51 protein-coding genes (1 of these 51 running past the window's edge) are annotated in these 56,421 nt (G+C 73.5%); 28 read left to right on the top strand and 23 right to left on the bottom strand.

All coding sequences use genetic code 11. The features are described from left to right. Nucleotides 1-135 carry the end of a hypothetical protein gene (locus AB0O36_RS17245; RefSeq protein ID WP_365110503.1) on the top strand. 522 nt of this gene lie to the left of the window's left edge, so only the last 135 of its 657 coding nucleotides appear in the window; its start codon lies off the left edge, out of view; the stop codon is at nt 133-135. 16 nt (nt 136-151) lie between these two features. Here the strand turns inward: AB0O36_RS17245 and AB0O36_RS17240 are convergent, their stop codons facing one another. Then, on the bottom strand, nt 152-862 hold the full coding sequence (locus AB0O36_RS17240; protein ID WP_365110603.1) for a response regulator transcription factor: 711 nt from the start codon (nt 860-862) through the stop codon (nt 152-154). Between the two features lie 116 nt (nt 863-978). After that, the gene (locus AB0O36_RS17235; RefSeq protein ID WP_365110500.1) at nt 979-1,797 is read right to left on the bottom strand and encodes an adenosylcobinamide-GDP ribazoletransferase; all 819 of its coding nucleotides are present in this window, start codon (nt 1,795-1,797) and stop codon (nt 979-981) included. A gap of 70 nt (nt 1,798-1,867) precedes the next feature. Here AB0O36_RS17235 and AB0O36_RS17230 point away from each other — a divergent pair, with 70 nt between their 5' ends. Further along, nucleotides 1,868-2,650: a hypothetical protein gene (locus tag AB0O36_RS17230; protein WP_365110497.1), complete on the top strand. Its 783-nt coding sequence runs from the start codon at nt 1,868-1,870 to the stop codon at nt 2,648-2,650. Here AB0O36_RS17230 and AB0O36_RS17225 read toward each other — a convergent pair. Both AB0O36_RS17225 and AB0O36_RS17220 read right to left on the bottom strand, forming a co-directional pair. Beyond that, complete coding sequence (locus tag AB0O36_RS17225; RefSeq protein ID WP_365110494.1) at nt 2,622-2,900, bottom strand: hypothetical protein; 279 nt, start codon at nt 2,898-2,900, stop codon at nt 2,622-2,624. The two genes, AB0O36_RS17230 and AB0O36_RS17225, sit on opposite strands and share 29 nt — an antisense overlap. A gap of 13 nt (nt 2,901-2,913) precedes the next feature. Further along, nucleotides 2,914-3,708: a PspA/IM30 family protein gene (locus tag AB0O36_RS17220; RefSeq protein WP_365110492.1), complete on the bottom strand. Its 795-nt coding sequence runs from the start codon at nt 3,706-3,708 to the stop codon at nt 2,914-2,916. A 314-nt stretch (nt 3,709-4,022) separates the two neighbouring features. On the opposite strand from AB0O36_RS17220, the gene AB0O36_RS17215 reads away from it, so the two are divergent. After that, a complete protein-coding gene (locus AB0O36_RS17215; RefSeq protein ID WP_365110490.1) occupies nt 4,023-4,625 on the top strand; it encodes a DUF3043 domain-containing protein in 603 nt (200 codons plus the stop codon). A 59-nt stretch (nt 4,626-4,684) separates the two neighbouring features. Continuing rightward, nucleotides 4,685-5,443 (top strand): methyltransferase domain-containing protein, encoded by a 759-nt coding sequence (locus AB0O36_RS17210; RefSeq protein WP_365110488.1) that lies wholly within the window; start codon nt 4,685-4,687, stop codon nt 5,441-5,443. A 46-nt stretch (nt 5,444-5,489) separates the two neighbouring features. Here AB0O36_RS17210 and AB0O36_RS17205 read toward each other — a convergent pair whose 3' ends face one another. Then, a complete protein-coding gene (locus AB0O36_RS17205) occupies nt 5,490-5,702 on the bottom strand; it encodes a hypothetical protein (protein WP_365110485.1) in 213 nt (70 codons plus the stop codon). Nucleotides 5,703-5,806: 104 nt separating this feature from the next. On the opposite strand from AB0O36_RS17205, the gene AB0O36_RS17200 reads away from it, so the two are divergent. From AB0O36_RS17200 to AB0O36_RS17175, 6 genes are all read left to right on the top strand, one after another. After that, nucleotides 5,807-7,009, top strand: a complete 1,203-nt coding sequence (locus AB0O36_RS17200) for a bifunctional adenosylcobinamide kinase/adenosylcobinamide-phosphate guanylyltransferase (protein ID WP_365110483.1) — start codon at nt 5,807-5,809, stop codon at nt 7,007-7,009. A 150-nt stretch (nt 7,010-7,159) separates the two neighbouring features. Then, nucleotides 7,160-8,302 (top strand): nicotinate-nucleotide--dimethylbenzimidazole phosphoribosyltransferase, encoded by a 1,143-nt coding sequence (cobT, locus tag AB0O36_RS17195; RefSeq protein WP_365110481.1) that lies wholly within the window; start codon nt 7,160-7,162, stop codon nt 8,300-8,302. 79 nt (nt 8,303-8,381) lie between these two features. Continuing rightward, a complete protein-coding gene (locus tag AB0O36_RS17190; protein ID WP_365110479.1) occupies nt 8,382-10,244 on the top strand; it encodes a phosphatidylglycerol lysyltransferase domain-containing protein in 1,863 nt (620 codons plus the stop codon). A gap of 11 nt (nt 10,245-10,255) precedes the next feature. Then, the gene (locus tag AB0O36_RS17185; RefSeq protein WP_365110476.1) at nt 10,256-11,011 is read left to right on the top strand and encodes a hypothetical protein; all 756 of its coding nucleotides are present in this window, start codon (nt 10,256-10,258) and stop codon (nt 11,009-11,011) included. Between the two features lie 74 nt (nt 11,012-11,085). Further along, a complete protein-coding gene (locus tag AB0O36_RS17180; protein WP_365110474.1) occupies nt 11,086-11,673 on the top strand; it encodes a MarR family winged helix-turn-helix transcriptional regulator in 588 nt (195 codons plus the stop codon). Nucleotides 11,674-11,696: 23 nt separating this feature from the next. After that, nucleotides 11,697-13,040 carry a histidine kinase gene (locus AB0O36_RS17175; protein WP_365110471.1) on the top strand — a complete coding sequence of 448 codons (1,344 nt, stop codon included), beginning with the start codon at nt 11,697-11,699 and terminating at the stop codon, nt 13,038-13,040. A 7-nt stretch (nt 13,041-13,047) separates the two neighbouring features. Here the strand turns inward: AB0O36_RS17175 and AB0O36_RS17170 are convergent, their stop codons facing one another. The 4 genes from AB0O36_RS17170 to AB0O36_RS17155 all read right to left on the bottom strand — a co-directional run bounded on the left by AB0O36_RS17170 (nt 13,048) and on the right by AB0O36_RS17155 (nt 19,662). Then, on the bottom strand, nt 13,048-13,704 hold the full coding sequence (locus tag AB0O36_RS17170) for a spherulation-specific family 4 protein (RefSeq protein ID WP_365110468.1): 657 nt from the start codon (nt 13,702-13,704) through the stop codon (nt 13,048-13,050). Between the two features lie 730 nt (nt 13,705-14,434). Beyond that, nucleotides 14,435-15,955 carry a hypothetical protein gene (locus AB0O36_RS17165; RefSeq protein ID WP_365110466.1) on the bottom strand — a complete coding sequence of 507 codons (1,521 nt, stop codon included), beginning with the start codon at nt 15,953-15,955 and terminating at the stop codon, nt 14,435-14,437. Beyond that, nucleotides 15,952-17,463 carry a GT4 family glycosyltransferase PelF gene (gene pelF, locus AB0O36_RS17160; RefSeq protein ID WP_365110464.1) on the bottom strand — a complete coding sequence of 504 codons (1,512 nt, stop codon included), beginning with the start codon at nt 17,461-17,463 and terminating at the stop codon, nt 15,952-15,954. The genes AB0O36_RS17165 and pelF overlap by 4 nt, the downstream gene beginning before the upstream one ends. Nucleotides 17,464-17,595: 132 nt before the next feature. Beyond that, entirely contained in the window at nt 17,596-19,662 is a 2,067-nt protein-coding gene (locus AB0O36_RS17155) for a hypothetical protein (protein ID WP_365110461.1), read from the bottom strand. Between the two features lie 374 nt (nt 19,663-20,036). Here AB0O36_RS17155 and AB0O36_RS17150 point away from each other — a divergent pair, with 374 nt between their 5' ends. From AB0O36_RS17150 to AB0O36_RS17125, 6 genes are all read left to right on the top strand, one after another. Continuing rightward, a complete protein-coding gene (locus AB0O36_RS17150) occupies nt 20,037-21,566 on the top strand; it encodes a leucyl aminopeptidase (RefSeq protein WP_365110459.1) in 1,530 nt (509 codons plus the stop codon). 196 nt (nt 21,567-21,762) lie between these two features. Next, entirely contained in the window at nt 21,763-23,151 is a 1,389-nt protein-coding gene (gene lpdA, locus AB0O36_RS17145) for a dihydrolipoyl dehydrogenase (protein ID WP_365110456.1), read from the top strand. Nucleotides 23,152-23,210: 59 nt separating this feature from the next. Next, on the top strand, nt 23,211-24,983 hold the full coding sequence (gene sucB, locus AB0O36_RS17140; RefSeq protein ID WP_365110454.1) for a 2-oxoglutarate dehydrogenase, E2 component, dihydrolipoamide succinyltransferase: 1,773 nt from the start codon (nt 23,211-23,213) through the stop codon (nt 24,981-24,983). 246 nt (nt 24,984-25,229) lie between these two features. Next, nucleotides 25,230-25,853 (top strand): GntR family transcriptional regulator, encoded by a 624-nt coding sequence (locus AB0O36_RS17135; RefSeq protein WP_365110600.1) that lies wholly within the window; start codon nt 25,230-25,232, stop codon nt 25,851-25,853. A gap of 234 nt (nt 25,854-26,087) precedes the next feature. Continuing rightward, entirely contained in the window at nt 26,088-28,781 is a 2,694-nt protein-coding gene (gene aceE / locus AB0O36_RS17130) for a pyruvate dehydrogenase (acetyl-transferring), homodimeric type (RefSeq protein ID WP_365110451.1), read from the top strand. Between the two features lie 175 nt (nt 28,782-28,956). Continuing rightward, nucleotides 28,957-29,478, top strand: a complete 522-nt coding sequence (locus AB0O36_RS17125; RefSeq protein ID WP_365110448.1) for a DUF4240 domain-containing protein — start codon at nt 28,957-28,959, stop codon at nt 29,476-29,478. Between the two features lie 40 nt (nt 29,479-29,518). Here AB0O36_RS17125 and AB0O36_RS17120 read toward each other — a convergent pair whose 3' ends face one another. Next, complete coding sequence (locus tag AB0O36_RS17120) at nt 29,519-30,289, bottom strand: SDR family oxidoreductase (protein WP_365110447.1); 771 nt, start codon at nt 30,287-30,289, stop codon at nt 29,519-29,521. Nucleotides 30,290-30,375: 86 nt separating this feature from the next. Between AB0O36_RS17120 and AB0O36_RS17115 the strand changes: the two genes are divergently transcribed. Continuing rightward, nucleotides 30,376-31,035, top strand: coding sequence for a TetR family transcriptional regulator (locus AB0O36_RS17115; protein ID WP_365110445.1), 660 nt, complete (start codon nt 30,376-30,378; stop codon nt 31,033-31,035). A gap of 190 nt (nt 31,036-31,225) precedes the next feature. Next, a complete protein-coding gene (locus AB0O36_RS17110) occupies nt 31,226-33,202 on the top strand; it encodes a serine/threonine-protein kinase (protein ID WP_365110442.1) in 1,977 nt (658 codons plus the stop codon). 79 nt (nt 33,203-33,281) lie between these two features. Here the strand turns inward: AB0O36_RS17110 and glnA are convergent, their stop codons facing one another. Next, nucleotides 33,282-34,691 carry a type I glutamate--ammonia ligase gene (glnA, locus tag AB0O36_RS17105; RefSeq protein WP_365110439.1) on the bottom strand — a complete coding sequence of 470 codons (1,410 nt, stop codon included), beginning with the start codon at nt 34,689-34,691 and terminating at the stop codon, nt 33,282-33,284. Between the two features lie 185 nt (nt 34,692-34,876). On the opposite strand from glnA, the gene AB0O36_RS17100 reads away from it, so the two are divergent. Further along, on the top strand, nt 34,877-35,344 hold the full coding sequence (locus AB0O36_RS17100) for an RDD family protein (protein ID WP_365110436.1): 468 nt from the start codon (nt 34,877-34,879) through the stop codon (nt 35,342-35,344). Between the two features lie 158 nt (nt 35,345-35,502). Here AB0O36_RS17100 and AB0O36_RS17095 read toward each other — a convergent pair whose 3' ends face one another. The 5 genes from AB0O36_RS17095 to AB0O36_RS17075 all read right to left on the bottom strand — a co-directional run bounded on the left by AB0O36_RS17095 (nt 35,503) and on the right by AB0O36_RS17075 (nt 38,907). After that, complete coding sequence (locus tag AB0O36_RS17095) at nt 35,503-36,198, bottom strand: DUF4191 domain-containing protein (RefSeq protein ID WP_365110433.1); 696 nt, start codon at nt 36,196-36,198, stop codon at nt 35,503-35,505. A gap of 10 nt (nt 36,199-36,208) precedes the next feature. Next, a complete protein-coding gene (locus AB0O36_RS17090) occupies nt 36,209-36,406 on the bottom strand; it encodes a hypothetical protein (protein WP_365110431.1) in 198 nt (65 codons plus the stop codon). Nucleotides 36,407-36,634: 228 nt separating this feature from the next. Next, on the bottom strand, nt 36,635-37,609 hold the full coding sequence (gene lipA / locus AB0O36_RS17085) for a lipoyl synthase (RefSeq protein ID WP_365110428.1): 975 nt from the start codon (nt 37,607-37,609) through the stop codon (nt 36,635-36,637). A 127-nt stretch (nt 37,610-37,736) separates the two neighbouring features. Beyond that, the gene (gene lipB / locus AB0O36_RS17080; RefSeq protein WP_365110427.1) at nt 37,737-38,561 is read right to left on the bottom strand and encodes a lipoyl(octanoyl) transferase LipB; all 825 of its coding nucleotides are present in this window, start codon (nt 38,559-38,561) and stop codon (nt 37,737-37,739) included. A gap of 43 nt (nt 38,562-38,604) precedes the next feature. Further along, the gene (locus AB0O36_RS17075) at nt 38,605-38,907 is read right to left on the bottom strand and encodes a hypothetical protein (protein WP_365110425.1); all 303 of its coding nucleotides are present in this window, start codon (nt 38,905-38,907) and stop codon (nt 38,605-38,607) included. Between the two features lie 174 nt (nt 38,908-39,081). Between AB0O36_RS17075 and AB0O36_RS17070 the strand changes: the two genes are divergently transcribed. Further along, complete coding sequence (locus AB0O36_RS17070; protein ID WP_365110423.1) at nt 39,082-40,521, top strand: regulator; 1,440 nt, start codon at nt 39,082-39,084, stop codon at nt 40,519-40,521. A 115-nt stretch (nt 40,522-40,636) separates the two neighbouring features. Here AB0O36_RS17070 and AB0O36_RS17065 read toward each other — a convergent pair whose 3' ends face one another. From AB0O36_RS17065 to AB0O36_RS17055, 3 genes are all read right to left on the bottom strand, one after another. Then, a complete protein-coding gene (locus AB0O36_RS17065) occupies nt 40,637-41,881 on the bottom strand; it encodes an FAD-dependent oxidoreductase (protein WP_365110421.1) in 1,245 nt (414 codons plus the stop codon). Between the two features lie 395 nt (nt 41,882-42,276). Beyond that, nucleotides 42,277-43,182, bottom strand: coding sequence for a TIGR01777 family oxidoreductase (locus tag AB0O36_RS17060; protein ID WP_365110418.1), 906 nt, complete (start codon nt 43,180-43,182; stop codon nt 42,277-42,279). Nucleotides 43,183-43,337: 155 nt separating this feature from the next. Beyond that, nucleotides 43,338-44,003, bottom strand: a complete 666-nt coding sequence (locus AB0O36_RS17055; protein ID WP_365110597.1) for a VIT family protein — start codon at nt 44,001-44,003, stop codon at nt 43,338-43,340. A 265-nt stretch (nt 44,004-44,268) separates the two neighbouring features. Between AB0O36_RS17055 and AB0O36_RS17050 the strand changes: the two genes are divergently transcribed. Both AB0O36_RS17050 and AB0O36_RS17045 read left to right on the top strand, forming a co-directional pair. After that, on the top strand, nt 44,269-45,384 hold the full coding sequence (locus tag AB0O36_RS17050) for a PP2C family protein-serine/threonine phosphatase (RefSeq protein WP_365110415.1): 1,116 nt from the start codon (nt 44,269-44,271) through the stop codon (nt 45,382-45,384). A 195-nt stretch (nt 45,385-45,579) separates the two neighbouring features. Then, nucleotides 45,580-45,804 (top strand): hypothetical protein, encoded by a 225-nt coding sequence (locus AB0O36_RS17045; protein ID WP_365110412.1) that lies wholly within the window; start codon nt 45,580-45,582, stop codon nt 45,802-45,804. A 54-nt stretch (nt 45,805-45,858) separates the two neighbouring features. Here AB0O36_RS17045 and AB0O36_RS17040 read toward each other — a convergent pair whose 3' ends face one another. Then, nucleotides 45,859-46,113 (bottom strand): hypothetical protein, encoded by a 255-nt coding sequence (locus tag AB0O36_RS17040; RefSeq protein ID WP_365110409.1) that lies wholly within the window; start codon nt 46,111-46,113, stop codon nt 45,859-45,861. A gap of 145 nt (nt 46,114-46,258) precedes the next feature. Between AB0O36_RS17040 and AB0O36_RS17035 the strand changes: the two genes are divergently transcribed. The 3 genes from AB0O36_RS17035 to AB0O36_RS17025 all read left to right on the top strand — a co-directional run bounded on the left by AB0O36_RS17035 (nt 46,259) and on the right by AB0O36_RS17025 (nt 49,220). Further along, nucleotides 46,259-46,630, top strand: a complete 372-nt coding sequence (locus AB0O36_RS17035) for an ArsC/Spx/MgsR family protein (RefSeq protein WP_365110407.1) — start codon at nt 46,259-46,261, stop codon at nt 46,628-46,630. Nucleotides 46,631-46,908: 278 nt separating this feature from the next. Next, a complete protein-coding gene (locus AB0O36_RS17030) occupies nt 46,909-48,393 on the top strand; it encodes a PLP-dependent aminotransferase family protein (RefSeq protein ID WP_365110404.1) in 1,485 nt (494 codons plus the stop codon). A 227-nt stretch (nt 48,394-48,620) separates the two neighbouring features. Further along, on the top strand, nt 48,621-49,220 hold the full coding sequence (locus AB0O36_RS17025) for a hypothetical protein (protein ID WP_365110402.1): 600 nt from the start codon (nt 48,621-48,623) through the stop codon (nt 49,218-49,220). Nucleotides 49,221-49,288: 68 nt separating this feature from the next. Here the strand turns inward: AB0O36_RS17025 and AB0O36_RS17020 are convergent, their stop codons facing one another. Next, nucleotides 49,289-50,359: a Gfo/Idh/MocA family oxidoreductase gene (locus AB0O36_RS17020; protein ID WP_365110399.1), complete on the bottom strand. Its 1,071-nt coding sequence runs from the start codon at nt 50,357-50,359 to the stop codon at nt 49,289-49,291. Between the two features lie 233 nt (nt 50,360-50,592). Between AB0O36_RS17020 and glnII the strand changes: the two genes are divergently transcribed. Together glnII and AB0O36_RS17010 are read left to right on the top strand one after the other, a co-directional pair. Beyond that, nucleotides 50,593-51,612: a glutamine synthetase gene (glnII, locus tag AB0O36_RS17015; RefSeq protein ID WP_365110397.1), complete on the top strand. Its 1,020-nt coding sequence runs from the start codon at nt 50,593-50,595 to the stop codon at nt 51,610-51,612. A gap of 520 nt (nt 51,613-52,132) precedes the next feature. Continuing rightward, on the top strand, nt 52,133-52,756 hold the full coding sequence (locus tag AB0O36_RS17010) for a winged helix-turn-helix domain-containing protein (protein WP_365110394.1): 624 nt from the start codon (nt 52,133-52,135) through the stop codon (nt 52,754-52,756). Nucleotides 52,757-52,885: 129 nt separating this feature from the next. Here AB0O36_RS17010 and AB0O36_RS17005 read toward each other — a convergent pair whose 3' ends face one another. Together AB0O36_RS17005 and AB0O36_RS17000 are read right to left on the bottom strand one after the other, a co-directional pair. Next, entirely contained in the window at nt 52,886-54,406 is a 1,521-nt protein-coding gene (locus AB0O36_RS17005) for a PepSY domain-containing protein (RefSeq protein ID WP_365110392.1), read from the bottom strand. 59 nt (nt 54,407-54,465) lie between these two features. Next, on the bottom strand, nt 54,466-55,239 hold the full coding sequence (locus tag AB0O36_RS17000) for a hypothetical protein (RefSeq protein ID WP_365110389.1): 774 nt from the start codon (nt 55,237-55,239) through the stop codon (nt 54,466-54,468). Between the two features lie 233 nt (nt 55,240-55,472). Between AB0O36_RS17000 and AB0O36_RS16995 the strand changes: the two genes are divergently transcribed. Continuing rightward, nucleotides 55,473-56,270 (top strand): tyrosine-protein phosphatase, encoded by a 798-nt coding sequence (locus AB0O36_RS16995; protein ID WP_365110387.1) that lies wholly within the window; start codon nt 55,473-55,475, stop codon nt 56,268-56,270. Nucleotides 56,271-56,421 lie beyond the last annotated feature (151 nt).

Raw genomic sequence — 56,421 nt, 5'->3', positions numbered from 1 at the left:
CCGATCGGCCTGCCCGTCTGCATCCGCCTCCAGGATCCGGACGTCACAAGCCTGACCGGCACCGAGGGCTACCGCGAGTTCCGGTCCGACGTGCCCGGAAAACCCTCGGACGGCTGCTACCACTGGTTCGGCTGAGCCGACCGTCGTGCGGCTAGTCCGTGCGGGGGCGGACCAGGCCCGATTCGTAGGCCACGACGACCAGTTGGGCGCGGTCGCGGGCGCCGAGTTTGGCCATGGCGCGGTTGACGTGGGTCTTGACCGTGAGGGGGCTGACCTCCAGGCGGGCGGCGATCTCGTCGTTGGTCAGGCCGCCTGCGACCTGGACGAGGACCTCGCGTTCGCGGCCGGTAAGGGCGGTGAGGCGTTCCGCGTGCGGGCCGCCGGGGATCCCCTCGGCGGTGTGGGCGCCGCCGCCCTGGGCGAGGAAGGAGGCGATCAGGCCCTTGGTGGCGGCCGGGGAGAGCAGGGCCTCGCCCGCCGCGGCGATGCGGATCGCGCTGAGGAGTTCCTCGGGCTCCGCGCCCTTGCCGAGGAAGCCGGAGGCTCCGGCGCGCAGGGCCTGGACGACGTACTCGTCCACCTCGAAGGTGGTCAGCATCACCACGCGGACACCGGACAGTCCGGGGTCGGCGCTGATCATGCGGGTGGCGGCGAGTCCGTCGGTGCCGGGCATCCGGATGTCCATCAGGACCACGTCGGCGGCGCGTTCCCGCGCCAGGGAGTACGCCTGCGCCCCGTCGGACGCCTCCCCGACCACCTCCATGTCGGGTTCGGAGTCGACGAGGACCTTGAACGCACTGCGCAGCAGCGCCTGGTCGTCGGCGAGCAGCACCCTGATGGGCCCGGTGGACCCCCGGTCCACCGGATAGGGCAGGTCCGCCGGGTCCGTCGCGTACGGCAGGTGCGGCAGGTCCGTGGGCGCGTCTCCCGGAGTGTGTTCCACGGGACCAGAGCCTACGCGGGCCCGCGCGCCGGCGATCAGCCCAGGGCCAGGACCACCAGGGCGGCGGTGCCGGCGGTCTCCGCGACGGCGCCGAACACGTCTCCGGTGACCCCGCCGAAGCGGCGGATGCAGCGGCGGAGCAGGAGTTCCGCCGCGCCGAGGGCGGCCGCCACGGCCGCGCCGCACTGGAGGGCGGCGGGCACGCCGAGCGGCAGGGCGGCGGCCGCCGACACGAGGACGACCAGGGCGGCGAGGAGCCGGGCGGAGCCTCCCGGGACGGCGCCGGCGACCGCGGCGCCGAGTCCCTCGGGGCGGGCGGGCGGGACCCCGGCCCGGGAGGCCAGGGTGAGGGCGAGCCGGGCGGTGACCGCGGACAGCACGGTGGCCAGGGCTCCGTGCGTCCAGTCCTCGGCGTAGAGGTCGGCGAGGGCCGCCGCCTGGATCAGCAGGACGAGCAGCAACGTGATGACCCCGAAGGGGCCGATGTCGGACTGCTTCATGATCCGCAGGGCCACTTCGGCGGGCTTGGCGCTGCCCAGGCCGTCGGCGGTGTCCGCCAGGCCGTCCAGGTGGAGGCCGCGGGTGAGGACGGCCGGGACGGCGAGGGTGGCGGCTGCGGCGAGCAGCGGTCCCCCGCCGAGCAGCAGCAACAGGAGCCCGGGGAGGGTGGCGAGCAGGCCGACGACGAGGCCGGCCAGCGGGGCGCAGAGCATGCCCGTCCGGGCGGCGGGGCGGTCCCAGCGGGTGATCCGGGCGGGCAGCACCGTGAGGGTGCCGAAGGCGAACCGGATGCCGTCGCCGAGCGGGGCACGGTCGGCGGGCGGGGAGGACTCGGGCGAGTGCGAAGCGGTCATCGGCCGGAACGCTACCTGCTCGCGGCGACCGGTAAATTACCCGGAAGGGGACAGATCGGGAGCTGGTGGTATGGGTCACTGGTGGTATCGCAACATCGTCGAGCCGGGAAAGCTCCCGCTGCTCCTGGCCCTGCTGTCCTTCGTGACGTCCTTCCTGGTCACCCGGGTCATCACCCGCATGATCCGGGCGGGCCGCGGGCCCTTCAAGAACATCACCCCGGGCGGCGTGCACGTCCACCACGTGGTGCCGGGCGTGGTCCTGGTGATCATCGGCGGTTTCGGCGCGGTCGGGAGCGGCCGCTACGGCTTCGGCGCGATGGTCTCGGCGGTCCTGTTCGGGCTCGGTGCGGGCCTGGTGCTGGACGAGTTCGCCCTGATCCTGCACCTCGACGACGTCTACTGGAGCGAGGACGGCCGCAAGAGCGTGGAGGTGGTGGTGCTGACGGCGGCGCTGGTCGGGCTGGTGCTGTGCGGCTTCCTGCCCTTCGGGGTCAACGACCTCACGGTCGGTGAGCTGCAGAACCGGGGGCTGGTCGCGATCAACACCGCGGCCAATTTCTTCCTGGCCCTGGTCGCCCTGTGGAAGGGCAAGCCGCGCACGGCGCTGATCGGCGTCCTGGTCCCCTTCGTGGCGCTGATCGGGGCGGTCCGGCTGGCCCGGCCGGCGTCGCCGTACGCGAAGAGGTTCTACGTGAACCGCCCGCGGGCCCGCGCGAAAGCGGGCCTGCGGGCGTTCCACCACGACCGGCGCTGGGCCGTACGGAGGCGCAGGTTCCAGGACTTCATCGGCGGGGCGCCGGACGCCGAGCGGAAGCCCGGACGCCTCAGCCGGGGATCAGACCGTCGTCACTGAGCAGCTCGCGCACCTCGGCGAGGGTCGCGCCGGGCGGCGGGAGGATCAGTCCGGAGGGCTCCAGAGCTTCGTCCGCGAGGGGCGTGCCCAGCTCGCGGACCTTGTCCAGCAGGGCGTGCAGCGTGGCCCGGAAGCCCGGGCCGTCGCCCTTCTCCATCTCCTCCAGCAGCAGGTCGTCGAGCTTGTTCAGCTCGGCGAGGTGCTCGTCGGCGAGCCGGACCTGTCCCTCCCCCATGATGCGGACGATCATGACGGCCCCGTCCCTACTGCTTGTCGAACCGGTGCTGGGACTGCGCCTGCTGCTGCGCGGCACCCGGGGCGCCGCCCTCGATGGCCTGCTGCTGCGCGGAGGGGCCGCCGGCCAGCTCCGCCTTCATCCGGGCGATCTCCAGCTCCACGTCCGTGCCGCCGGAGAGCCGGTCCAGTTCGGCCTGGATGTCGTCCTTCGCCAGACCGGACTGGTCGTCCAGGGCACCGGAGGCGAGCAGCTCGTCGATGGCGCCGGCGCGGGCCTGGAGCTGGGCGGTCTTGTCCTCGGCCCGCTGGATGGCCAGGCCGACGTCGCTCATCTCCTCGGAGATGCCGGAGAAGGACTCGGCGATCCGGGTCTGGGCCTGGGCCGCCGTGTAGGTGGCCTTGATGGTCTCCTTCTTGGTGCGGAAGGCGTCCACCTTGGCCTGCAGCCGCTGGGCGGCGAGGGTGAGCTTCTCCTCCTCGCCCTGGAGCGTCTGGTGCTGCACCTCCAGGTCGCTGACCTGCTGCTGGAGCGAGGCGCGGCGGGTCAGGGCCTCGCGGGCGAGGTCCTCCCGGCCGAGCGCGAGGGCCTTGCGGCCCTGGTCCTCCAGCTTGGCGGACTGGCCCTGCAGCTGGTTGAGCTGCAGCTCCAGGCGCTTGCGGGAGGTGGCGACGTCCGCGACGCCGCGACGCACCTTCTGCAGCAGCTCCAGCTGCTTCTGGTACGAGTAGTCGAGGGTCTCGCGCGGGTCCTCGGCCCGGTCAAGGGCTTTGTTCGCCTTCGCGCGGAAGATCATCCCCATACGCTTCATGACACCGCTCATGGGCTTCGCGCGCCCCCTTCTGACGGACTACGACTGCAGGTCACCAACGGTTGCGAACCTCAGGACCACACTACGGGCCCTGCATCCATTACCGCACTGTTCGAGCACGGATGCGCTCCTCCTCCGGGACGAGGCCGCCCCCGCGCCCTCAGGCGTGAGGAGTAGGTGATCCCTCGGTGATCCCCCGGTGATCGGCGGATGATCCCCTCGGGGATCCCCCTCGGTGATCCCTTGCAGGGGTAGACGCCCGTCGTTGCCGGATCGTTCCCCGGCGAGGTGGGGCGGTCGCGTACGACCACGTACCCTTGGGTGTTGTGTTTGGTAGCCGTTCCTCCAAGGAAGAGAAGGTGGCCCCCACCGACAAGGTGAGCGCCGACCTCTCCAAGCAGCCCCGTGACCCGCAGGCCCCCAAGGGCCGCCCCACGCCGAAGCGCGCTGTCGCCCAGTCGCAGCGCAAGTCCGTGGTGGCCTCGACCGGTAACCGCAAGGAGGACGCCAAGCGCGCCCGCGAGCGGCGCCGGGCCGAGCTGGCCAAGCAGCGGGAGGCGCTGGCCAGTGGCGACGAGCGCTACCTGCCGGCCCGCGACAAGGGGCCGGTCCGCCGGTTCGTCCGCGATTTCGTGGACTCCCGGTTCTCGGTGGCCGAGATGTTCCTGCCGCTCGCGGTGGTCATCCTGGTCCTCAGCATGATCCGGGTCCCGTCGATCCAGAACGTCGCGCTGATCCTGTGGCTCGGCGTGATCGCGCTGATCATCGTCGACTCCATCGGCCTGTTCATCCGGCTGCGCAAGGCCGTGAACGCGCGCTTCCCGGACGAGCCGACGCGCGGCGCGGTCGCCTACGGCCTGATGCGCACCCTCCAGATGCGCCGGCTGCGGCTGCCGAAGCCGCAGGTCAAGCGCGGGGAACGACCCTGAGCGCAGGCGGGCCCGGCGTACCGGTCGAGGAACCGGCGGGCTTCGCGGGCGGAGCCCGGATGTGGCTGGAGGGCCTGGGCGGACTACGCAATGCGGTCCGGCAGGAACTGGTGGGCCGCCAGGTCGACGAGCAGATCGCCCAGCGCTTCCCGGTCGGGCAGCGGCTGCGCGTCCTCGACGTCGGCATGGGTCAGGGCACCCAGGCGCTGCGGCTGGCCCGCGCCGGGCACATGGTGACCGGGCTGGAGCAGGACCACGGGATGCTGGACGTGGCGCGTGCCGCGCTGGCCGGCGAGCCGGCCGGGATCCGCGACCGGGTCCGGCTGATGGAGGGCGACGGCCGGGAGACCGGCGCGCACTTCCTCCCCGGCAGCTTCGACGTGGTGCTGTGCCACGGAGTACTGATGTACGTGGCCGAGCCGGACGCCATGCTCGCCGGGCTGGCCCGGATGCTGGCGCCCGGCGGCCTGCTGTCGCTGCTGGTCCGCAACGGGGACGCGCTGGCCATGCGCCCGGGCCTGGACGGCGACTGGGCGGGTGCGCTGTCCGCGTTCGACTCCGTCGACTACACCAACCGCCTGGGCCTGGACGTACGGGCCGACCGGCTGGCCGGGCTGACGTCCACGCTGTCCGGGATCGGGGCCCCGCTGCACACCTGGTACGGCGTACGGGTGTTCACCGACGGCACCGAGACGGCGGGGCAGCTGCCGCCGGAGGACGAGCTGGAGCGGCTGCTCGCCGCCGAGGAGCGTGCCGGGCGCACCGACCCCTACCGCGGGGTCGCGGCCCTGCTGCACCTGGTCGGCGTCCGCGGTTGAGCCGACCCCGCCCGGCCGTGCCGGGCGGGGCGGGCCCGCGCCCGGACTATGCGTCGAGGGCCTCGCGGAGGCTCATCACGTAGATCTCCTCACCGTTGTCGTCGGCGAGGCGCACCCGCTCGGCGCCGCCCTCCAGCAGGTCCTTCCAGTACTCCCCGATCCAGGACTCCGCGTCGCCCTGGGTGGGGAACTCCTCCGGCTCGACCGACGGCGCGGTCTCCGCGCCGTCCGCCTTCTCGAACCGCCACGTCCACGCCATGTCCGCCTCCGTTGGTAGTTCTTGGTCGTTCGTTCGCTGCCGTGAGTCTGCCCGCAGACTAGCCGGGCGAGCACCACCCGCGTGGACGCGGGAGGATCTTCCTTGTGGAACTGACTCTGCTCGGCACCGGCACACCCGAAGGACTGCCCCGCCCCGGCTGTCCCTGCGCCGCCTGCGCCGTATCCGTGGGCACCCGCGCGCGGGCCGCCACCGCCCTGCTCGTCGACGGCGCGGTGCTCCTCGACCTCACCCCCGGAGCCGTGCTGGCCGCCGCCCGGGCCGGGCATTCGCTGGGCGGGGTGCGCCAGGTGCTGCTGACCCATCCGCACGACGGGCCCGCGGTGGAGCTGCCGCCGGGGCTGCCCGCCGCCGGGCGGGTGCCGGACGGGCGGGAGCTGGCGGTGATCAGCGGCCACCGGGTGCGGGCCGTGCCGATGGACGCGCCGGGCACGGGGTACGAGGTCACCGGCCCGGACGGGGACCGGCTGCTGTACCTGCCGCCGGGCGGGGCGCCCGCCGGCGCCGGCGAGAACCACGCCCGGGTGTACGACATGGTGGTCGCCGACGTCCTCGGCCGGCCGGACGCCATCGCCCGGCTGCGCGCCGTCGGCGCGATCGGGCCGGCCACCGACGTGATCGCGGTGCACCTGGACCACGACGTACCGCCGGGGCGGGAGCTGGACCGCAGGTGTGCCGCGGCCGGAGCGCGCGCCGTCCCGGACGGCAGCACCGTGATCGTCGGGGAGTACCACGCCGTACCCGATCTGCCCCGCCGCACCCTGGTGCTCGGCGGCGCCCGCTCGGGGAAGTCGGTGGAGGCCGAGCAGCGGCTCGCCGCCTTCCCCGAGGTGCAGTACGTCGCCACCGGCGGCACCCGCGAGGGCGACCCGGACTGGGCGGCCCGGATCTCGCTGCACCGCGACCGCCGCCCCGGGTCCTGGCGGACCGTGGAGACCTGCGAGGTCGCGCCGCTGCTGGCCGAGGACGGGCCGCCGCTGCTGGTGGACTGCCTGGCGCTGTGGCTGACCGACGCGATGGACCGGGTCGGCGCCTGGGACGACGACACCTGGGCGGCCGGCGGCCGGCAGGCGCTGCGGGAGCGTACGGCGGAGCTGGTGGCCGCCTTGCGGGCCACCGGGCGGACGGTGGTGGCGGTCAGCAACGAGGTCGGCTCGGGCGTGGTCCCGGCGACGCCCGCCGGACGCCGTTTCCGGGACGAGCTGGGCCGGCTGAACGCGGCCGTGGCCGGGGAGTGCGAGCACGTCCTGCTGGTGGTCGCCGGGCAGGCGGTCGTACTGAAGGAGTAGTCAGGAGCCGTCAGGAGCAGTGCCCGGGGCGACCCGGGGCGGCGGCCCGACCGTCCGGTCGGGTCCGTGTCGGCCGCCGGTGCGCCGCCGGTCGCCGGTACGGCTCCGGGCGGGGTCGGGGAGGGTGCCGCCGCCTGTACTGTTCGGGAAATGACCACCCTGAATCTCGACGACTTCTCCGATCTGATCGAGCGTCCCGACGGGGGCGTGCGGCGGGACGCCGAGGACCGCCGCGAGCGGCTGGCCGTGCCGCCCGGCGCCCTGGGCCGGCTGGACGAGCTCGCCGAGTGGCTCGCCGCCGCGCAGGGTTCCGTACCGGTCCGGCCGGTCGAGCACCCGAAGGTGGTGCTGTTCGCCGGTGACCACGGGGTGGCCGGGCTCGGCGTCTCGGCCCGTCCCGCCGGCGGGACGTACCGGCTGGTCCGGGACGTGCTAGAGGGGCGGAGCCCGGTGTCGGTGCTGGCGGGCCGGCTGGGTGCCGGGATCCGGGTGGTCGACGCGGGCCTGGACTGCGACCCCGGTCTGCTGCCGGAGGAGGTCGTACGGCACCGGGTGCGGCGCGGCAGCGGCCGGATCGACGTGGAGGACGCGCTGAGTGCGGCGGAGGCCGAGGCGGCGGTGCGGCTGGGCATGCGGATCGCCGACGAGGAGGCCGACTCCGGTACGGACCTGGTGGTGCTCGGCGACCTGAGCGTCGGCGGGACCACGGTGGCGGCGACCCTGGTGGCCGCGCTGTGCGGCACCGACGCCTCGGTGGTGACCGGGCGCGGCGGCGTCCCCATCGACGACCTGGCCTGGATGCGCAAGTGCGCGGCCGTCCGCGACTCGTTGCGCCGGGCCCGCCCGGTGCTCGGCGACCAGCTGGAGCTGCTCGCGGCGGTCGGCGGTGCCGATGTCGCCGCGATGACCGGATTCCTGCTGCAGTGCGCGGTCCGCCGTACGCCGGTGGTCCTCGACGGGGTGGTTTCGGCGGCCTGCGCCCTGGTGGCGCAGCGGGCCGCGTTCCGCGCCCCGGACTGGTGGCTGGCGGGCCAGGCCAGCGGTGAACCGGCACAGGCCAAGGCACTGGACCGGATGGCGCTCAACCCTCTGCTCGACCACGGCGTCACAGTGGGCGAAGGAACCGGGGCGTTGCTGGCGCTCCCGCTGGTCCAGGCCGCCGCGGCGCTCGCGGCGGAGCTGCCCGAGCGGGACGCCGACCGGGCCGGGGAGGCCGAACAGGCCGACGCGGCCCACCGCGCGGACTCGGCCGACGGGGCCGACATGCCGGAGAAGGCGGAGAAGACGGGCTGAGTGTCCGGGGCGGCGGCCCCGGCAGGGCGCCGCTCCCCGGCTCTGCCGTGACGCGCGACGCCCCATATGATCGCTTTTCATGGGAGAGGTCCGTTTGACCAGCGCAGACCCCGTCCGGCAGTACGACCGCGCCCCCGGCCGTGCGCCCACCGGCGGAACCACCGAGGCAACCAGGGGAAGCACCGGCAGCACCGGCACGGGAGCCGGCCGGGGGAGCAAACGGTCCGTGCGGGCGGCCGCGTTCGCGGTCTGGTACCTGCGGGCCGTCACCTTCGTCAACTTCCTCAGCGCGGTCTGGGTTTCGCTCGGGCAGGACCTGCGCGCCCACAACACCGCCAGCTACTTCACCCCGTACCTGCTGACCGCCGGCTTCGGGTCCGGCCTGTTCTCGCTCTTCCTCGCGGTGACCACGGGCCGCCGCAAGCGGGCCGCCTGGATCCTGAACCTGGTGATCAGCGGCCTGCTGACGGTGTTCCTGGCGTACTACTGCGCCACCGACCCGGAAATCCGCTCGCACGCGCAGAACTGGGTGTCCCTCGGCCTGACCGCCGCGTTCGTCGGCGCCCTGCTGCTGGGCCGCCGCGAGTTCTACGCCAAGGGCGACCGGTCCAACCCGAAGCTGGCCGCGGCCGTGGCGGCGGTCGGACTGCTCGTCACCTCGCTGGTCGCGGCGCTGCTGGTCGGCCTCACCAACACCGCCGGGGACGGCGCGGAGGCCGGCTTCATGGCCCGCTGGCGGTACGGGGTGATGCGCCTGATCACCCTCGCCGAGAGCGACCACGGCTACCGGGGCATCGTCACCCCCGGCTGGGTGGACGTCTTCATCAACTTCATGTCCTTCCTGCTGCTGCTCGCCGTGCTGCTGGCCGCGTTCCGGTCCCGCCGGGCGGTCGACCCGCTCACCGAGGAGGACGAGGAGCGGCTGCGCACGCTGCTCGCCCGGCAGGGCGACCGGGACTCGCTCGGCTACTTCGCGCTGCGCCGCGAGAAGTCGGTGATCTGGTCCCCCACCGGCAAGGCCGCCGTCACCTACCGGGTGGTGGGCGGGGTCTCGCTGGCCTCCGGCGACCCGATCGGCGACCCCGAGGCATGGCCGGGCGCCATCGAACCGTGGCTGGCCGAGGCCCGCGAGCACGGCTGGGTGCCGGCGGTGATGGGCGCGAGCGAGGAGGCCGGCACCGTCTACGCCCGGCACGGCCTGGACGCGCTCGAACTGGGCGACGAAGCGATCGTGGAGACCGCCGAGTTCACCCTGGAGGGCCGCGCCATGCGGACCGTACGGCAGGCGTACAACCGGGTGAAGCGGGCCGGCTACGAGGTGCGGATCCGGCGGCACGCGGACATCCCGGCCGAGCAGATGGCCGAGCTGCTGCGACGTGCCGACGACTGGCGGGACGGCGCCACCGAGCGCGGCTTCTCGATGGCACTGGGCCGGCTCGGCGACCCCGCCGACGGGCAGTGCGTGATGCTGGAGTGCACCGACGGCAGCGGGCGGCTGCGGGCGCTGCTGTCCTTCGTGCCGTGGGGTCCGGCCGGCCTGTCGCTGGACCTGATGCGCCGTGACCGGGACTCCGAGAACGGCCTGATGGAGTTCATGGTCATCGAACTCCTTGAACGTTCCCGGGAAATCGGCGTCACCCAGGTCTCGCTGAACTTCGCCATGTTCCGGTCCGTCTTCGAGCGCGGCTCCCGCCTCGGTGCGGGCCCGGTGCTGCGGCTGTGGCGCTCGCTGCTGTCGTTCTTCTCGCGCTGGTGGCAGATCGAGTCCCTGTACCGGGCGAACGCCAAGTACCGGCCGATCTGGGAACCCCGGTTCATGCTCTTCGAGAAGAGTTCCGACCTGCTGCGCATCGGTTTGGCGGCCGGGCGTGCCGAAGGTTTCCTGGAGGCTCCGGGGCTCCCCAAGTGGGTTCACCGCAAGCACCTGGGGACCGGGCGTTGACCCTTCCGGCCGTGCGCCGCTTCGTCGCGGCCGAATGGGGTCCGCTGTACCGGACCGTGCGCTCCGCACTGGTCCGGCGCGGGTGGCGGGCCGTCCCGATGTCCCTCGGGGCGGTCTGTCTGACGCTGGTGTTCCAGATCGTGCAGAACCAGCGGTGGGGCTTCGCGTTCGTGCAGGACCTCGGGTCGGTGAGGGCGTCCGACCCGCTGTGGCTGGCCCTGCTGCGGACCCCGCTGTCCCTCTTCGTGCCCGCCCTGGACCTGCCCGTGTGGGGTGCGCTGGCGCAGATGCTGCTGGTCTTCGGGATCGCGGAGATCTGCGTCGGCTGGCGGCGGACCCTGCTGATCGGCTACGTCGCCACGCTCGCGGGGACCACGTACGCTCGGGTCGGGCTCGCGCTCGGGCCGCACCACCCGCTGGGCCTTCCGGACTCCGACCGGCTGATCGTCGACACCGGGCCCTCGGCGGCCGTGGTCGGCCTCTCGGTGTACGTGTGCTGGCGCTACGGGGCGTACGTCACCGGGGGCGCGGTGGTGCTGCTGATGGGCGTCGAGCTGCTGGTGAAGGACAACCTGGCGGGCAAGGAACACCTCGCGGCCATCGCCGCGGTCGCGGCGGTGTGCGCGATGCTGTCGGCTGCGGGTTCCCGGCAGGGGGGACGGCCGCGGAACCTGCACCGGGTCCGGGTCCGGCACCCGCTGCGGTACCGGCTCCGGCACCGGCAGCAGCCGCAGCGGGACCGGTCGGTCCCCTCCCGGTCGGGTTGACCTCGACCGGCCTTGAGGTTGCATGCTGGATGCATCGATCGCGCACACGGTGCGCACCACGGGGAGGAATCGGGATGACCACCGACACGACGGGGACGACCGGCACAGCGGGCACGACCGGCACCGCGGGCACGACTGACGCGGAGGGCGGGGCCGGACCGATGGGCGAGAAGGACAGGGCCGACCGCGAGAACGACCCCGCCGTCCTGGCCCGCCAGCCCATCGGCAGCGTCTCCGACGCCGTCCACCGCGAGGTCATCGCGTACATCCGCGGCAGGCTCGGCGAATTCGGCCTGACCCAGCCCCAGTACTGGACGATCCGCTACCTCCACCCGGAGGACCTCTCGGCGGACGGCACGGGCCGGACCCCCGCCGAACTGGCCGAGCTGCTGAGCCCCTACCTCCTCCCTCAGGACCGGCCGGCGGAGGACGCCCAGGACCTGGTCGCACGGGGGCTGCTCACCCGCGACGCCGAGGGGCGGCTGTGGCTGGCGGAACCGGGCCGGCGGGCCCACGCGGAGGTCAAGGAGATCCTGCCGGGGCTGCGCGCCCGCATCCACGACGGCATCGACGACGCCGACTACGCGACGGCCGTGAGGGTGCTGCGACGCATGATGCGGAACGTGGGCGGACCGGCCGCGCTGGAGCGTTACCCACTCTGAGCGCGAGGCCGTACCGTATCGGGATGCTGACGAAACACCTCGCGCCGCGTACCCGGCCGGGCGGCGGAGCGGTCTGCTTCACCCGCGAGTGGATGACGGCGCATCCGCTGGCGACCGACGCGCTGCTCGCGTTCGGGGTGCTCGTCTCCATGTTCGTCGGATCCTTCGCCGACCCGCACGGGCCGCACGGGCCCACCTTCGGGACCCGGACCCCGCACCCCTTCTCGCTGGTGCTGATGGTGCTCGGGGCGGCGGCGCTGGTCCTGCGGAGGCGCCGGCCCCGGAGCGTGCTCGCCGCCACGGTCAAGCTGACCCTGCTGGAGCTCGCCACCGGGGAACCGCGGGCGCCGGTCGCCTTCTGCGCGGTGGTCGCCCTCTACACGGTGGCCTCGCGGACCGACCGGCCCACCACCTGGCGGCTCGGGCTGCTCACCATGACCGGGCTGACCGGGGTGGCCATGCTCGTCGGACCGCTGCCCTGGTACGCGCAGGAGAACGTGGCGATCTTCGCCTGGACCGGGATGGCCGCCGCGGCCGGGGACGCGGTGCGCAGCCGCCGGGCGTTCATCGACGCCATCCAGGAGCGGGCCGACCGCGCGGAGCGGTCCCGCGAGGAGGAGGCCCGGCGGCGGGTCGCCGAGGAGCGGCTGCGGATCGCCCGGGACCTGCACGACGTGGTCGCCCACCACATCGCGCTGGTCAACGTGCAGGCCGGGGTGGCCGCGCACGTGATGGACAAACGGCCGGACCAGGCGAAGGAGGCCCTCGCGCACGTCCGGGAGGCGAGCCGGTCGGCGCTGAACGAACTGCGGGCCACGGTCGGGCTGCTGAGGCAGTCCGGCGACCCGGAGGCGCCGACCGAGCCGGCGCCGGGGCTGGGCGTGCTCGACGACCTGGTGGACACCTTCCGGAACGCCGGGCTGCCGGTGCAGGTGGCCGTCCAGCAGGGCGGGGAGGAGAAGCCGGCACTGCCGGCCGCGGTGGACCTGGCGGCGTACCGGGTCATCCAGGAGGCGCTGACCAACGTCCGCAAGCACGCCGGGCCGGATGCGAAGGCCGAGGTCAGCGTGGTGCGGGTGGGTACGTCGGTGGAGATCACGGTCCTGGACGACGGCGGTGCGGACGTCCCCGAGCCGGCCACCGTCCCGGCCTCCGCGGCAGCGGCCTCCACGGCATCGGCTTCCCCGACATCCGTTTCCTCGGCATCTTCGGCATCCTCGGCATCCTCGGCGTCGGCATCCCCACAGGCGTCCGGCGGGCACGGACTGCTCGGCATGCGCGAGCGGGCCGGGGCGCTGGGCGGCACCTGCTTCGCGGGGCCGCGCTACGGCGGGGGCTACCGGGTACACGTGGTCCTGCCGGTCTGAGCGGCCGTCACATGCCCCGGGGAAGGGTCCGCCACGGGTGCGCCCCCGTACCGGACACCGCACAGTGCACGCCGGCGTGCCGGGCCGCGGCGAGCGCGGAGACGGCGGCGGGGGCGGTGCCGGGCGGCACCCCGTGGACGAGGTGGCAGAACCGGGTGGCCGGATGCCCGGCGGTCCATTCCGGCAGTGCGCCGGCCGCCGCGTCCCGGTAGACCTCCCAGGGTCCCTCGAAGGTGACCAGCAGGTCGGCGATCTCGGCGAAGCCGGGGTGGTGCGGGTGGGTGCCGTGGTTGAGGACGAGGGTACGGGCGCCGGCCGCGCGGGCTGCGACGGCGAGCCGGCGGTAGTGCGGCAGGCACTCGGCACCGGCTGCGGCCTGGTCGAGGAACGCGCCGTCGGTGGCATACCAGTCGCGGTGCCGGAGCAGCTCCTGTACGACGTCGGCGTGCGGGCGGCGGCCGTAGTCGGTGTCGACGTAGCCGAGGACGGCGACTCCGGCGTCGCGCAGCCGTGCCGCGGCCGCGGCGAACGCGGCGTCGGGGGCGTCGCCGGGGCCGTTGGCCGGGTTGACGACGACGGAATGCAGACGGTCGGCGGCCCGCACGAGGGCGGCCCATGCGGCGGGCTGCTCGGCGGGGTGCTCGTAGTAGGGGACCAGCAGCATGTTCACTCCGTGGGGTTCGAGGACGGACGGTCACCTCCGCCGAGGCGGGCGGCGCCTCCGCCGAGGCATGGACGCCGGCTCCGCCGAGGCGTCGGCAGGCGTTCCGCAGGGCCTTGCCCCGCCCGAGGTGTGGGGCGCCGCCCCGCCGAGGTGTGGGCAGCCGCCCCGCAGGGGCCCTGCCCCGCCCGAGGTATGGGGCGCCGCCCCGCCGAGGTGTGGGCAGGCGCCCCGCCGAGGTGTGGGCAGGCGTTCCGCAGGGCGGAACGGGTGGGCACACCGGAACGCCGCCCAGCAGGCAACGCTCCCGCCCCGCCGAAGCGATGGCTCGCTCCGCCGGAGCCGCCGCCCCTGGGGCGAAGCACCGGCTCCGCCGGACCCGGCACCGCCAGGAGCGGAGCTCCGCCCGGAGCGGGGTCCGACCCCGTCGTGCGGGGTCGGGGCCAAGGCACACGCTGCGCGTCCGGCGCGCGCCGTCGTGCCGTGTGCCCACCCGTGCCGCCCTGCGGCACGCCTGCCCACACGGCGCGGCGTAGCGCCGCCAAGCCCCGCCCGGCCGGGGCAACGGCCGGCACCCACACGGCCGCGTGAACGGCACGAGCCCCGCCCGGCCGGGGCAACGGCCGGCACCCACACGGCCGCGTGAACGGCGCGAGCCCCGCCCGGCCGGGGCGACGGCCGGCACCCACACGGCGCGGCGGGGTCCGGTCGGGAGACCGCAGGGCGGGAGCCGTCAGCGGTGGGACGTGGCGCGGCCGAGGAGGACGCAGGCGAGGGACGAGAGGGCCACGGCGGTGGTGGCGGCCACGGCGAGTTGGGCCGTGCGCGCCGGGGCCAGGCCGAACAGGACCACCGCGGCCTGGATCAGCGCCGCGCCCGCCACCACCGCCGCCGCGATCCGGATCGCCCCGAAGGACTGCAGCAGCAGACCGCTCCACATCACCGTGGCCAGCAGGAGGAGGATCGCCACGCGGGAGGCGGTGACCTGCGGGGCGCCGGGCCACAGCAGGGTGCCCACCACGCCCAGCACCAGCACGACCCCCAGGTACGCGGCCAGGCAGCGGGCCAGTGTCGCCAGCATCGTCCGGCGGAACGCACCCGGGGAGCGGGCCGCCCGCAGACCGGTCAGGCTGCCGCTGCGGAACCGGTGCAGCAGCCATTCCGCGGGTCCCATGCTCAGGGTGAGCGCGACCGCCGTCGGCGCCGCCCCGGCCAGCACCTCGCCCAGCGCGGCGTACAGCACCAGCAGACCGGTGCCCAGGCCGAACAGCCCGAACGGCACCGAGTCCGCCAGCCGCGGCCCGCGCGGGGTGAAGTCGTCCTCCGTGCCGCGCAGCACCCGCCACCGCACCTGGCCCTCCCCCGGACGCCGCGCCAGGGGCCGCCGCAGTGCCGACCGGACCGCCCGTACGCCCGCCGCCACCGGCAGTTCCCGTACCGCCAGCGCGCACGCCCCCAGCAGGGACAGCAACAGCAGGAGGATCCGGAGGGCGGCCGGCAGGTCCACGGCGAGCGAGGCCGCCGCGCCGGCCGCCATCGGCGCCAGCGCGAAGAGGAGCAGCCGCTCCCGGCCGAGGACCAGCAGCACCGTCGCGGCACCGACGTAGACCGCCTGCCCGGCCGCGAAGGCGTACGAGAAGGCAGGTCCGCCGGGCACCGCGCACGCGGCGGCCGCGCCCAGCAGCGCACCGGCCGGGGCGCCCACCAGCAGGGTGCGGCCCGCGGCGGCGCGGTCGCCGAGCCCCAGCCAGGAGTACGCCCGGTGGGACAGCGTCTGGTCCCAGACCCAGCCGATCAGCGCGCCCGCGAGGAGGGTGACCGTTCCGGCGGGCAGCCCGAGGCGGTCGGGCGGGCCCTCCAGGAGCGGCCCGCCCAGCAGGTAGGCCAGCCCGGGCAGGACGAAGATCACCCCTCGGAGGAGGCAGGCGAGCAGGGAGACCCGCCAGGGGTCGGCCGGGGCGGCCGGCTCGGGGAACGCGCGCGGGACCCGGGCGTACAGGTCCTCGGCGAGGGTGAAGGAGTCCTCGCGGCCGTAGGCGAGGCGGATGTGTTCGTCCGTCATGCCGTCGGACTCCAGGACGGCCGCGATCTCGTCGGGGTGCACGGCTGCGGAGACGAAGGTGCCGAGCCGGCCGGCGAGTTCCTCCATCGGGTCGGCGGCCGGGGCCCCGGCCGGGGCGCCGCGCGGCCGCGGGACCGCGGGGAGGGTGCCGGCGCCGGGGCCGGGGGGTTTGAGCCAGAGGGATCCGCTCACCAGGTGCTCCCCTCGGCGGCCAGCTCCCGTTGCCGGGACGGACCCGTGCCGCCGGGGTGGTGCGGCGGGAGGACCACGGGCCGGCCGGCCAGTTCGCGGTAGATGTGCCGGAAGCCGTCCACGGACTGGTGCAGGGTGAACTTCTCCACCACCCGCAGCCGGGACAGCCGCCCCAGTTCGGCGCGGCGCGCGTCGTCCCGGAGCAGGGCCAGCGTGGCCCGGGCCATGGTCTCCGGTTCCCGGGGCGGGACGACCAGTCCGGTGTCGCCGACGGCCTCGCGGACGCCGCCCACGTCCGTGGAGACGGTGGTCCGCCCGCAGGACATGGCCTCGATGATGCTGAACGGGAAGCCCTCGCTGATGCTGGAGAGCATCACCACGCTGCCGGCCGCGTAGGCGTCCGCGACCCGGTCGATGCGGCCCTCGTAGCTGATCCCGTCCGTGACGCCGAGCTCGGCGGCGAGTTTCTCCAGCCGCAGCCGGTAGTCCTCGCAGCCGGCCGGGACGGGCCCGAACAGCCGGAGCCGGAGTTCCGGGAGCTCCTCGCGCATGAACGCGTAGGCGCGGATCAGGGTTTCCAGGTCCTTGATCGGGTCGATGCGGCCGCACCAGCTGAGGGTGGGCGCCTCCGGTTCCGGTCCGGCTTCGGGGAAGCGGTGCGGGTCCACGCCGTTGTAGACGGTGCGGATCCGGTCGGCGGGTGCGCCGCCGCGTTCCTCCCAGCGGCGGTTGTAGCGGTTACAGGGGGTGATCAGGTCGGCCTGGCGGTAACCCTCGGAGTTGAGCTCCCGGTAGAAGCCGAGCAGCAGGGCCTTGACCGGCCAGCGCTGCCGGTCGCTGCGGTAGCCCAGATAGCGTTCGCGCAGGTAGATGCCGTGCTCGGTGAGGAGGAACGGCACCTCGTCGAGGTATTTCGCGGCGAGTGCCGGGAGGGTGGCGAGGCCGCTGCTGACGGCGTGCGCGACGCTGTCCGGGGGGATCCGGACGGTGAGCGGTCGCAGTGCGTGTTCGAGCAGGTCGGTGGCGGTGAGGGCGTCGTGGACGGTGGGGCGGGCGCCGGCCGTGGGCAGGTCCGGGCGGGTCCATACGGCCATCAGGGTGCGCAGGACCGATTCCGAGCGCAGGGCCGGGGCGAGCCGCCCGGACCGGGCGAGCAGGGCGAGTTCGCGGAGGGCGGCGCCGAAGTCCGGACCGCCGTGTGCGGGATCGAGGAGCGAGAGCAGGAACTGCTCGTAGAGGCCGAGGAAGCGGCGGTGCGCGCGGCCGCGGAGTGCGGTGCGGCGGCTCCGGGCGGGCGGCGGGCCCCAGAGCGGGAAGGCGGTGTGCCGGTAGACGTTGCGGGGCAGTTGCCAGGCGACCGGTTCGCGTCCGGTGCCGGTGAGGGCCGTGACGTTGAAGTCGACTTCCGGCATGCCCCTGACGAGCTGGTCGCACCAGGTGCTGACGCCCCCGTGGACGTGCGGGTACGTGCCTTCGGTGAGCATGGTGACGTGACGCCCATGGCTCATGGGTCTGTGTCCCCCCAAGGACGGTTGTTCCGGACTCGGTATCGCCTCCGGGAGCGGTTCGGCCGGTTCCCGGGCAGGGCGGAGGGGCGGCCGGGCGGGGGGTACCCGCCCGGCCGCGCGGGGCGATCCGGGTCAGCTGGGCAGCTTGAGCGTGACGGCCGACTGGAGGAACTCCGGGCCGGTCCAGGTCGAGCGGGTGCCGGCGTAGGCGGTGCCGTACGCGGTGGTGCCGAGGAGCAGCTGCTTGCGGGTGCCCTCGGGGGCGGTGACCGGGGCGAGGACGCCGGAGGGGGCCTTGACCGTGACCGTGGAGCCGACGCGGTAGGCGGTGACCTTGTTGTCGGCGAGGGCCTTGTCCCAGGCGGCCCGGCGCTGGAGCTCGGTGCCGGTGTCCTTCTGGCTCTGGTTCACCAGCGGGGTGTTGGCCGCGTACAGGGTGCGGTAGGTGCCGAGCACCTCGTCGAGGACGGGGTAGAGGGTGCGGTCCTCCGCCAGGTTGGACTGGTGGACGTAGTGCGGCCGGGGGTCGTTGGCCATGACGTGCCGGAGTGCGGTCCGGGCCTCCTGCGGGACGATGTACTGCAGGTAGCCGGTGTCGGCGTCGAGGGGCGCGGGCAGGCAGGTGGAGAGGGGGTTGTCCTCGCAGATGCCGCTGCCGCCGTCGGCCCGGCTGGTGTAGACCCAGTTGTACTCGTCGGCCATCTCCTTGTTGGTGCCCGTGTTGTAGTACACGTTCATCGGGTGGCGGGGCACGGTGAGGGCGTTGCCGACGGCCCGCTGGACGGGTTCACGGGAGTTGTCGCTGGCGATCCACCTGACCCCGTTGTCGGCGAGGGCGCCGGCCAGGTTGGGGTTGTCCTGCGGCTGCTGCGGGAGGGTCTTCAGGCCGGAGTGCTCGCCGGTGACCAGTTCGGAGCGGTCCAGCTGGATGCCCCGGGCGGTGGCCCAGTTGTGGTTGTCGCGGATCTGCGCGGAGATCTCGGAGCGGCTCATGTACTGGGGCTGGCCCTGCGCGTTGAGGGTGCACTTCCACGGGACGGCGGTGGTGTCCTGGACGCAGCCGAGGAAGGGGTGGGTGTAGGTGTGGTTGACCCACCGGTACTTGGCCCGGTCGGCGAGGAGCTGGGTGGTGAGCGCGTCGGTGCCGCCGTGCTCGGTCTTCCACTCCTCGCCGGCGCCCGCGTTGAAGACCATGTCCAGCCTGAAGTTCTGCTGCTGCTGCCACTGGGCCGCGTACACCGCGTCGGCGGCGGTCATCCGGATCTCGCTCTCCAGGCCCTCGCCGCCGGCGCAGGCGTAGTCGCCCGGGGTGCAGTTCAGGTCGGTGTTCCAGCGGGCGTCGGGGGCGAAGACGTCGTCGACGTGGACGGCGAAGTAGTTGCGGCTCTGGCCGAGGTGGACGCCCTGGGTGAGCCATTCCACGATGCCCCGGGCGAGCAGCCGGTACTGCCGCTGGTACTGGTTGTAGCCGAAGGTGACGACGAGCTCGGTGCGCCCGTCGTGGACGTACTCGCCGAGCAGCGAGGCGCGGCCGGAGCCGACGGGTGCGTCGAGGTAGCTGGTGTAGCCGGGGCGCGGCTTCCCCATGAAGCCGTAGCTTTCGGGGATGAGGCTCGAATTGTCCTCGAAGGTGACCTCGCCGCCGAGGTAGCCGAAGGGGCCCGCCTGGCCGGCCGGGGTGATCGCCGCCTTGGTGCCGTCGAGCTCGCCGGCGTAGCCGCCGTTGTCGGTGTATTCCAGGCCGACGCCGGGGTGGGCCCAGGTGTAGGCGTCGACCTGGCGGATCCCGTACGTCGTCTCGTACGCGGTGAGCGCGGCCATCTCGGCCGAGCCCTCGCCGAAGGGGTTCTCGTTGGGCAGGACCACGCCCTGGTACTTGGCGCGCGGCCGGCCGGTGGTGGCGTCCCTGGCCTCGCTGAGGAAGGCCTGGTTGATGACCGGGCGGTCGGCGCTGCCCAGTTCGATGCGGGTGAAGGGGACCCCGGTGTCCTTCAGCTCCGCGGTGATCGCCTCGATCGAGCTGCCGCCGTCGTCGACGACCAGCACTTTCAGGTCGATCCGGGGTGTGGTGGCCGCCTCGGCGGCCTGTACGGCATCCGCGGCCTCGGCGGACGGCGCGAGCGCCGCCGCGGACGGGACCACGGGTGCTGCGACGGAGACGAGAGCTGCCGCGGCCCATACGGCGGCAGCCCTGTTCATCCGGTTCCTTTTGACCATGTCGGCCTTTCCCCCCGCAGGCATCCCTCGACACGGCCCTGGCGGTCGGTGCCGGGCCGGGGAGGCTCTGTGGAAATCATGCAAAGGGACCCCGCGTCCCCTTGCGAGAGTGGCTTGAGTCTGTCGGACCCCGCCCATTCCAATAGGCAAACCTTGAACAGTCACCACGGATGGGTGAATCTGACGGCGCATTGATCGAACAACTTGCCAAACCTTCGAGTGCCGTGCGCGCGACGGCGTACGCGTACGCTCGGTTCCGGCGGCCGCCCGGGCCGGAAGTACGATCGCGGACGGCCGGCGACCCCGGCATGGGCCACAGCCCCACATCACACATACGGAAGCGAGACCTCACTACCGTGACTGCTCTGACTCTCAGCACTGCAGGCGCCGCGACGCTGCGCGCCGACGCCCTCGTGGTCGGCGTGGCGAAGGGCGCCAAGGGCCCCGTCGTCGCCACCGGCGCCGAGGCCGTGGACACGGCGTTCGACGGAAAGCTCGCCGCCGTGCTCGACGCCCTGGGTGCCTCGGGCTCCGAGGGCGAGGTCACCAAGGTGCCCGCGCCGGCCGGCCTGAAGGTCCCGGTCGTGCTGGCGGTCGGCCTCGGCCCGCTCCCGGAGAGCGACGAGTCCTACGACGAGGAGACGCTCCGCCGGGCCGCCGGCGTCGCCGCCCGCGCCCTGTCCGGCGCCAAGAAGGCCGCCTTCGCCCTGCCGCTGGAGGACGCCTCCGCCGTCACCGCCGTCGCCGAGGGCGCGCTGCTGGGCGCGTACGCCTTCACCGCGTACCAGGGCGGCGAGAAGAAGGCCAAGGAGAACGGCGGCCCCAAGCTGCCGCTCGCCGAGGTGGCCCTGCTGGGTGCGAAGCCGCGCGACAAGGAGCACAAGGCCGCCGCCGAGCGCGCCAAGATCGTCGCCGCCGAGGTGAACATCGCCCGCGACCTGATCAACACCCCGCCGAACGACCTGACCCCCGAGGCCTTCGCCGCCGTGGCCCAGACCACGGCCAAGGAGCTCGGCATCAAGGTCCAGGTGCTGGACGAGAAGGCGCTCGTCAAGGGCGGCTACGGCGGCATCATGGGCGTCGGCAAGGGCTCGGAGAACCCGCCGCGCCTGGTCAAGATCGCCTACACCCACCCGGACGCGGAGAAGCACCTCGCCTTCGTCGGCAAGGGCATCACCTACGACTCGGGCGGCATCTCCCTCAAGCCGGCCGGCCACAACGAGACCATGAAGTGCGACATGTCCGGCGCCGCCGCCGTGTTCTCCGCCGTGGTCGCGGTGGCCAAGCTGGGCCTGCCGGTCAACGTCACCGGCTGGCTGGCGCTCGCCGAGAACATGCCGTCCGGCTCCGCCACCCGCCCCGGTGACGTGCTGCGCATGTACAGCGGCAAGACCGTCGAGGTGCTGAACACCGACGCCGAGGGCCGCCTGGTCCTGGCCGACGCGCTGACCCGGGCCTCCGAGGAGAACCCGGACGCGATCGTCGACGTGGCGACCCTGACCGGCGCGATGGTGCTGGCGCTGGGCAACCGCACCTTCGGCATCATGGCCAACGACGACGCCTTCCGGACCTCGGTCCACGAGATCGCCGAGGAGGTCGGCGAGGCGTCCTGGCCGATGCCGCTCCCCGCCGACCTGCGCAAGGGCATGGACTCCCCCACCGCCGACATCGCCAACATGGGCGAGCGGATGGGCGGCGGCCTGGTGGCCGGCCTGTTCCTGCAGGAGTTCGTGGGCGAGGGCATCACCTGGGCGCACCTGGACATCGCGGGCCCGGCCTTCCACGAGGGCGCGCCCTACGGCTACACCCCCAAGGGCGGCACCGGCTCCGCGGTGCGGACCCTGGTCCGGCTGGCCGAGCGCACCGCCACCGGCGACCTGGGCTAGCACCCGGAGGAGACCGGAGATCATGCGCGGCCCCGGGCCGGGAAGCCCGGGGCCGCGCTGTTTGTTCGGTCATGCGAAGATGGGTCCTCGGCAGGACAGGGCCCCCACCACAGGGCCGAAAATAAGCGGCCGAATACCAGCCGCCGCCCGGTCGTGAGAGGACCGGTGCCCGGCGCACATGCATGGAGGACGTGACGTGGCGAACGACGCCAGCACCGTTTTCGACCTAGTGATCCTCGGCGGTGGCAGTGGCGGCTACGCCGCGGCCCTGCGGGCTGCCCAGCTGGGTCTGGACGTTGCCCTGATCGAGAAGAACAAGCTCGGCGGCACCTGCCTGCACAACGGCTGCATCCCCACGAAGGCTCTGCTGCACGCGGGCGAGATCGCGGACCAGGCGCGCGAGGCCGCGCAGTTCGGCGTGAAGACCTCGTTCGAGGGCATCGACATCGCCGGTGTGCACAAGTACAAGGACGACGTCATCGCCGGCCTGTACAAGGGTCTGCAGGGCCTGGTCGCCTCCCGCAAGGTGACCTACATCGAGGGCGAGGGCCGGCTGTCCTCCCCGACCTCCGTCGACGTGAACGGGCAGCGCATCCAGGGCCGCCACGTCCTGCTCGCGACCGGCTCCGTGCCGAAGTCGCTGCCGGGTCTGACCATCGACGGCAACCGGATCATCTCCTCCGACCACGCGCTGGTCCTGGACCGGGTCCCGGAGTCGGCGATCATCCTGGGCGGCGGCGTCATCGGCGTCGAGTTCGCCTCCGCGTGGAAGTCCTTCGGCACCGACGTCACCGTCATCGAGGGCCTGAAGCACCTCGTCCCGGTCGAGGACGAGAACAGCTCCAAGATCCTTGAGCGCGCCTTCCGCAAGCGCGGCATCAAGTTCAACCTCGGCACCTTCTTCGACAAGGCCGAGTACACCGAGAACGGCGTGCGGGTCACCCTCGCCGACGGCAAGACCTTCGAGGCCGAGGTGCTGCTGGTCGCCATCGGCCGCGGCCCGGTCTCCCAGGGCCTGGGCTACGAGGAGCAGGGCGTCGCGATGGACCGCGGCTACGTCCTGGTCGACGAGTACATGCAGACCAACGTGCCGACCATCTCGGCCGTCGGTGACCTCGTCCCGACCCTGCAGCTCGCGCACGTCGGTTTCGCCGAGGGCATCCTGGTGGCGGAGCGTCTGGCCGGTCTGAAGACCGTCCCGATCGACTACGACGGTGTGCCGCGCGTCACGTACTGCCACCCTGAGGTCGCCTCCGTCGGCATCACCGAGGCCAAGGCCAAGGAGATCTACGGCGCGGACAAGGTCGTGGCCCTGAAGTACAACCTGGCGGGCAACGGCAAGAGCAAGATCCTGAAGACCGCGGGCGAGATCAAGCTCGTCCAGGTCAAGGACGGTGCCGTGGTCGGCGTCCACATGGTCGGTGACCGGATGGGCGAGCAGGTCGGCGAGGCCCAGCTGATCTACAACTGGGAGGCCCTGCCGGCCGAGGTCGCGCAGCTCATCCACGCGCACCCGACCCAGAACGAGGCGCTCGGCGAGGCCCACCTGGCCCTGGCCGGCAAGCCGCTGCACGCACACGACTGATCCAGTCACGGGCGCGACGACCGACCATTTCCGCAATTCCGTTAGGAGCAACAGAAACCATGGCGGTTTCCGTAACCCTTCCGGCGCTCGGTGAGAGCGTCACCGAGGGCACTGTCACCCGTTGGCTGAAGGCCGAGGGCGAGCGCGTCGAGGCCGACGAGCCGCTGCTCGAGGTCTCGACCGACAAGGTCGACACCGAGATCCCCTCCCCCGTCTCCGGCATCCTGGCGTCCATCAAGGTCGCCGAGGACGAGACCGTCGAGGTCGGCGCCGAGCTCGCCGTCATCGACGACGGCTCCGGCGCACCGGCCGAGGCTGCCGCTCCGGCCGCCGAGCCCGCCGCCGCCGAGGCCCCGGCCGCTCCGGCCCCGGTGGCCGAGGCCCCCGTCGCCGAGGCCCCGGCCGCCCCCGCACCGGCCGAGACCCCGGCTCCCGCCGCCGCTGCCCCGGCCGCGTCCGGCACCGACGTGACCCTGCCCGCCCTGGGCGAGTCCGTCACCGAGGGCACCGTCACCCGTTGGCTGAAGGCCGTCGGCGAGTCGGTCGAGGCCGACGAGGCGCTGCTGGAGGTCTCCACCGACAAGGTCGACACCGAGATCCCGGCGCCGGTTTCCGGCACCCTGCTGGAGATCCTGGTGGGCGAGGACGAGACCGCCGAGGTCGGCGCCCGTCTCGCCGTGATCGGTGTCGCCGGTGCGGCTCCGGCCGCGCCGGCCGCCCCGGCCCCGGCCGCCGCTCCGGCTCCGGCCGCCCCCGTGGCCGCCCCGGCCCCGGTCCAGGCTGCCGCCCCGGTCGCCGCCCCGGCTCCGGTCCAGGCTGCCGCCCCGGTCGCCGCTCCGGCCCCGGTCCAGGCTGCCGCTCCGGTCGCCGCCCCGGCCGCCCCGGCGGTCTCCGGTGACGAGAGCGCGTACGTGACCCCGCTGGTGCGCAAGCTCGCCTCGGAGTCCGGCGTCAACCTGAACACGGTCACCGGCACCGGTGTCGGCGGACGTATCCGCAAGCAGGACGTCCTGGCCGCCGCCGAGGCCGCCAAGGCCGCTGCCGCCGCCCCGGCGCCGGCCGCCGCCGCTGCCGCCCCGGCCGCCAAGGCCCCGGCCGCCGCAGTGTCCGAGCTGCGCGGTCAGACCGTCAAGATGACCCGCATGCGCAAGGTCATCGGCGACAACATGATGAAGGCGCTGCACGGGCAGGCCCAGCTGTCCTCCGTGATCGAGGTGGACATCACCAAGATCATGAAGCTGCGCGAGAAGGCCAAGGCGGGCTTCCTGGCCCGTGAGGGCGTCAAGCTCTCCCCGATGCCGTTCTTCGTCAAGGCCGCGGCCCAGGCGCTGAAGGCCCACGCGGTCGTCAACGCCCGGATCAACGAGGACGAGGGCACCATCACCTACTTCGACTCGGAGAACATCGGCATCGCCGTGGACTCCGAGAAGGGCCTGATGACCCCGGTCATCAAGGGTGCGGGCGACCTCAACCTGGCCGGCATCTCCAAGGCCACCGCCGACCTGGCCGGCAAGGTCCGCGGCAACAAGATCACGCCGGACGAGCTGTCGGGCGCGACCTTCACCATCAGCAACACCGGCTCGCGCGGTGCGCTGTTCGACACCGTCATCGTGCCGCCGAACCAGGTCGCCATCCTGGGCATCGGCGCCACCGTCAAGCGTCCGGCGGTCATCGAGACCGCCGAGGGCACCGTCATCGGCGTCCGCGACATGACGTACCTGACGCTGTCCTACGACCACCGTCTGGTGGACGGCGCGGACGCCGCCCGCTACCTGAGCGCCGTCAAGGCGATCCTGGAAGCCGGCGAGTTCGAGGTCGAGCTCGGCCTGTAGGCACGTCGAGCGTGCGGCCGCAGACAGGCCGCAGGTGACACGGCACGCGACGGCGCCCCCGCCCGGAACTCCTCCGGGCGGGGGCGCCGTCGTCGTATGCGCCGCGGCCGCCGGCACCGCCGTTGTTACCAGCCTCACCCGGTGGCCCCCGCCGCGAACGCTTCGCTCGGGGCTACTCCGCCGTATTGTCTACGTGTCTACGCATCTTCAGCTGCGCACGCCCCCTCAGGAGATGAAGCACCGATGATCACCCCACCCGTCGTGCACTCGCTGCGCGAGCAGATCCGCGAGCACATCGTGGAGGGGATCGTCAGCGGGCGCTGGAAGCCCGGCGAGCGCATCGTCGAGCGGCGGATCGCCGTGGAGCTGGAGGTCAGCCAGACGCCGGTGCGCGAGGCGCTGCGCGAGCTGGAGACGCTGCGGCTGATCGAGTCCGCCCCGAACAAGGGCGTGCGGGTACGGAACCTCTCGGCGGCGGACCTGGAGGAGATCTACCCGGTCCGGGCCGGCCTGGAGCAGATCGCCGCGGAGCTGGCGGCCCCGCGGCTGGCGGTGGACTGCTCGGCGCTGGAGCCGCACGTGGAGGCCCTGTGGGACGCCGACCGGCAGGACGACGGGACCGCGCAGGTGCGGCACACCGTCGGCTTCCACCGGGAGATGGTGCGGGCGGCCGGGAACAGCGTGCTGCTGCACACCTGGGAGAGCCTGGGCATCGAGGTGTTCACGGCACTGTCGATCCGCTGGCTGGGGACCGTCCAGAAGTCGTACGCGGAGGAGCACGAGGCGCTGATCCACGCCTTCCGCCGACAGGATCCGGACATCGGCCTGCTGGTGAAGCGCCACGTTCTGGGCTGCGCGCCGCGCGCCTGAGCAACCCCCGCACGACCCCGTTTGTCCTGTTTTGATCGGCACCGCGTGCCTATTTTTATGGCACCCGGTGCCGACTTTTGCCTTCTCGACCAATTCGCGACCACTTTTGTTTGATCGATCATCGATCAGGGTCTTACAGTCTTCGCGGGCCCCAACCGGGTCCGTCAACCCTGTCCTGCCCGTCAGGGTTCCTTTCTTCACCCCCCTCCTTACTCTGGAAGGCGGCGCACACCGATGGCCGACCCCGTAGCAAAGCTTCCGAGCGAGCTCGACCAGCTCCCGGACCGCGACACCGAGGAGACCGCCGAGTGGGCGGCCTCCCTCGACGCAGTCGCCCAGGCCGCCGGTACGCGCCGTGCCGAGTACCTCATGCGCCGTACCCTCCAGCACGCCGAGGCCGCCGGGCTCGCCCTGCCGAAGCTGCTGGAGACGGACTACGTCAACACCATCCCCACCTCCGCGGAGCCCGAGTTCCCCGGTGACGCGGAGCTGGAAGCCAGGATCACCGCGTGGAACCGCTGGAACGCGGCCGCCATGGTGACCCGCGGCTCCAAGTACGGCGTCGGCGGCCACATCGCCACCTTCGCCTCGGCCGCCTGGCTCTACGAGACCGGCTTCCAGCACTTCTTCCGGGGCAAGGAGGCCGACGGCTCGGGCGACCAGCTCTACATCCAGGGCCACGCCTCCCCCGGCATCTACGCCCGCGCCTTCCTCGACGGGCGCATCTCCGAGCAGCAGCTCGACAACTTCCGGCAGGAGTCCGGCGGCAACGGCCTCCCCTCCTACCCGCACCCGCGCCGACTGCCCTGGCTGTGGGAGTTCCCCACGGTCTCCATGGGCCTCGGCCCGCTCTCCGCGATCTACCAGGCGCGCTTCAACCGCTACCTGCAGAACCGGAACATCAAGGACACCGCCAACTCGCACGTCTGGGCCTTCCTGGGCGACGGCGAGATGGACGAGCCCGAGTCGACCGCCGCCCTGGCCCTCGCGGCCCGTGAGCGCCTCGACAACCTGACCTTCGTCGTCAACTGCAACCTGCAGCGCCTCGACGGCCCGGTGCGTGCCAACTTCCGCATCGTGCAGGAGCTGGAGGCCCAGTTCCGCGGCGCCGGCTGGAACGTCGTCAAGACCCTGTGGGGCTCCGCCTGGGACGAGCTGTTCCAGCTCGACACCACGGGCGCCCTGGTCCGCCGTCTCCGCGAGACCCCGGACGCGCAGTTCCAGACGTACGCGACCCGTGACGCGGCCTACATCCGCCAGCACTTCTTCGGCGGCGACCCGGCCCTGGTGGCCCTCGGCGGCCTGCTGACCGACGCGAAGATCGCCGAGTGCTTCCACACCTCGCGCGGCGGCCACGAGCCCCGCAAGGTCTACGCCGCGTACAAGGCCGCCCTGGAGCACAAGGGCGCGCCGACGGTCATCCTGGCGCAGACCGTCAAGGGCTACACCCTGGGTTCCGGGTTCGAGTCGAAGAACGCGAACCACCAGATGAAGAAGCTGACCATCGACGAGTTCAAGGGCATGCGCGACCTGCTCGGACTCCCGATCCCGGACAGCGCCTTCGAGAGCGGCGTCGTTCCCTACGGCCACCCGGGCGAGAACTCCCCCGAGGTCCGCTACCTGCACGAGCGCCGCGCGGCCCTCGGCGGCCCGGCCCCGGCCCGCCGGGTCCACCAGGTGGCCCTGCCGCAGCCGGCGGACAAGTCCTACGCCCCGCTGCTCAAGGGCTCCGGCAAGCAGGAGATGGCCACCACCATGGCCTTCGTCCGGCTGGTCAAGGACCTGATGCGGGACAAGGAGACCGGCCGCCGCTGGGTGCCGATCGTCCCCGACGAGGCCCGTACCTTCGGTATGGAGTCCCTGTTCCCGTCGGCCGGCATCTACTCGCCGCTGGGCCAGACGTACGAGCCGGTCGACCGCGACCAGCTGATGTACTACAAGGAAGCCAAGGACGGCCAGATCCTCAACGAGGGGATCACCGAGGCCGGCGCCATGGCCGACTTCATCGCCGCCGCCACGTCGTACGCGACGCACGGCGAGACGATGATCCCGTTCTACATCTTCTACTCGATGTTCGGCTGGCAGCGGACCGGCGACCAGATGTGGCAGCTCGCCGACCAGCTCGGCAAGGGCTTCATCGTGGGCGCCACCGCCGGCCGCACCACCCTGACCGGTGAGGGCCTGCAGCACGCCGACGGCCACTCGCACCTGATCGCGGCCACCAACCCGGCCTCGCTCAACTACGACCCGGCCTTCGCGTACGAGATCGCGGTGATCGTCAAGGACGGTCTGAAGCGGATGTACGGGGAGAACCCCGAGGACGTCTTCTACTACCTGACGGTCTACAACGAGCCGAAGCCGCAGCCCGCCATGCCGGCGGGTGTGGAAGAGGGCATCGTCAAGGGTCTGTACCGGTTCAACACGGCGGCGGACCTGGCCGAGCAGGGTGCGGCGACCCCGGCCGCCGACGCCCCGAAGATCCAGCTCATGGCCTCGGGTACGGCGATCCACTGGATCCTGGAGGCGCAGCGCCTGCTGGCCGCCGACTGGAACGTCTCCGCCGACGTGTGGTCCGCCACCTCGTGGGGCGAGCTGCGCCGCGACGCGCTGGAGGCCGACGAGGCCCTGCTGCGCGGCGAGGAGCGCACCCCGTACGTCACCAAGGTGCTGGAGGGTGCTCCGGGCCCGGTCCTGGCGGTCTCCGACTGGATGCGGCAGGTGCCGGACCAGATCAGCCAGTGGGTCCCGCAGGACTACACCTCGCTGGGCACGGACGGCTTCGGCCTGTCCGACACCCGTGAGGGTGCGCGCCGCCACTTCGGTGTCGACCCGCAGTCGATCGTGGTCGCCGCGCTGGCCCAGCTCGCGCGCCGCGGCGAGGTCCCTGCCTCGGCCGTGAAGGAGGCCCGGGAGCGCTACGGGCTGTAGGCCCGTGGGCCGCCCGCGCCCCGCACGTACGGCGAAGGCCGGTGTCCGCACCCCGCGAGGGGGTCGGACACCGGCCTTCGGCCGTTGTGCGCCGGGGTCTTTGGCCGTATGCGGTGGCGGCCTTTGGCCGTACGCGCGGTGGCGGGGCGGGGACCGACCCAGGATGCTAGGACCCGTGATGGACGAGACGGAGTTCTGGGCGATCATCGACAGCACGCGCGAGGGTGCCGAGGGCGACCCCGAGGAGCACGCCGAGCTGCTCGTGGAGCGGCTGACCCGGCTCGATCCGGATTCCGTGCTCGACTTCGCGCGGCATTTCGAGTCCCGGTACAACCGGGCGTACAGCTGGGAGCTGTGGGGTGCCGCCTGGGTGCTCCTCGACGGGGCCAGTGACGACGCGTTCGACTACTTCCGGTGCTGGCTGATCGGCCAGGGGCGGGAGGTGTTCGAGGGCGGCGTGCACGAGCCGGACCGGCTGGCGGAGCTGCTGGGCGAGTTCGACGAGGAGATCGACGGGGACGGGGAGGAGCTGGGGTACGCGGCGGACGAGGCGTACGAGCAGCTCACCGGGGTGGTCGCGCCCGATCTGGGGGTCCCGCTGCAACCGGCGGAGCCGGAGGGCGCTCCGCTGGACTTCGAGAACGAAGCCGTCCTGGCGGAACGGTTCCCCCGGCTCTGGGACCGCTTCCGCGGGTGATCCCCGCCCGCGGAAGCGGGGTGCCGCGCGGCGTTCCGCCCTAGTAGTGCGTGCCGCCGTCGATGCGGATCTCGGTGCCGGTGATGAAGGCGCCGTCCTCGGAGCCGAGCATGGCGACCACGCCGGCGACCGTGTCGGGGCCGGCGAAGCCCTGGCCGAGGGCGGGGGCGAGCTTGGCGAAGAGCGACCAGTCGGTGTCCTCGGGCAGACCGGGGCCGTTGCCGGTGGTCATGCCGCTCTCGATGGAGCCGGGGGCGACGCAGACGACGCGCAGGCCCTGCTTGCTGTACTCGGCGGCCAGCGAGTGGCTCATGGACTGGATGCCGCCCTTGGTGGCCGCGTAGGCGGACATGTAGGGGTGGGCGAAGGTCGCCGAGGTGGAGCTGAAGTTGACGATGACCGGGCGGTCGCCGGCCAGCAGGGCCGGGATCGACTCACGGATCATCAGGAAGGTGCCGGTCAGGTTGACCGAGATGATCCGGTTCCAGAGCTCCAGGGTGGTCTTGTGGGTGTGCTCGGAGCGGAGGATGCCCGCCGCGTTGACCAGCACGTCGATGCCGCCGAGCGCGTCGACGGCGGCGGCCACGCCTTCCTTGACGGCGCCCTCGTCGGAGATGTCGAGGACGGCGGTGGTCAGGCGGTCGGCGGTGCCGTCGGCGGCCGCCTTCTCCGCGGTGGCCTTCAGGCCGGCTTCGTTCACGTCGACGGCGTGGACGCGGCCGCCTTCGGCGAGGATGCGGTGGACGGTGGCCTGGCCGATGCCGGAGCCGCCGCCGGTGATCACGACGCGTCGGTCTATGTAACGGTTCATGTCTTGAGCGTACGAGGCCGTGACACGTTTTGCCAGAGAGACAATCAAGGCATTTGTTCCCGGTGGCCGGAGGTACCCTTCCCTACGTGAAATCCCCTCGTCCGTACTCCCCCAGATCCGGTGCGGCCGCACAGTCGCTGACCGAGCGGCGCAAGGCCGCCACCCAGCTCGACATCGCCCGCGCCGCCTGCGAGCTCTTCGCCGAACACGGCCCCGACGGCACCACCGCCGAGGACATCGCGCACCGCGCCGGCGTGGCCCTGCGCACCTTCTACCGCTATTTCCGCAACAAGCAGGACGCGGTCGCGCCGCTGCTCGCGGGCGGCGGCGAGCAGTGGCGCGCCCTGCTCGCCGAGGAGGAGCCCGGCACCCCGCTGGCCGAGGCCCTGGAACGCGCCGTCACCCGGTCCCTCAGCGGCCAGGTGGCCGTCGCCGAGGGCCTCAACTGGACCCGCGGCCTGCTCCGCGCCTCCGCCGGAGACCCGGCCCTGCGGGCCGTCTGGTACCGCGTGAACCAGGAGTCCGAGGAAGAGCTCGTCCCGGTCGTCGCCCGGCTGGCCGGCCCCTCGGCGGACCCGCTCCAGGTCCGCCTGCTGTGCGCGGCGGCCACCGACGCGATCCGGATCTCCCTGGAGGTCTGGTCCGGAACGGACGCCGACCCCACCGGCCCGGACTCCCCCGCCGAACTGGCCGTCCGCTCCCTGCGCGAACTCACCTCCGGCATGACGATCCTGTCCCGCCCCTGACAGCGGCCGGGTCCGGTGGCCGACCGGCCCCGGAGCCGTATACGAAGGAGGGCCGCCACCCGTTCGGGGTGGCGGCCCTCCTTCGCGTACGAAGAATGAGACGACCGGGCGCGGGCAGCCGACGGACCGTTAGCATCCAGCCGCTCCCCGGCAATTCGGCGGCATCCAGGTCCACGGCAGGAAGGCCCACTTGAGCGACATCGGCTCCACGGGGCGGGTTCGGCCCGCCCTTCCCGGCGACCCCTCCCGGATCGGGCCCTACCGGGTCATGGGACGGCTCGGCTCGGGCGGAATGGGCACCGTCCATGCCGCGCTCGCCCCGGACGGGGCCCGGGTGGCGGTCAAGGTGGTCCACCAGGCGCAGGCCGAAGACCCCGAGTTCCGGGCCCGCTTCCGGCGGGAGGTCCAGCTCTCGGCCCGCGTCCAGGGCCCGTGCCTGCTGCCGCTGCTGGCCGCCGACCCGGAGGCGGCCGCCCCCTGGCTGGCCACCGAGTACGCCCCCGGCCCCACGCTGGACCGGCACGTGGCGGCGTACGGCCCGCTCACGGGCGGCACCCTGTACGCGTTCGCGACGGGCACCGCGCAGGCGCTGGCCGCGATCCACTCGGCGGGCGTGGTGCACCGCGACGTGAAGCCGCAGAACGTCATCCTCGGCCCGGCCGGGCCGCGCGTCCTGGACTTCGGCATCGCGCACGCCGCCGACGGCACGTCCGTGACCCGGACCGGCGTCATGACCGGCACTCCGGGCTGGATCAGCCCCGAGCACTACCGCACGGGCAGCACCGGCCCGGAGGGCGACGTCTTCGCCTGGGCCGCGCTCGTCGCCTACGCCGCCACCGGCCGGCCCCCGTTCGGCACGGGCGCCCCGGACGTGGTCGCCTTCCGCGTGCTGTCCGGCGAGGCCGACCTCGACGGCGTCCCGGCCGATCTGCGCGGCACCCTGGAGCGCGCCCTCGCCAAGGCCCCGGCCGACCGCCCGACCGCGGCCGCGGCCGCCGGGCTGTGCTCCGGGCCGCTGGCGTCCCAGTCCACCCGGGTCCTCCCGGCCGGACCGGCGGACCCGACCCTGGTCGGCAGCCTGATCGGCGCCGCGTGGTCCGTCCCGCCACCGGACGACCCCGCCTGGCACCCGGCGGCCCCGGCGGGCGGCGCCCGGAGGCGCCTCCCCCTCGCGGTCGCCGCGGCTGCCGCCGCCGTCGGCGGCCTGGCCGGCGCGGTCCTCGCCGTACTCCCGTCCGAACCGGCAGGCAGCGCGGCTCCCGCCACGGGCACGTCGGCCGCGGCACCGGCCGGCTCCGCGGCTCCCGCATCCGCCTCGGCCCCGCCGCCGACCGGCGTACAGGCGCCCCCGGCGAGCCCCGCCGCGGCCCGTACCGGGGAGGCCACCCTCGCCACCTGGCGGGAATCACGGCCCGCGCGCGGCCAGGAGGAGAACGACGCCTACGGGGCCATGGGAACGGGGGCCTGGCTCGATGCGGTGACCTACCCCGACCAGACCCGGACGATCACCTTCCACAAGGACCGTGGCGAGGTCTACGTGGCGATGGCCGGCCACCCGCTGCCGCCCGTGGCGGTACAGGAGGTGTCCAGGATCGCCTGCCTGGGCCTGCAGGACCTGGTCAGGTCCTACCCCGGCCTCCCCTACCGCTCGTACGTGGTGGTGGACACGGCAGCGACGGGCGGTCCCGGCATCGTGTGGGAGGACGACTTCCGCCGCAACACCGAGTGCCGGACCTCGGTCACCCAGCAGCCCGCGAGCCCCGCCGCCACCGGCCGGGAGTCCTCGTGGACACCGGACATGTCCGGGCTCGGCGAGGCGATGGTCCCCAGCAGCGACCAGGCGGAGATCCGCGTCGCCCACCACGCCGACATCGCCGTCCAGGACGCGTGGCGGGCGGCCGGGGGCGAGCCCCTGGCTCCCGCGGACATGAGCGTCGGCTTCGACGGCGGCTCGGGCGTGATGTACGTGTGGGTGACCCGGCCCGGCACCGGCCAGGGCGTCCTCGACAGGTGGGCGGCCGATGCCGCGGGCCTGGCGTGCCGGGCGCTGGACGCCGAGTCCCGGTCCCGCCCGGAATGGCGCTACCGGCGGTACGCGGTCGCACTGGTCGGAGCGAGCGGCGGGAGCTTCCTGCGCTGGGGCTCGTCCGGAGGCTGCGCCGGCTGAGCCGGGAACGGCGGAGGCCCCGCGCTTCTCTCGGGGAGAAGGGCGGGGCCTCCGGGGTGGCTGCGGGAGCCGGGCCGGCTTAGAGGTCGAAGTAGAGCTCGAACTCGTGCGGGTGCGGGCGCTGCGCGATCGGGGCGATCTCGTTGGTGCGCTTGTAGTCGATCCAGGTCTGGATCAGGTCGGGGGTGAAGACACCGCCGGCCAGGAGGTACTCGTGGTCCGCCTCCAGGGCCTTGAGGACGTCCTCCAGGCTGGTCGGGACCTGCGGGACGTTCGCGTGCTCGTCGGGCGAGAGCTCGTAGAGGTCCTTGTCGATCGGCTCCATCGGCTCGATCTTGTTCTTGATGCCGTCGAGGCCCGCGAGCAGCAGCGCCGAGAAGGCGAGGTACGGGTTGGACGACGGGTCCGGGGCGCGGAACTCGACGCGCTTGGCCTTCGGGTTCGAGCCCGTGATCGGGATGCGCATGGCCGCGGAGCGGTTGCGCTGCGAGTACACCATGTTGACCGGGGCCTCGAAGCCCGGCACCAGACGGTGGTACGAGTTCACCGTCGGGTTGGTGAAGGCGAGCAGCGACGGGGCGTGCTTGAGGATGCCGCCGATGTAGTAGCGGGCGGTGTCCGACAGGCCCGCGTAACCGGCCTCGTCGTAGAAGAGGGGCTCGCCGCCGGTCCACAGGGACTGGTGGACGTGCATGCCCGAGCCGTTGTCACCGAAGATCGGCTTCGGCATGAAGGTCGCGGTCTTGCCGTTGCGCCAGGCGACGTTCTTCACGATGTACTTGAAGAGCATCAGGTCGTCGGCCGCGGCCAGCAGCGTGTTGAACTTGTAGTTGATCTCGGCCTGGCCACCGGTGCCGACCTCGTGGTGCTGGCGCTCGACCTGGAGGCCCTGGGCGTCCAGCTCGAGGGAGATCTCGGCGCGCAGGTCCGCGAAGTGGTCGACCGGGGCCACCGGGAAGTAGCCGCCCTTGATCGGGACCTTGTAGCCGCGGTTGTTCTCCGTGGAACCGGTGTTCCAGGCGCCGGCCTCGGAGTCGATGTGGTAGAAGCCCTCGTTCGCGGTGGTCGCGAAGCGCACGCTGTCGAAGATGTAGAACTCGGCCTCGGGGCCGAAGAACGCGGTGTCGGCGATGCCGGTGGAGGCGAGGTACGCCTCGGCCTTCTTCGCGATGTTCCGCGGGTCGCGGCTGTACGCCTCGCCCGTGATCGGGTCGTGGATGAAGAAGTTGATGTTCAGCGTCTTGTCGCGGCGGAACGGGTCCAGGCGCGCGGTGGTGATGTCGGCGCGGAGGGCCATGTCGGACTCGTGGATGGCCTGGAAGCCACGGATCGAGGAGCCGTCGAAGGCGAGCTCCTCCGCCGGGTCGAATGCCCGAGCCGGGATGGTGAAGTGCTGCATCACACCAGGCAGGTCGCAGAAGCGGACGTCGACGAACTTGACGTCGTTCTCCTCGATGTACTGCTTCACTTCGTCGGCGTTCTGGAACATCCAACTCCTCCTACTCCCGACCCCGGGGGAGGGACGGGTTGCATAGCTCGTGGTGCGTCAGTGCGGTGCCGCACGCTGACCCGACCATAAGCAGACGGGATTTCTCAAGCATGACCCATTTGTTTCGCACAAGTTAACCAGGGTCCCGTCCGGGAGTGCTTGAGCCACCCGGGTACCGTGTTCGGGTGGACAACAGGCAAGCAATCGGATCATGGCTCTCCGGCCCCCGTGCGGCCGCCGAGGAGATGGGTGTCGAGTTCGGCTACCCGGGTCAGCAGCTCGGCCTGCCGCAGCAGGGCCCCGGCTCGGTGGCCCGTTTCGGGAGGCGGCTGGCGGCGGTGCTGGTCGACTGGCTGGCCTGCCAGCTGATCGCGTTCGGCCTGATCACGGACCGGGACTGGGTCGCCGCGGGCAACTGGGCGCTGCCCGTGTTCGGTGTGCTGGCCGTGCTGACGGTGGGCACCGTGGGCTCCACCCCCGGAAAGCGCCTCATGGGCCTGCGGGTGGTCGCGGAGGGCGGCGGACGGCTCGGGATCCTCCGGGTGCTGCTGCGGACGGTGCTGCTGCTCCTGGTGGTGCCGGCGCTGGTCTGGGACCGTGACGGGCGCGGTCTGCACGACCGGCTCTCCCGCGCGGTCCAGGTCCGGCTCTAGAACGCGAAAGCGAAGAACGAACGCGAAGAGCGGCGAACGCGAGCAGCGAACGCGAAGAAGGGGCGTCCTCCGGTGCCGAAGGCCCGGGGACGCCCCTTCTTCGCGTCGTTCGCGTGGTTCGCGCGCGTGGTTCGCGTGCTTCGTATACGACTTTCGGGTCAGCGCATCTTTCCGCCGCGCGGCATCCGCATGCCCTTCGGCATGGGGCCCTTCGGCAGCGGCATGTTGCTCATGAGGTCGCCCATCGCCCGCAGCTTGTCGTTGACCTGGGTGACCTGGGGGCCGGGCAGGACGCGCGGGTACTTCAGGAGGGTCGTGCGGACCTTCTTGAGCGGGACCTGTCCCTCGCCGGTGCCGACGATGATGTCGTGGACCGGGACGTCGGGCAGGATGCGGGCCATCTTCTTCTTCTCGGCCGCGAGCAGGGGCTTGAGCCGGTTCGGGTTGCCCTCGGCGATCAGCACGATGCCGGCCTTGCCGACCGCGCGGTGCACGATGTCCTGGCTCCGGTTCATCGCCACGGCAGGGGTGCTGGTCCAGCCCCGGCCCACGTTGTCCAGGACGGCCGCGGCCGCGCCGGGCTGGCCCTCCATCTGCCCGAAGGCAGCCCGCTCGGCGCGCCGTCCGAAGACGATCGCGGTCGCCAGGAACGCCACCAGGAAGCCCAGGATGCCCAGGTACCACGGGTGGTCGATCAGGAAGCCGATTCCGAGGAAGACACCGAAGGTGACGATCGCCACAGCCGCGAGAATGAGACCGATCTTGGGATCGGCCTTCCGCGTCATCTTGTACGTCATGGCGATTTGCTTGAATCGCCCGGGGTTCGCAGTGTCTGCGTTCGACTTCCTCGCCATAAGGCGAAGTTTACGTGGCCTGCGGGGTCCGGGTCGCCACGGCCTCCAGCACGTGTTCGGTTTCGACCCGGTCCCGGGCCCGTCGGCGGTCCTCCAGGACGGCGCTCCAGGCGTTGCGGCGGGCTCCGCGGATCAGCATCGACTCGATGCCGCGGATGGCGTCGCCAAGGGTCGGGATGGCGATGGCGCGGACGGGCGCGGCCTGCATGGTGATCCCTCTCTCGGACTTGCTTCGGTCTTGCTTCGGTCTCTCGTCGTCGCGGTGCGTGGTGCTGTGTGCGGTGCGTGGACCCAGGTTCACCGTTCGGTGTTACTCCTGGGTGACCCTCCGGTCAAACAGGCATGAAACATCGAAACGGCCCCCACGGCTCGTCATGAACGAGCGTAGGGGCCGCGTCACTGCGGGTTACCGCAAAGTAAGAATTTGTGCGTGAGTTCACACGGTCCCGGTGACCTGCGCCGGGGACTGCTGCGCACGCTTTTCCATCGCCTGGTTGTAGAGGCGGCCGGCGCGGTACGAGGAACGCACCAGCGGGCCGGACATGACGCCCGAGAAGCCGATCTCCTCGGCCTCCTTGGCGAGCTCGACGAACTCGTCCGGCTTCACCCAGCGCTCCACGGGGTGGTGCCGCGGGGTCGGCCGCAGGTACTGGGTGATGGTGATCAGCTCGCAGCCCGCCTCGTGCAGGTCGCGCAGGGCCTCGCTGACCTCCGCACGCTCCTCGCCCATGCCCAGGATCAGGTTGGACTTGGTCACCAGGCCGTACGCGCGGGCCTTGGTGATGACCTCCAGCGAGCGCTCGTAGCGGAAGCCGGGGCGGATCCGCTTGAAGATGCGCGGCACGGTCTCGATGTTGTGCGCGAAGACCTCGGGGCGGGAGGCGAAGACCTCCTCCAGCAGCTCCGGGACGGCGTTGAAGTCCGGGGCCAGCAGCTCGACCTTGGTGTGGCCGCCCTCGCGGCCGGCGGTCTGCTCGTGGATCTGGCGCACGGTCTCGGCGTACAGCCAGGCACCGCCGTCGGCCAGGTCGTCACGGGCGACACCGGTGATGGTGGCGTAGTTCAGGTCCATGGTGACCACGGACTCGCCGACCCGGCGGGGCTCGTCCCGGTCCAGCGCCTCGGGCTTGCCGGTGTCGATCTGGCAGAAGTCACAGCGCCGGGTGCACTGGTCACCGCCGATGAGGAAGGTGGCCTCGCGGTCCTCCCAGCACTCGTAGATGTTCGGACAGCCCGCCTCCTGGCACACGGTGTGCAGGCCCTCGCTCTTCACGAGGCTCTGCATCGCCTTGTACTCGGGGCCCATCTTCGCCCGGGTCTTGATCCACTCGGGCTTGCGCTCGATGGGGGTCTGGCTGTTGCGGACCTCCAGGCGCAGCATCTTGCGTCCGTCGGGTGCGACTGCGGACACGACCGGCTCCCTGTGACTGTGATTCTTCGGCGCCCACCAGGGTACGCCCGTATTTTCGTACGCTCTTACGTCCGGCCAACCCGGGAGTGCGATGTGACATTCCCGGACGGGCCTACCCGCCGGTAGGTCAGGCGGGGGTCCCCGCGGGGGCGGGGGCCTCCACCGGGGGCTCGATCTCGCGCGGGGCAAGTACCGCCCCGGCCATCACCTCGGCCAGGTGGCGTTCGGCCACTGGCAGGACCTCGGCGATGGTGATCTCGCGGCCCAGTTCCTCCGAGAGGGAGGTCACACCGGCGTCCCGGATCCCGCAGGGGATGATCCGGTCGAACCAGGTGCTGTCCGGGTTCACGTTGAGGGCGAAGCCGTGCATGGTGACGCCCTTGGCCACGCGGATGCCGATGGCGGCGAGCTTGCGGTCCTCGCGGCGCTGGCCGGCGTTGGAGGGGGCGTACTCGGGGCCGTTCAGCCGGGGGTCGAACTCCTCGTCGGCCAGACGCGGGTCGAAGTCCAGGGACAGGCCGCCGATCTTCGGGCGTTCCCCGACGGGGTCGCCGAGCACCCAGACGCCGCTGCGGCCCTCGATCCGGGTGGTCGCCAGGCCGAAGTCGGCGGCGGTGCGGATCAGCGCCTCCTCCAGCCGGCGGACGTGGGCGACCACGTCGACCGGGCGGGGCAGCTTCATGATCGGGTAGCCGACCAGCTGGCCCGGGCCGTGCCAGGTGATCTTGCCGCCGCGGTCCACGTCCACCACGGGGGTGCCGTCGAGGGGGCGCTCGCTGTCGGCGGTGCGCCGGCCCGCGGTGTAGACGGGCGGGTGCTCCAGGAGCAGGCAGGTGTCCTCGATCTCGTCGGCGAAGCGGGCCGCGTGGACGCGCCGCTGCTCCTCCCATGCCTCGGTGTACTCGACCGCCTCCGGGCCGAAGCCCAGTCGGACAAACCGCAGCTCAGCCACCGCAGCGCCTCCTCGTAGAACCTGCCGTATGCACGTAACGCACTCAGCAAGGGTACGGCGGGGTCGTATTCCGCTTCCGGCGGCCCCGCGGCCGGTCCGGGTCCTCCTCCGCGCGGGGCAGCCGCCGGTGCCCTTCGGAGTGGTCGTTGACCCAGCCGCAGACCCCGCAGGCGTAGCGGCCGTCCAGGCCCGCGATGAGCGTGCCGCAGCGCCGGCACTCCGACTCGGTCAGCTCGGGTGCGGGCAGCGGGGCGGTGGTCTCGGGGACGGCCCGGTCGGGGGTGGCCGCACCGCGGGGGTCCGCTCCGGGCGGCGGGTGGTGCAGCTGGTGGTGCGGGCGGCTCATGGGGCGCAGCGTACGCGGGGATGACACCCCCGGCCGTAAAGAGCCGTGCAGATTCTGCACACGATCGGATGAATGTGGGGCAGAGCGGGCGGTGTGAGGGAAGTTCGCCGCTACATTCACGCCGTTCACAGGGCCGGGTGACCGGTCCGTCACCCCAGGAGACCGTGGAAGCTGATGACGGAACGACCTGCGCAGCGCGTCCCCAACCGGCAGCTCGCTGCGCTGATCGCGGAAGCGGGCTTCTCCAACGCGGGGCTGGCCCGCCGGGTCGATCAGCTCGGCCTCGAACACGGACTGGACCTCCGGTACGACAAGACCTCCGTGACCCGGTGGCTGCGCGGGCAGCAGCCGCGCGGCACCACCCCGGCGCTGATCGCGGAGGTGTTCACCCGGCGGCTGGGGCGGCGGCTCTCGGCGCAGGACCTCGGACTCGACGCGTGCGCCCCGGTCTACGCCGGGCTGGAGTTCGCGGCCACGCCCGAGGAGGCCGTGGACATCGCGAGCGGGCTGTGGCGCAAGGACTCGGGTTCGCACGCGGAGCTGCGGAAGATCGCGTTCACCCCGGCCGGGCTGGTCGTCCCGAGCCGGGACTGGCTGATCGGCCGGGCCGACGAGCGGGTCGGCCGCGCGGACGCGGCGGCGGCCCGGGTCCCGCTGCAGGGCCGGCCGGCCCAGGTGCCCCGGCAGCGGCAGGTCGACCGGGGGCCGGGGCAGCGGGTGACCCCCGGGGACATCGCCGCGCTGCGTTCGGTGGCGGAGCTCTTCCGGACGCTGGACCAGACGTACGGCGGCGGGCACGCGCGGCAGGCGCTGGTGCGGTACCTGGAGCACGAGGCGGAGCCGATGCTGCGCGGCACGTACGGGGAGACCACGGGGCGGCGGCTGTTCGCGGCCGCGGCGGACCTGACCCGGCTGGCGGGCTGGACCTCGTACGACATCGCCGCGCACGGGCTGGCCCAGCGGTACTTCGTGCAGGCGCTGCGGCTGGCCCAGGCGGCGGGCGACCGGGCGTACGGCTCGTACGTGCTGGTCACCATGAGCCGGCAGGCGGTCTACCTGGGGCACGGCCGGGAGGCGGTGCAGCTCGCGCGGGTCGCGCAGCAGGGGGTGGGCTCGGGGCCGCCGCCGGTGGTGCAGGCCCTGCTGCACTCCTCGGAGGCGCGGGGGCACGCGGTGCTGGGCGAGGTCCGGGCGGCGACGGCCTCGCTGGTGCGGGCGGAACGGGCGCTGGGCGCGGGCCGGCCCGGGGACGACGTACCGCACTGGGCCCGCTTCTACGACGAGGCGCAGCTGGCGGACGAGTTCGCCCACTGCCACCGGGACCTGCAGCAGTACCGGGCGGCGGCGCAGCACGCGGAGCGCTCGCTGCAGCTCCGCGCGGCGGGCCTGGCCCGGTCCCGGCTGTTCTGCCGGGTGGTCCTGGCCACGGCGCGGCTGGGGCTGGGGGAACTGGAGCAGGCGTGCGCGCTGGGCGCGGAGGCGGCGCAGCAGGCGCACGAGATGCGGTCGGTGCGGGCGGTGGAGTACGTACGGGACTTCGAGCGCCGGCTGGAGCCCTACCGGGAGGCGGCCGCGGTACGGCAGTACCGCGACCGCGTCTCGACCCTCCAGTGAGGCACGGTCCCGGCCCCGGCCGTTGCCCCGGCCTGTGCCCCGGCCGTTGCCCCGGCCTCTGCCTGGCCGGGGCCGGGCGGGGCCGGGGCGGGAAGCGTGAGCGGTCCGGCCGCGGTCAGGCCGCGGCCGGGACGGCCGGGTCGGGGGCCGGGAGCGGGATGCCGAGGTCGCGGAGGATCGCGGCGGCGGCGCGCCGGGAGGAGTGGAGGGCGCCCGGCACGGTGTTGGTGTCGCGGTGGTCCCCGCACACGTAGAGCCCGGACAGCACCCGGACCGGCCGCCGCATGTCGTACGGCGGCGGCATGGCCGGTACGGCCTCGGCGGTGTGGTGCACGGCGAGCAGGTCCCAGTCGCCGGTGGCCGTGTCGTACAGCCGGGCCAGCCGGGAGGCCACCGTCCGCATCGGCGGCGGCGGGCCGAGCACCGTGGTGGTGACCAGGGCGCGTCCGGCGGGGGCCCGGGTGGGGTCGACCGCGCTCATCACGACGGTGTGCGAGACCGGCCACCGCGGGTCCGCGTCCACGAGCAGCGAGCCGTCCCAGGACAGCGGTCCGGGGGTCGCGTGGTGCAGCACGGTGATCTCGTGGAAGGCCGGCACCCGGAGCCCCGGCAGCAGTTCCGCCGCCGCCCGCGCCCCCGTGGCGAGCAGGACGGACCGACATCGGAACTCGCCGTGGTCCGCGGTGGTGACCACGTTCACCGAGACCGACCGGACCCGGACCCCGGTCAGCACCGTGCCCGGCGGCAGCGCCGCGGCAAGCCGCTCCGGCAGGGCCGCCGCGCCGCCCTCCGGCACCGCCAGCCGCCCCTGGGCGAAGGCGCGCAGCGCCAGGTCCGCGACCCTGCTGGACGTACCCAGTGCCGGATCGCAGAGCAGGGTCGCGAGCAGCGGCCGCAGCAGGGCCCCGCCGCGGGCCGGCAGGGCGGCCTCGGCGGTGCGCTCCGGCCTGGCGAGCAGCCGTTCCGCCGGGGTGGCGGCCAGCCGCCCGAGGAGGGCGGCCATCCGGGCCTGGTCCAGCGAGCGGCCGGCCAGGGCACGGACCGGGGTGACCGTGCCGGCGCGGAGCCGGCGGCCGTCCTCGGTGTGGACCAGCGCGCCCGGTGCGAAGGGGCGCAGCACCAGGTCCTCCAGCCCGGGTGTGCGGTCGAGTTCCGGATGGGAGGTGTCGAGGAACCGGCCGATCCGGTCCAGCCGGAAGCCCTCGCCCGTCACTTCCGTGGCCATCCTGCCGCCGGGGTCGTCCGCGGCCTCCAGGACGGCGACCGAGACCCCCGCCGCGATGAGGTGGTGTGCCGCGGCGAGTCCTGCGACTCCGGCCCCCACAATGACGACGTCTGCGTGGTGTGCGCTGCTGAGCACGTGCCCCTCCCCGAGGTCGGCGCGGCTTGTCTGGTCCTCTTTCCCCAACGGGATCCAGGAATACCCGAGTTCGGGGCCAGAATTACGACGGGATCCGGACGCACATCGGTCGCTTCCGGGGCACGGACGGTCGCACACCGGTCGGTGTCCGATCGTGTGGGGTCAGAACGGGACCGAACGGGGCTCATCGCGGCCCGGACGGGCTCGCGAGTGGCCCGGACGGGCTCACGCGTGGCCCGGTACGACCCGGAGGGGATCGGGGACCGCGCGAAGGGGTCAGGGACCGCGCGAAGGGGATCGGGGGTGGTGCCGGAGACCGTGCCGGAGGCGATCGGGGACGGTGGCGGAGAGGAGCGGGACCGGAGAGGGCCGGGCCCCAGGGGCCGGTCTACCCGCTAGCCGCGGTCCAGTGCCGCGCGGAGCGCGCCCTCGACGTCCGGGTACCGGAAGGCGAAGCCGGATTCCAGCAGCCGTGCGGGCCGGGTCCGGTGACTGCCCAGCACGTCCTGCGCCATCTCCCCCAGGGCCAGCCGCAGCGCCGGGGCCGGCACCGGGAACGGCGTCGGCCGGCGCAGCACCCGCCCCATCGCCGCGGTGATGTCGCGGTTGGTCCGCGGTTCGGGGGCGCACACGTTGACCGGTCCGGACAGCCCGGGAGTGTCGAGCAGGTGGCGCAGCGCCGCGACGTGGTCGGGCAGGGCGATGAACGGCCAGTACTGGCGGCCGTCGCCGAGCCTGCCGCCGAGGCCGGCCCGGAACAGCGGGAACATCCGGCCCCAGGCCCCGCCCTCCCGGGCCACGACCAGGCCGGTGCGCGCGAAGACGGTGCGTACGCCCGCCTCGTGGGCGGGAGCGGCGGCGGCCTCCCAGGCCACGCACACCGAGGGCAGGAAGCCCTCGCCCGCCGGGAAGCCCTCGTCGACCACCCGGTCGCCGGTGTCGCCGTAGTAGCCGACGGCGGAGGCGTTGAGGAACACCGCCGGCCGCTGGTCGAGGGCGGCGACCGCCCGGGCCAGGGTGCTCGTGCCGACCACCCGGCTGTTGCGGATCTCCTTCTTGTACGCCTCGGTCCACCGGCGGTCGCCGACGCCGGCGCCGGCCAGGTTCACCACGGCCGCGCAGCCGGCCAGTGCGGCCGGGTCCACATAGCCGGTGCCGGGGTCCCAGCGCGCCTCGTCGGCGGCGGCGGGCGTGCGGCGTACGAGGCGGACCACCTCGTGGCCGTCGGCGCGCAGCGAACGGACGAGGGCCGTGCCGATGAGTCCGGTGGAGCCGGTGACCGTGATCCGCATGTGCCTCATTGTGCGGGAGCGCGCGCCCGTGCGTACGGGCCCGCGCCGAACTGCCGGGGCGGGTTCGCCGGGGCGGGTTCGCCGTCGGCAGCCGGCTCGGGTTCACCGGTGCCGGGACGTTCGGCGCCGGGACGTTCGGTCCCCGGCACCCGGCCGTCGTACGGCTAGCCGGACCCGAGCAGGCTGCCGACGGCGTACGTGACGGCCATGGCGAGGGCGCCGCCCAGCACGTTGCGCAGCACCGCGCGCCGCGGCGGCGCCTCGCCCAGCCGGGCGCTGAGCAGGCCGCACACGACGAGGGCGAGCAGTACGGCGGCCACCGTGACCGGAACCCGCTGCGAGGGCTCGGGCAGCACGATCGCGAGCAGCGGCAGCAGCGCGCCGACGGTGAAGGCGGCGAAACTGGCGAGGGCCGCGTGCCAGGGGTTCGCAAGCTGGTCCGGCTCGATGCCGAGCTCGACCCGGGCGTGGGCGCGCAGCGCGTCGCGCTCGCTGAGCTGTACGGCGGCCTCCCGGGCCACGTCACTGCTGAGGCCGCGCCGGGCCAGCAGGTCGGTGAGCTCGTCGAGTTCCGCCTCGGGGTCCTCGGCGAGTTCGCGGCGTTCCTGTTCCAGGGCGGCCTGCTCGGAGTCCCGCTGGGAGCTGACGGACACGTACTCCCCGGCCGCCATGGACAGCGAGCCGGCCAGCAGCCCGGCGACCCCGGCGGTGAGGACCTCGGTCCGGGAGGTGGTCGCGCCGGCCACGCCCACCACCAGGCCGGCGGTGGAGATGATCCCGTCGTTCGCGCCGAGCACCCCCGCGCGGAGCCAGTTGAGGCGGGTGCTCATGGCGGCGCCCTGTCCCTCGGCGCCCTGTCCCTCGGCGCCCTGTCCCTCGGCGTGCGGTTCCCGGGCCTGCGGCTTCCGGGCCTGCGGCTTCCGGGCCTGCGGCTTCCGGGCGTGTGGATCCCGGCCGTGCGGCTTCCGGGCGGGCGCGTGCGGATCGTCTGCCACGGGACCACTCTCGGGGCGGCGGGGCCCGGCGGCCACCCGGGGGAACCCCGCACGGCCTGGCCGGGGTGCGCGGGCCAGGTCCCGGCATGAGGGTGGAGGGGTGAGACGGGGACGCCGACACGGACGCCAGGAGCCGGGGTGGCTGCGCGGGGCGCCGCCGCCGCGCTGGGCACGTGCCGCGCCGGTGGTGGTCACGGTGGTGCTGGTGGCCGCGCAGCGGGCCACACCGGGCACCGTGGAGCTCGGCTACTTCCTGGCCGCGGTGCCGCCGATGGCCGCGTTCGCGTACGGGGCGACCGGTACGGCGGTCTTCGCCGTGGGCGTGGTGATGCTGTTCGCCCTGTCCGCGCTGGGGGTGGGGGTCGGCAACGCCCAGGGCACGGACCTGTACACGGTCGCGACCGTGGGGCTGCTCAGCGTGGTCATCGCCTGGGTGCGCAAGCGCCGGGACGCCCAGCTGGTGAGCGTACGGACGGTGGCGGAGGCGGCGCAGCTGGCCGTGATGCCACCGGTGCCCGAGGAGGTGGGGCCGGTGCGCTGCGCGGGGCTGTACCGGGCGGCGCAGCAGGGCACGCTGGTCGGCGGTGACCTGTACGACGTACGGATCAGCCCGTACGGGGTGCGGGCGCTGGTCGGGGACGTACAGGGGCACGGGCTGGCGGCGGTGGGGACGGTCGCCTCGCTGCTCGGCGCCTTCCGCGAGGGGGTGCTGGACGATCCGGAGCTGGGCGAGGTGGCCGCCCGGCTGGACCGGCGGCTGGTCGAGGACGCGGCCGGGGAGGAGAACACGGAGCTGTTCGCCACGGCGCTGCTGGTGGAGTTCCCGCCCGGCCGGGACCTGGTGCGGGTGGTCTCCTGCGGGCACCCTCCGGCGCTGCTGTTGCGCGGGCCGACGGCGGAGGAGGTCGCGGTGGATCCGGCGCCCCCGCTGGGGCTGGGGCTGCTGGGGGCGGTGCCGCCGGCCGTGGTCGACGTACCGGTGCGGGCGGGCGACCGGCTGCTCGTGCACACCGACGGGGTGACGGAGGCCCGGGACGCGTCGGGGTACTTCTACCCGCTGCTGCGGCGGGTGACGGTGGTGTCGCTGCCGGGGGACCCGCCGGCGGAGGTGGTGTCGGCGGTGTGGCGGGACCTGGCGGCCTTCACGGAAGGCGGCCCGCGGGACGACGTGGCGGTGCTGGTGCTGTCCGTCCCGGCGGGGGCGGGGCCGGCCTGAGGGCGCGGCCGGGATCCGGAGGGGCGGAGCGGCCGGGATCCGGAGGGGCGGACAGGGTATGGCCGCTTTGTTGTGATGATGTGCGCAATTCGTGGCGAGGGGTCCCGCGCGGCCGGTTCTCGTGGTTCCCTCGACGGCGACAGAACCGGAAGCCGGACGTCCGAAGCCGGCGGCCGAGCGAAAGGGGATCCGGGCATGCGGGTACCTCGGAAGTACCGGCGGCGCATGGCGCTGGCCACGGCGACGGCTGCTGCCGCCGGCCTCCTCGTCGGTGTGGTCTGGTCCGGCCTGGACGATTCCGCGGCCGGTGCCGGCGCGGGTACCGGAAGCGGCTCCGGCACCCACACCGGCCTCGTACGGGTCGTGGACCCCGCCCCCGACCCGGCCCCGGCGCCCGGAGGGCTCACCGGGTCCGTGTGATCCGCCGGGCCGGTGCGGGTCCACACCACGGGCGGCGCCTGAGCGGGCGTCGCGTCAGTGGGCGTCGCGGATCAGGGAGCGCACCATCCGGCACGTGGTGTTGGACGGGCGCCGTATGCCGGTCCGGACGGCCATGTTGCGGATCTTGCGGTTGGTGGCGCGCTCCGCGTCGTACGTGCCGGAGTCGAGCAGGGTTATGGCCAGGCGCATGGCCTTGAGGCGGCGGTTGTGGGACTCGTACCACTCGCGCGGCAGACCCGCCGGAAGGGGCTTCTTCCTCGGCGGGGAAATGATCGCGGCAGCGGCCATCTACAGCCTCCCAAACGGTAGTTGGCGTTCTGTCGTTCTGCCTTCGATTCTACTTTCCGGCACTGACAAAGGCGCTGGCCAGGCAGCTTGCGCGGAGGCCCCGGCAGGGGCGCGGGGGACGGCGGCGGCCCCCTAGGCTGGGGGCATGGAGATCTGGATCAATCCCGCGTGTTCCAAGTGCCGCAGCGCGGTGCAGCTGCTCGACGCCGAGGGCGCGGAGTACACCGTGCGGCGCTACCTGGACGACGTGCCCGACGAGGCCGAGATCCGCGAGGTGCTGGGCCGGCTGGGGCTGGAGCCGTGGGACATCACCCGTACGTCGGACCCGCTCGCGAAGGAGACCGGCGTGCGGGAGCTGCCGCGGGAGGAGACGGCGGAGGCGCGGGACCGGTGGATCGCGCACCTGGCGGCGCACCCGAAGCTGATCCAGCGGCCGATCATCACCGCCGACGACGGCACGGCAGTGGTGGCCCGCACCGACGAGGCAGTCCGCGACGCCCTCGCCCGCAGGGCCTGACCTCCCCGAGGTGTGGGTGCCGGCCCGCCGAGGTGTGGGCAGGCGTTCCGCCGGGCGATGGGGGTCCCACCCCCCTGTTCGAGCGAAGTCGAGAACTTGGGGGTGGGGGTCCCCCCGGACGGAGTCTGGGGGGTGGGCACACCGGAACGCCGCCCGACGGGCTCGCTCCCGCCCGGCCGAAGCCCCGCTCTGCTCCGCTGAAGCGGTGCCCCCTTGGGCGCGGCATCACGCCGACCCGCCGGGGCCGTCGCCCGGGGAGCCGCACGTAGGGTCGGCACATGACCCGTGACGGCAGCGACCTGCACCTGGAGCTTCCCCCGGAGGGCCCCCGCAGGCCCGCGCTCGTGCGGGCGCTCCGCGAGGCCGTGCGGAGCGGCCGGCTCGCCGGCGGGACCCGGCTGCCGCCGTACCGCGCGCTCGCCGCCGACCTCGGCATCGCGCGGGGCGCCGTCGCCGACGCGTACGCCGAGCTCGTCGCCGAAGGCTGGCTCACCGCCCGGCAGGGCTCCGGCACCCGGGTCCCCGAGGGCCTGGCGCGAGCCGAAGGCATGGGCGAGGGCATGGGCGAGGGCGCGGGCAAGAGCGCGGCGCGAGCCGAAGGTCCGGCCGACGGGATGGCGCGCGCCGCGGGTCCGGCGCCCGCCGCCTCCCCCGCCCGCTTCGATCTCGCACAGGGCAAGCCCGACCCCGCCGCCTTCCCCCGCACCGCATGGGCCGCCTCCGCCCGCCGCGCCGTCCTCGCCGCCCCCTCCGACGCCTTCGGCCCCGGCGACCCCCGCGGCCGCCCGGAGCTGCGCCGGGCCCTCGCCTCGTACCTCGCCCGGGCCCGCGGCGTACGGGCCGACCCCGATCGGGTCGTCGTCTGCTCGGGCTTCGCCAACGCGCTGCGGCTGCTCGCCGCCGTCCGCCCCCGGGACTGGGCCGTCGAGGGCTACGGCCTGCCCTTCCACCACGGGATCCTGGACGCCGCCGGCATCCGCCCGCACCCCGTGCCCGTGGACGACGACGGCGCCCGGACCGACCTCCGGGACGTCCTCGCCTCCCCCGTCCGGACGCTGCTGCTCACCCCCGCGCACCAGTTCCCGACCGGCGCCACCCTGCACCCCTCCCGCCGGGCGGCCGCCGTGGAGTGGGCCCGCTCGCACCCCGGAGCGCTGGTCGTGGAGGACGACTACGACGGGGAGTTCCGCTACGACCGCAAGCCGGTCGGCGCCCTGCAGGGCCTGGCCCCGGGCCACGTCGTCTACGCCGGATCGCTGAGCAAGAGCCTCTCCCCCGCCATCCGGCTCGGCTGGCTGGTGCTGCCGGACGGCGTGCGCGACGAGGTGCTGGCGGCCAAGGGCGTACGGGAGTCCTGGGCCGGCGCCCCGGACCAGCTGGCACTGGCGGACTTCCTGGAGTGCGGCGCGTACGACCGCCAGGTGCGGCGGATGCGGCAGCGCTACCGGGACCGGCGCGACCGCCTCGTCGCCGCACTGGCGGCCGGGGCTCCGGAGGTCCGGGTGACCGGGATCGCGGCCGGCCTGCACGCGGTGCTGGAGTTGCCGCCCGGCACCGAGCCGGCCGCCCTGGAAGCCGCCCGCGCGGCCGGCATCGCCCTCGACGGGCTGTCCGGCTACCGCCACCCCGCACACCCGGCCACCTCCGCCGGAACCGTCCGCGAGGGACTCGTCGTCGGATACGCCGCCCTGCCCGACCGGGCGTTCACGGAGGCCCTGGCGGCGCTCGTCCGCGTGGTCGCGGAGGTCACCCGGGCCACCTGAGCCGCCCAAGCCACCCTGAGCCGCACGGGTCGCGCGAGCCGCCCGAACCACCCGAGCCGCCGGAGCCCATCCGAGTCGCCGGAGCCACCCGAGTCGCCCGCGACATCCGGGGCACCGCAGGTCACGGCCGCCTACGGACATCCGACAGCCGGGTCTCGTAGGGTGGGCCAGGTCGGACAAAAGCCCTCGAACGGGCCAATATCAACCACCCGAGCGGAAGGAACGCCGTGACCGCCGACCAGCCGGCCCCCGCCCCGGACCAGGGCCCGCGCCGCACTCCGGCCCCCGACCCGGCCCCCGCCCCCACCCCGGACGCCGAAGGAGACCCGGACGCCCTCGCCCCCGTCCCACCCGAGGTGCAGGACCTGCTGTTCGGCGCGGTGTACGGCACGGTCCTGGCCAGCGGCCTGCTCGCCGCACTGCAGCGGAAGGGCGACGAGTACACCCCCTTCTACGACGCCAGCTGGGTGCTGGTGACGGCGATCACCGCCGCGCTCGCCCACGGGTACGCGCACCACATGTCCTCCCACCGGAGCGGCTCGGCGGGCCACCGGTGGCAGCTGCTGATGATCACGCTCTGGCGGGAGTGGCCGATGGTGGCGGCCACCCTTCCCACCGTGCTGCTGCTGGCGCTGGCCGGGGTCGCCGGATGGGCCGAGCCCGACGCCACCACCGCGGGCCTCGCCCTGAACACCGCCCTGCTGTTCACCTGGGGCACGTTCATCGCCCTGCGCCGGGGCTACCGCATGGCGTCCGCGCTGGCGATCGGCGGGGCCGACGCCTGCATCGGCGTCGCGATCATCGTGGCCAACGCGCTGATCAAGTAGACCGGCAGACCGTCGGCCCGGCAGACCGGCAGACCGGCGGCCCGTCAGCCCGGCAGACCGGCAGACCTTCAGCCGGCCCCGCCGACAGGCCCGCCCGCCGCAGCCGGCCCCTCGGCCCCGGCCGGTCCGTCCACCCCGGCCGGTCCGTCCACCCCGGCCGGTCCGTCCACCCCGGCCGGTCCGTCCGCCGCGGCCAGTCGGTCCTCCGCCGCCGCCAGGATCTCGGTCAGCCGGAGGCCGAACGACGCCCCGCGCGGGTCGGGCACCCCGGTGCGGGCCGCGGTGAGCAGCGCGTCCACCGCCCGCCCGTACGCGCCCGGCACGTCGCCCCAGTCGGGCAGCGCGAACACGCCCTCGGAACCGCGCAGCTCCAGGCCGACCCCGGCCGCCGCGCGCGGCGCGGCCAGGGTGAGCACGGCGGTGCTGGCGGCGCCGGAGTCGTGCCGGAGCAGCAGGGTGACCGTACCGGCGGGCCCGCGGGCGGCGGTGACGTCGGTGACGTCGCCGAGCACCGGGATCAGGACGGACAGGGCGTGCGGCCCGACGTCCCACAGCCCGCCCTTGGCGCGGCGCCAGGGCGAGTCGGCGTACGGGCTGGGCGCACCCGCCGCGCCGGCGTCGCCGCCGGGTCCGAAGACCGCGCCGAGCCAGTGCGCGGACGCGGTGAACCAGCCCTTCCGGCCCGCCTGTTCGGCCACCCAGCCGGCCGCGGGCTCGGCGAACCGGAGGGTGAGGAAGACGACCGAGGCCACTCCGTGCCGGTCGGCGGCCTCGGCGACGGCGCGGGCGTCGGCGACGTTCGTGGCGACCGGCTTGTCCAGCAGCAGGTGGCAGCCGGCCGCGGCGGCACGGACGGCCAGCGGGGCCTGGACGTCCGGCGGCAGGGCGAAGGCCACGGCGTCACAGTCCGCGAACAGCGCGTCGGGGTCCTCGTACACCTTCACGCCGTGCTTCTCCGCGAGCCCGGCGGCGGCCTCCGGGCGGCGGCCCCAGACCCCGGCGAACTCGGAGCCGGCATGGGCGGCGAGGGCGGGGGCGTGGGTGCGGTGGGCCCAGGGACCGGTGCCGAGCAGGCCGATGCGGGGCAGGGGGCCGGGACGGCCACTCGACTCGGCGGTCAAATCGTACGAAATGGTCACGCGGCCAGTCTGCCCTACGGGCCGACCCCCGGACGGACGCACCCCGCCCGACCCGCACCGCGGGCCCGACCTGGGCCGGAACCCCCGGTAACACGGGGTTCACACACGGGCAACGGAAGGGAAATCGCGACGGGGCACGCTGCGGTCATCACCGCAGCGACCCGCAGCACCCGCAGTGCCCGGCAGCACCCGCACCCGTATGCAGCACCCGCAGAGTCTGAGGATGGGGCCCCGTGAGCTACAAGGCTGAGTACATCTGGATCGACGGCACCGAGCCGACCGCGAAGCTTCGCTCCAAGACGAAGGTCCTCGAAGACGGTGCGGAGCTCCCCGTGTGGGGCTTCGACGGTTCGAGCACCAACCAGGCCGAGGGCCACGCCTCCGACCGCGTGCTGCAGCCGGTCTTCTCCTGCCCGGACCCGATCCGCGGCGGGAACAACGTACTGGTGCTGTGCGAGGTCCTGAACATCGACATGACCCCGCACTCCTCCAACACCCGGGCCCTGCTCCGGCCGGTGGCCGAGAAGTTCGCCGGGCAGGAGGCGATCTTCGGCATCGAGCAGGAGTACACCTTCTTCGACGGGGCCCGCCCGCTCGGCTTCCCGGTCGGCGGCTTCCCGGCCGCGCAGGGCGGCTACTACTGCGGCGTCGGCTCGGACGAGATCTTCGGCCGCGAGATCGTCGAGAAGCACCTGGACAACTGCCTGGCCGCCGGACTGGCCATCTCCGGCATCAACGCCGAGGTCATGCCCGGCCAGTGGGAGTTCCAGGTCGGCCCGATCGGCCCGCTGGAGGTTGCCGACCAGCTGTGGATCGCGCGCTGGCTGCTCTACCGCACGGCCGAGGAGTTCAACGTCTCGGCCACGCTCAACCCCAAGCCGGTGCAGGGCGACTGGAACGGCGCCGGCGCGCACACCAACTTCTCCACGAAGGCGATGCGCGAGGACTACCGCGCGATCATCGCCGCGTGCGAGGCGCTGGGCGAGGGCAGCAAGCCGATGGACCACGTGAAGAACTACGGCGCGGACATCGACAAGCGCCTGACGGGCATGCACGAGACCGCCCCGTGGAACGAGTTCAGCTACGGCGTCTCGGACCGCGGCGCCTCGGTCCGCATCCCGTGGCAGGTCGAGAAGGACGGCAAGGGCTACATCGAGGACCGCCGCCCGAACGCGAACGTGGACCCGTACGTGGTGACCCGGCTGATCGTGGACACCTGCTGCACCGGACTGGAGAAGGCCGGCCTGGTCTGACCCGCCCCGCACTCCTCTCCGCACGCACTCCGTACGCACGGCGCCCGCCGGGACTCCTCCCGGCGGGCGCCGCCGCGTTCCCGGGACCGCCGGAGTGCCGGAGCGCCGGCGTGCCCAGCATGCGATACGGACACATGCGGGCCACCTCGCCGAAACAACGGAATGGCTCCTTCAATTCAGGACAAATCCGAAATGCGGCGCTGAATATGAGACTCCGATCCATTGGCTGAGACGCGCACTGCCCCTGGTGGCCCCTGTCTGCTTCAATATCGCCATGGCCAGCCACCCGCACACCTCGACAGGTCGCAGCGACCTCGAGCCGTTCTGGCCCTCCCGTCAGCACCACGACTTCGACCGGGTGTGTTGTCGCGCGGAGAACGCGCCGACCCTCTAACGCCTTCCCGGACCCGACACCACACCGGTTCCCCGAAGTCCTTCGGTCTGCGCGGCACGACTACGACGCAATGCGTCCGCACCTCGTCCAGTCTTCTGCCGACTCGCGTGAAAGAGCTGACCACTCATGGCGAACACCCGTACCCTCTCCTCCGCTGCGACCGCGCCCCATCCCCACGCGTCCGCCCCCGCCGCGTTCCCCCGGCACCGGCTGCGCGCCGTGGACCGGGACGAGGTGGCCCGGGTCGTGGACCTGCTGCCGCCCGGCGCCACCTGGCTGCCCGCGCCGGCGCACACCCTGCCGACCCTCCCGGGCCAGCCGCCGATGATCGGCTACCTGGTCCTCGTACCGGCCGACCAGCAGCCGCCGCTCGGCCTCGTACCGCGCCCCGCCGTCCCGGCGGCCGCTCCCGACCAGACCGCCGCCGGCGCACCCGCTCCGACCGCGTCGGCGTCGGCCGTCACCGGGGACGCCCTCGTACGGATCGACGCGGCGCGGCGCACCGCCGAGGTCGACGGGCGCGTCCTGGACCTGACCTACCTGGAGTTCGAGCTGCTCGCCCACCTGGTCGCGCACCCGCACCGGGTGCACAGCCGGGACCAGCTGGTCACCACGGTCTGGGGCTACGGCCACGTCGGGGACGGCCGCACCGTCGACGTCCACGTCGCCCGGCTGCGCCGGAAGCTCGGCGCGCAGCACCGCGGCTCGATCCAGACGGTCCGCCGGGTGGGCTACAAGTACGCACCCTGAGCATGACGGCGGGCCCGTACTCCCCCCTCCGGGAGTACGGGCCCACCCGCATCACGCGGTGAGCGCACGAGGTGCACACCTCACGCGGTGCTCACCCCACGCGACGCTCACCTCGTGCGCCGCTCACCGTCAGGCCGCGGCGGCCTTGTCGCGGCGCCCGGCCACCAGGCCGAGCAGTACGTCGACCACCAGGAACGCCACCAGGCTGATCCCCAGCAACGGGACGAACCACCCGACCAGCGCCGTCACCGCCGCCAGCGGCAGCAGCACGGTCACCGGCAGCTTCCGCCAGGCGCCGCGCGGCTGCGCCCGGCCGACGGACAGGGCCCGCTCCTTGGTGGGACGGCGCAGCCACCACATGCGGTAGCCCCAGAACACCAGGAACATCAGCCCGATCGCGAGTGCCGCCAGGGCCAGCTGGTTGACCAGGCCGAACAGCAGGCCCATGTGGACGTCGATGCCGAAACGGGTCAGCTGGGCGAGCAACGGGTAGTCCGCGAAACGGAGTTCGTCCATCACCCGGCCGTCCGCCGGGTCCACGGACACGGCGTCCAGGTGGACCGGGAAGGTCTTGTCCCGCTCCTTGACGACATAGCCCTTGCCGTTCGCCGGCATGGTGATCTGCACGCTTTCGGTCACCCCGGCGGCCCGCGCGGCCGCGAGGACCTTGTCGACGCCGACGTCGACGCGCGGCGGCATCACCATGTTGCCGTCGGCGTCGATCTTGTGGCCGGCGTGCTCGTCGGCGCCCGCGTCGGCGCCGCCGCCGATGGAGGCGGAAACGGACGGGGTGGCCCCGCCGAGCCGGTCCTGCAGCTGCCCGATGTTCTCACCGGCGTACGTCGACCAGGTCAGGCCGGTGGCGGAGAGCACCACCAGGCCGGCGGCGGCCCACAGGCCGACCGCACCGTGCCAGGACAGCGTCCGGCGGCGGCCCGGCGCCGCCTTGCGGTCCGGCACCAGCAGCTGCGCCTTGCGGTCGCGCCGCCGGCCGATCCACAGGGCGAGGCCGCCGAGCGCGACCACCCACATCCAGCTGGCCGCGAGCTCGCTGTAGATGCGTCCGGATTCGCCGAGCTGGAGGCTGGCGTGGAACTCGCTCAGCCAGGCGCGCAGCGGGAGCGCGTCACCGGAGGTGGCGAGCTTGCCGCGGACCTCGGCCGTGTAGGGGTCCACGAAGACGGTGAGGGTCTCCTCCGCACCGACCTCGGGGCTCTCCATGACCACCCGGGTGGTCGCCTCGGCGTCGGGTCCGGGCCAGACCCCGACGACCTCGCCCTTGGGGGCGGCCTCCTGGGCGGCCTTGACCTGCTCGCTCAGCGGCAGGGCGGACTGGCCGACCTTCGCGACGGTCAGCTCGTCCGAGTAGATGATCTTCTCGGCCTGGAAGGAGAGGGCGTAGAGCAGCCCCGTCACGGCGGCCAGGAAGAGCAGCGGGGCGATGAGGACGCCCGCGTAGAAGTGCAGGCGCAGCAGCAGGGGGCGGACGGCCGCCCAGCCGCTCTTGCCTGTCTTGCCGGCCTTGCCGGCCTTGCCGGCCCAGGGGGCTCCGGGGCCGTCGGAGGTCGGGGCGGCTGCCGCCCCGGGGTTCCCGTCGTTCTTGTCGTTCTCGTCCCGGACGCGGGTGTCCGGTATGCCGTCAATGGCCATGACAGTCCTAGGTGTGGGCGAAGACATGGGGAAATCGGCCCCAGGTCACGCCGGTTCGCTCAGGCGAAGACAGGACGGACGGGAGCCGTGGCGCGGGTGCGGAGCCCCCGCGGCGGACCCCGCCGGACCACGGCATGGGCGTGCACGGCCCCGCGCAGCCGGCGCGGGGGTGCGTACGGCCGGGCGAACGCGGGGCGGGCCGGCGGTACGGGAACCGAGGCCCGTACGAGGGCCAGCACCCGGCGCAGCGGTCCGGCGGCCGCGGCTGCGCGTACGCGCAGGGCGCGCGCCAGCCGGAAGACGGCGGCTTCGCCGCGGGCCAGCCACAGCGCGCAGAACAGTCCGGCGAGCACGTGGGCGGCCACCATGCCGAGCCCCCCGTGGCCGGCCATGCCCGCCATGTCACCCATGGCCGTACCCATGTCGGCACCGGCGCCGGCACCGGCACCCATCTCCATGCCCGCGTGAATGCCCGGGTGCATGCCCGAGTGCATGCCCGCGCCCATGTGCATGTCGGCACCCGTGTGAGTGCCCATGTGCACGGCCGCGCCCGCATGCACGGCCGCCCCCGCGTCGGCGCCGCCGCCCGCCGCCGCGCCGGCCTGAGCCGCCGAGAAGACCGTGTGCAGGACGCCCTGGACGGCCAGGAGCGAGAGGGCGATGCCCGCCGGACCGCGGCGCCGGCCGGCGCCCAGCCAGGCGAGTGCGGCCGTCACCCCGAAGGCGGCCACCAGACCTGCGATCGGTACATCCGTGCCGGACATGGACGAATGCCCCATCGCGGCCAATGCCACGCACACCGCCGCGAACATCGCGGCCCGTGTGACGCGCATCGGCGCGGATTCCCTTGGCATGGCCGCTCCATGGTGCCACCCCCCGCGCGGCCCGGGGAGGGCGGGTGAGCTGCGAGGTGTCACACGCCCGGGTCGGGCACGAGATCACCGTCGATTACCTTTCCTCAACAAAACATCGGAAAATCACATGACTCAGCTGTGCAGCTGAGCCGGTCGTCCGGCCCCCGGGCCGTCCGGCCGGCCGGCCCGTTCGTGCCCCAGGAGCCGCCACCATGACCGCCATCGCGTCCACCACCGTCGCCAACCTCCGCGACCTCGGCGGCACCCCGCTCGCCGACGGCCGCACCGTCCGCAGCGGCCTGGTGTTCCGCTCGGGGCAGCTCGACCGGCTGGACCTGGCGGCCGACCCGGCGGTGGCCGCCATGGGCGTGCGCACGGTCCTGGACTTCCGCACCGGCGCCGAGCGCGGCGACCACCCCGACCGGGTCCCCGAGGGCGCCCGCCTGCTGGTGGAGGACGTACTGGCGGACAAGATGAACTCGGGCCGGGTTCCGGTGGCCGCGCAGCTCAAGGACGTCCTCTCCGACCCGGTGATGGCGGAGGAGCACCTCGGTGGCGGCAAGGTGGAGGCGCTGTTCGGCGACATCTACCGGTCCTTCGTCGGCTCCGCCTCCGGCCAGGCCGCCTACCGCACCCTGCTGACCGAGCTCGCCGACCCCGCGGCCGGCCCGGTGCTGTTCCACTGCACGGCGGGCAAGGACCGCACCGGATGGGGCGCGACCGTGGTCCTGGCCCTGCTCGGTGCGGACGACGAGACCCTGATGGCCGAGTACCTGTCGGTCAATCCGGCGGTCCGGCAGGCCTTCGCCCCGATGATCGAGGGCTTCACGGCGGCCGGTGGCAACCCGGACATCGCGCTGGCCCTGATCGGCGTGGTCCCGGCGTACCTGGAGGCCGCGCTGGACGAGGTCGGCACGCGCTACGGGTCGATGGAGAAGTACGTCCGCGAGGGCCTGGGCGTCCCGGACGAGACGGTCGAGGCGCTGCGCGCCCGCCTGATCGACGGCTAGGGCCCGTCCGACCCCGACCCCGACCCCGATCCCGCCGGACGGGCCGTGGGCGGCGTCCCTCGGATCCCGTGCCGGGCCGGAAACGGCCGTGGGGGGGGGGGGGGGGCCCGGGCGCGCCCCCCCAAATAAAGCGGCGGGGCCGCGGACCGAG

The organism is Streptomyces sp. NPDC089799, from assembly GCF_040684755.1.
GTDB lineage: Bacteria > Actinomycetota > Actinomycetes > Streptomycetales > Streptomycetaceae > Streptomyces.
The sequence above is the reverse complement of the archived record's forward strand: the minus strand, read 5'-3'. Positions and strand labels throughout refer to the sequence as shown.

Coding starts and splice junctions, on each gene's coding strand:
- AB0O36_RS17190 (WP_365110479.1), top strand. CDS start 8,382: ATGGGAGAGGTCCGTTTGACCAGCGCAGACCCCGTCCGGCAGTACGAC.
- AB0O36_RS16995 (WP_365110387.1), top strand. CDS start 55,473: ATGACCGCCATCGCGTCCACCACCGTCGCCAACCTCCGCGACCTCGGC.
- AB0O36_RS17175 (WP_365110471.1), top strand. CDS start 11,697: ATGCTGACGAAACACCTCGCGCCGCGTACCCGGCCGGGCGGCGGAGCG.
- glnA (WP_365110439.1), bottom strand. CDS start 34,691: ATGTTCCAGAACGCCGACGAAGTGAAGCAGTACATCGAGGAGAACGAC.
- pelF (WP_365110464.1), bottom strand. CDS start 17,463: ATGAGCCATGGGCGTCACGTCACCATGCTCACCGAAGGCACGTACCCG.
- cobT (WP_365110481.1), top strand. CDS start 7,160: ATGACCACCCTGAATCTCGACGACTTCTCCGATCTGATCGAGCGTCCC.
- aceE (WP_365110451.1), top strand. CDS start 26,088: ATGGCCGACCCCGTAGCAAAGCTTCCGAGCGAGCTCGACCAGCTCCCG.
- AB0O36_RS17090 (WP_365110431.1), bottom strand. CDS start 36,406: ATGCAGGCCGCGCCCGTCCGCGCCATCGCCATCCCGACCCTTGGCGAC.
- AB0O36_RS17005 (WP_365110392.1), bottom strand. CDS start 54,406: ATGGCCATTGACGGCATACCGGACACCCGCGTCCGGGACGAGAACGAC.
- AB0O36_RS17230 (WP_365110497.1), top strand. CDS start 1,868: ATGGGTCACTGGTGGTATCGCAACATCGTCGAGCCGGGAAAGCTCCCG.
- AB0O36_RS17060 (WP_365110418.1), bottom strand. CDS start 43,182: ATGAGGCACATGCGGATCACGGTCACCGGCTCCACCGGACTCATCGGC.
- AB0O36_RS17030 (WP_365110404.1), top strand. CDS start 46,909: ATGACCCGTGACGGCAGCGACCTGCACCTGGAGCTTCCCCCGGAGGGC.
- AB0O36_RS17075 (WP_365110425.1), bottom strand. CDS start 38,907: ATGAGCCGCCCGCACCACCAGCTGCACCACCCGCCGCCCGGAGCGGAC.
- AB0O36_RS17000 (WP_365110389.1), bottom strand. CDS start 55,239: ATGCGCGTCACACGGGCCGCGATGTTCGCGGCGGTGTGCGTGGCATTG.
- AB0O36_RS17040 (WP_365110409.1), bottom strand. CDS start 46,113: ATGGCCGCTGCCGCGATCATTTCCCCGCCGAGGAAGAAGCCCCTTCCG.
- AB0O36_RS17095 (WP_365110433.1), bottom strand. CDS start 36,198: ATGGCGAGGAAGTCGAACGCAGACACTGCGAACCCCGGGCGATTCAAG.
- AB0O36_RS17010 (WP_365110394.1), top strand. CDS start 52,133: ATGGCGAACACCCGTACCCTCTCCTCCGCTGCGACCGCGCCCCATCCC.
- AB0O36_RS17070 (WP_365110423.1), top strand. CDS start 39,082: ATGACGGAACGACCTGCGCAGCGCGTCCCCAACCGGCAGCTCGCTGCG.
- AB0O36_RS17155 (WP_365110461.1), bottom strand. CDS start 19,662: ATGAACAGGGCTGCCGCCGTATGGGCCGCGGCAGCTCTCGTCTCCGTC.
- AB0O36_RS17205 (WP_365110485.1), bottom strand. CDS start 5,702: ATGGCGTGGACGTGGCGGTTCGAGAAGGCGGACGGCGCGGAGACCGCG.
- AB0O36_RS17220 (WP_365110492.1), bottom strand. CDS start 3,708: ATGAGCGGTGTCATGAAGCGTATGGGGATGATCTTCCGCGCGAAGGCG.
- AB0O36_RS17210 (WP_365110488.1), top strand. CDS start 4,685: ATGTGGCTGGAGGGCCTGGGCGGACTACGCAATGCGGTCCGGCAGGAA.
- AB0O36_RS17045 (WP_365110412.1), top strand. CDS start 45,580: ATGCGGGTACCTCGGAAGTACCGGCGGCGCATGGCGCTGGCCACGGCG.
- AB0O36_RS17225 (WP_365110494.1), bottom strand. CDS start 2,900: ATGATCGTCCGCATCATGGGGGAGGGACAGGTCCGGCTCGCCGACGAG.
- AB0O36_RS17235 (WP_365110500.1), bottom strand. CDS start 1,797: ATGACCGCTTCGCACTCGCCCGAGTCCTCCCCGCCCGCCGACCGTGCC.
- AB0O36_RS17180 (WP_365110474.1), top strand. CDS start 11,086: ATGACCACCGACACGACGGGGACGACCGGCACAGCGGGCACGACCGGC.
- AB0O36_RS17170 (WP_365110468.1), bottom strand. CDS start 13,704: ATGCTGCTGGTCCCCTACTACGAGCACCCCGCCGAGCAGCCCGCCGCA.
- AB0O36_RS17035 (WP_365110407.1), top strand. CDS start 46,259: ATGGAGATCTGGATCAATCCCGCGTGTTCCAAGTGCCGCAGCGCGGTG.
- AB0O36_RS17120 (WP_365110447.1), bottom strand. CDS start 30,289: ATGAACCGTTACATAGACCGACGCGTCGTGATCACCGGCGGCGGCTCC.
- sucB (WP_365110454.1), top strand. CDS start 23,211: ATGGCGGTTTCCGTAACCCTTCCGGCGCTCGGTGAGAGCGTCACCGAG.
- AB0O36_RS17055 (WP_365110597.1), bottom strand. CDS start 44,003: ATGAGCACCCGCCTCAACTGGCTCCGCGCGGGGGTGCTCGGCGCGAAC.